This window comes from Actinopolymorpha cephalotaxi (assembly GCF_013408535.1).
Lineage (GTDB): Bacteria > Actinomycetota > Actinomycetes > Propionibacteriales > Actinopolymorphaceae > Actinopolymorpha > Actinopolymorpha cephalotaxi.
This window is the reverse complement of the sequence record NZ_JACBZA010000001.1, coordinates 4,996,448-5,051,925: the sequence shown is the minus strand read 5'-3', so window position 1 is coordinate 5,051,925 and position 55,478 is coordinate 4,996,448. Positions and strand designations below refer to the sequence as shown.

Here is a 55,478-nt window from a genome sequence, read left to right as displayed (position 1 = left end):
AGCATTGCCGGCGCCGGGTCCCCGGAGCGGCGGCCCCGGACCAGGGGCAGCAGCTTCGCGAGCTCGTCCGCGTCGACCATCCGGGCGGGCACCCCCGCCTGCCGCAGCAGCGCGAGCCGTTGCCCGGCGTCCGGCCCGATGCTCACCGCGCCGTCCTCGGAGACCAGCTCGACGCCGAGCCGGTCCTGCCAGGTACGCCAGACCGCCCGGCTCTCCCGCGCCCAGGCGATCAGCCGCGGATCCTCGTGGGAGTGGCGGAACAGCCGGGACTGGCCGGTCGACTGACCGTTGCCCGGCACGCCCACCTCGTAGACGTCGGGCCGGACGCCGAGCTCGGTCAGCGCGTACGCCGTACTCAGGCCGACGATCCCGGCTCCGACCACGGCGACCCGGGGCCCGGTGCCGCGACCTCGCCCACCCACGTCAGGACTGCTCATCAGGCCCACCGCCCCCTCCGACGTCGCCGCCCGACCACCGCAGGACAGACCCTAATCGCATGGCCGGGTGGTGACCTTCAGCGCGGACGGCGCACTGCGACTACGGTGACCGGATGCGGAGTCTGGTACGCGGTTTGCTGGCCACCTGGTTGCTGGCACTGACGGTCGCGCAGACCGCCGCGGTCGCCCTCGTCTGGTGGATCTTCGTCCGTACTCCGCACGGCCAGGTCGTGGACGCGACCGTGCTGCGCGGCACGGGGTTCGGCCGGGCCTCGGCGGAGCACCTGGTGGGTGGCGTACTGGACGCGGTCTCGCTGGCCTCGCTGGTGGCGGCGACCGTCGTGCTGGGGTTCATCGCGCTCGCCCGGCGGCGGGTCCTGCTCGCCGTGGCGGCGACGGTGCTCGTGGCCGGCGCCAACCTCACCACCCAGGTCCTCAAGGACCACGTCATCTCCCGGCCGGACCTCGGCATCCCCGGCACCAACATCGGGGCGCCGAACAGCCTGCCGAGCGGGCACATGACCGTGGCGGCGTCGGTCGCGTTCGCCGCCGTCATGGTCGTGCCGGCGCGGTTGCGCGCGACGGTCGCGGTCCTCGGCGCGTGCTACGCGACGCTCACCGGGGTCGCCACGCTGTCCGCCGGCTGGCACCGTCCGAGCGACGCACTGGCCGCGCTGTTGATCGTCGGCGCCTGGGCGTCGGCCGTCGCGATGGTGCTCGTCCTCGCCCAGCGGTCGCGGACCACCGGTGCGCCGAGCGACCCGCACCCGCGGATGGTGGGCTGGCTGGCGCTGGTGGGCGGCGCCGCGCTGGTGGGGGCGGTGCTTCTCGTCGCGCTGGCCGACCAGGGTTCGCTCACCCCGCCGGTCGAGGTGGGCCGGAGCCGGCTGGTCCTCGCCTACGCGGGAGGCGCGATGGGGGTGGCGGGAGCGTCCTGCCTGGCGATGGCGCTGGTCCTCGCCACGGTGCACCGGGTGGTACCCCGGCTCGCCGGACCACCTGTGGCGACCGTCACTCCGGAGCCGGCCGAGACCGTGGAACCACCTGCGGCCGCCGAGCGGTTCGGTCCGGGTGCGGACCTGGCGGCGGCCGGCGAATCCGGCCGAGTGGACCGAGGGGCTTCGCCGGAACGAAAGGCCGATGCGGTCGGAAGCTAGACATCCCAGGGCCGTAACCCGCAGCTTGACGGATTACAGCCCTGGGATGTCCAGGTGCTTGCGGATCAAACCCGGTAACTAGGGCTGACGCGTCGTCATGTCGAGGCCTTCCGCGCCGGCCACGGGGACGGTGGCCGGAACCACTGCCTCGGGGACCTTCGCGCCGGTACGCTTCACCTTCCGCCACCAGCTCCGTGCTTCCGCACGTCTGGCGCCGGGCTGTTCGCCGCGGACGAGATTGTCCTCGATGCGGTCCAGGAGAAGCACCACTCCGACGATGCCGACGAGTCCGAGAGTCAGTTGCAAGACAGCTTGCAGGACGTTGTCCATCGGTTGACTCCGACCTTTTTTCTCGACTCCTGGGCAGCGCTGCGGCGCGAGCCTAACAGCATCGAAGCGTTGTCGCTGTCCGGCGAATCCTGGCCCGGCGACCTTTGTGAACGCCGATCGAAGCGTCGTTGAACGCGGGAATATGTGGTGGTGCCGCCCGAAATGGCAAGTACGGTTCACTTTCTGGCGGCAGGGCCACAAGAGGACCGTGTCGGCCGCGGCCTGGGAGCTCGAGGAAACCGGCCGGAGAAATGAAATCCGCGAGTGCTTGTCGTCACACCAGATCCCGTCGCTGATTTCGATTCTGTGCGCGGAGTCGCGCCACATCCTCCGGCCGCCGCCGGGAATTCCTGCCGGCCCGGCCGGTGCACACGCTGCGTGCCCTGCCGGTCGCACGAATGGGGACTTGCGTTGAAGGGTTTACTACGTAAGGTTGTCGGCTGCGGGCTCCGGCGATGGGTCTGCCGCTCACAGCGGGCGAGTCCCTACCGAGAGGCCCTGAATATGCGCACTGCGTCGTTCGCAGCGTGGCACCGGCGCCGGCCGCCATTCCTTCCGCGGCTCTGACCCGCCGAAACTGGCCTGGTTCGACCGGTGCGATGGGGTCGTTTCCGTTGCTTGACTGGCACAGAGTGCTGGCAACCACGGAAGGGCGGCCGATCGTCACGGCCGGAGGGCCGATCCAATCTTCGAGAACACATCTGCGGCGGGGGGCCGCGGCAACGAGAGGTTGTCTGCATGCCCGAGCGCCGAGCCGCTCAGCCCGGGGGGCGAAACAGGCCCGTACCCGACGGAACTTGGGAATGGCACCAGTCGGCGGCGTGTGCCGGCGAGCCCTCCGACCTGTTCTACGGGCCCGAGGGTGAGAAGCTGCCCGCACGTCGGGCGCGGGAGGCGCGGGCGCTGTCCTTCTGTGCCACCTGCCCCGTGAGCGAGGAGTGCCGCGACCACGCGCTGGGACTGCCGGAGGCGTACGGCGTGTGGGGAGGTACGACGGAGGGCTCCAGGCTCGCCGTCCGCCGTGGGCGCAGGCCGGTCACCGAACCCGTCGCGCGACCTGCCGCCCGGGTGGTCCCCGCGGGGCGGTCCGCCACCTCCGGCGCGACCCCTGTGCGGTCCACGAGGTCTGTGCCCGCCTGAGCCTGCCTGAGCGCGCCCTGGAGCCTGCCTGAGGCCTGACCCGACCTGAACCTGAATCGCTGCACCACAACGCGCCCCCGCCGACGTGGCGGGGGCGCGTTGTGGTGCAGCGACCACGCGCTGGGACTGCCGGAGGCGTACGGCGTGTGGGGAGGTACGACGGAGGGCTCCAGGCTCGCCGTCCGCCGGGGGCGCAGGCCGGTCACCGAACCCGTCGCGCGACCTGCCGCCTGGATGGTCCCCGCGGGGCGGTCCGCCACCTCCGGCGCGACCCCTGTGCGGTCCACGAGGTCTGTGCCCGCCTGAGCCTGCCTGAGCGCGCCCTGGAGCCTGCCTGAGGCCTGACCCGACCTGAACCTGAACCGCTGCACCACAACGCGCCCCCGCCGACGTGGCGGGGGCGCGTTGTGTGTGTGGCTATCAGTACCTGAACGTGCCCCGGGCGAGCCGCTCAGGCGCCTTGTTTCTCAAGCGTCTCGGGTCAGCCCAGCAGGCCCAGGATCTGGTTCAGCAGGCCGGCGATCTGACCGAGGAGGAGGTTCAGCCCACCGGTGTTGTCGAGCAGGCCGGTGACGGCGCAGAGCAGGTTGCCCAGCAGGTTGCCGGGAGCCTGGTCGGCGGTGATGTTCAGGTGCACGGTGTCGAGGTGGACTACCAGGCCGAGCAGGTCGAGATCCAGCGGCCCGAGCACCAGGTCGAGAATCTGGCAGCTACCGGTCGAGGCGGCGGTGTTCACCGGCACGGTGACCGCCTTGTCGACGGCGGCGGTGCTGCCGTCAGCGCGGGTGAGGTTTCCGGTGAGGTCGCCGATCGCCACCAGCTTGCCGTTCTGGGTGGCGAACTTCGTCGGGGTGAAGGTGCCGTCGAAGGTGCTGCCGTCGGCAGCCGTTCCGGTGACCGGAGCGGACAACGTGCTGGTGGTGGCGGCCGTGGTGTCCGGTGCGGTCGCGGCCGAGGCGGCTCCCACTCCCACGAAGGAAAGGGTCGCCAACGCGACGACGAAGGCGATCACTCTGGTGAATCGTCGGGACATCGGGTTTTCGTCCTTCCGTGACTTGATCGGGCTAGATCACCCTTGCGGGACCGATGGGCCATCGCAAATCGCCTGCCCCGTCCGGACCACCGCCGTACGAGTTCCCAGAACGGCGAAATTGCTGGTCAGACAGGAAATCCCGGCGAATCGAAAAAAGTCCGAAAAAACTTGATTCAGACCTGCCGAAAAGACGTGAATTCCACCGAAGGTAGCTCGCCGAACACTCAGGGTGGACTCGGTCGGCCACCGAATTCGGTACGAATCGGCTGGTCGTCACGCAGCCGTTGCCGACAGGCGTAGACCCCGAAAAGCGGTTAATCTGACCGGACACGGCGGCCAACGGAGGGTGGCTGTCCGGGGATCTAGGAGCGACAACCGATGAACGACACCCCGTTGTACGACCAGTTGGTCAACGAACGCCTCGGCCGGGGGCCGAGCGAGTTCGAGGGGCACGACACGTGGGACGACTCGGAGGAGGCGCGCGCCGCCTTCGAACGCGGCGCGGCGCACGCCCGCACCCGGCAGGAGGAAGGCGCCGGGGCGGACCAGGCCGACTCCGAGGAGCCGGCCGCCGAACCGAAGTCCGGTGTGGACGAGCAGGCCGGGGTGGACGACAAGCCCGGCGCGGACCAGAAGCCCGGCACGGACGACAAGCCCGGTCTGGCGAAGCCGCTCACCCCGGCCTGAGCCTGGCCCGCGGCGCAGGTCGGGTGCGGGCGGCTATCGGCACTGGGTGAGCATCATCGACTTGTCCGCGCGGGTGACGGGCAGGTCGTACTTCAGCGCCACCTGCCCGAACCGCACCGCGTACGCGCAGCGGATCGGCTTGTTCGGTGGCAGCCAGGACGCCGGGCCGGAGTCGCTCTTGGCGGAGTTCGTCGCGCCGTCGACCGGCATGAGGTTCAGCGGGTCGTTAGCGATCTGTTCGCGCCGGTCCTCGGTCCAGCGGGACGCGCCCAGCTGCCACTCGTACGACAGGGGTACGACGTGGTCGATCTGCACGTCCGACGCGTCGTGCTTGCGCCACGAGATCGCCCGGCCCGTGTAGGGATCGGCCAGCGTCATCGCCACCACGACGCACCTGGACCCGCGCCGGTAGCGCAGGTGCTGCCCGTCCCGGGCGAGCAGGTCGTTGCGGGTGTCGCAGCCGTTGCGGGCGAAGGGTACGCCGTCGGCGGTGTCGGTCCAGTCCGAGCCGAACCGGTCGCGGTCGTAGCCCGTCTTGGGTCCGCGCCCGGCGGTGCGCACCCTGGCGATCAGCCGCCGTGCCGCGCCGAGGTCGGCGGCCGAGGTGAGCGGGGCGAGGCCGGGTTTGGTGCCGTCGGGGTTGTCCAGCGGCTCGACGGCACGTCCGCCGGCCGCCGGGGCGGAGGTCGCCGATGCGGACGCCGACGCGGTGGCCGGATCCGTCGGTCCGCCGGCCGGGACCCCGTCGACCTCCAGGGTGCAGCCCGAGCCCGCGACGGCGCAGAGGAGGCCGAGGGCGGCCACCGCCGCCGTGACCCGGCCCCGGCGCCACGGCTGCCGTGCGTTCCGCGGCCTTCCTGTGCTCCGCGACCGTCCTTCGCTCCATGCCGGTCCCGTACGACGAGACCGTCGCCGGTCAGTTCCCACCTGCTCGTACACGCGCATCGACCACGATCCCTGGACTACGGTTGCCGCCGAGGATCATAGGAGGACGCGATGGCAGCGAACTTCCGGGACCACGTGCACGCGTTCCTGGCGGAGGCGGTGGTCGACCGGGCGGAGATCGACCGGTTCCTCGATCCGGACCAGCCGAAGTGGGCGAGGTTCGACGCCGAGCTCGGCTACCTGCCGCATCCGTCCCGGGTCCCCGACGGCGTGGACGACTCGGTGAGCACCTACCGCTACGGCGCACTCGGTGAACGCCTCGCCATCGCCTACGCCGACCGGCCGTGCCGGGTGAACACCTACGGCGACAGCTTCACCCAGTGCCACCAGGTCAGCGACGGCGAGACCTGGCAGGAGTACCTCGCCGCCCACCTCGGCGAACCCGTGCGCAACTTCGGTGTCGGCGGGTACGGCGTACTGCAGGCGTGCCGGCGGCTGCGGCGCGAGGAGGCCGGCGCCGCGAGCGCCGAGCACGTCGTGCTGAACATCTACCTGGACGACCACTACCGGAACCTGGACGCGTATCGCATGCTGCGGGTGGGCCGGCAGTGGTGGGATCGTTACCAGTCGTTGCCCACAAGCATGTTCCACGCCAACCCGTGGGACCACGTGCGCTTCGACGCCACCGGTGCGCTGGTCGACAGGCCGAACCCGTGCCCGACGCCGGAGTCCCTGTACGACCTGTGCGATCCGGACTTCCTGGTCGAGACCTTCGGCGACGACCTGGTGGTCCATCTGCTGGTGGGCCGGCGCACCGGGCGCTGGGACTTCCTCGCCGATCACCGGGAGACCGCTGCCGCACTGGGCCTGGACCTCGACGTCGGCGACGACGGCGGCGGCGATGCGAGTGCACGCGCGGCCGACGCGTTCTACGACCGCTGTGCGTTCCGTGCGTCGGCGACGCTGGTCGAACGAACCCGGCGCGACCTTGCCGAGCAGGGCAAGCGCCTGCTGGTGCTGCTGAGTTACCCCGGTGGCGATGTCGCGGACGCCTGCGCCGGAAAGGCCCGGCCGGACGAGGAGTTCGTCCGCCACCTCGACGACCTCGGGATCGAGTACGTCGACTCGCTGGCCGGCCACATCGCCGACTACCAGGCCTTCGCACTGTCCCCGCAGGACTACCGTGATCGTTTCTACAACGGCCACTACACGCCCGCGGGCAACCACCTCTTCGCGTTCATGGTGAAGCAGCGGTTCGTGGACTGGCTGGACCCGGCACCACCTGCCTATGCCGACAGAACGAGTCCGCTGTCGGTACGCGGAGAGGCGCTCGCGTGACGGTCCTTCTTCGCGTACCACCGCCGGCCGACCTTGCCCGCGCGGCTCTCACGTACCCCGAGGTCGGCGCGACCGCCGGTGCACTCCCGCCCGGCTACCGTCACGTCGCCCGGTCGGTCCGGGTCGGCCAGGGGCAGAGCTGCTTCGACCGCTGCGCCGACGCTCTGCTGGGCTGGGAAGTCCATCGCCGCGCCGGACTCGGTGTGTTCGCCGACCGGCCCACGGCCGGGCCCGGCGGGGTGGTGGCGGTCGTCATCGGCGTCGGCAGGTGGGGAGTCGTCGCGCCGTGCCGGGTGGTCCACCTCGTCGACGAACCCGACCGGCGTGGCTTCGCGTACGGCACCCTGCCCGGCCACCCCGAGCGGGGCGAGGAGAGCTTCGTGGTCTCCCGCGAGACCGACGGCACCGTGACGTTCACCGTGACGGCGTTCTCCCGGCCGGGCAACCTCCTGGCCCGCCTGGGCGGTCCGCTCGCGCGGCGGATCCAGGACCTGTACATCGGCCGCTACCTCAGGGCCGCGGCGGCGCTCGCGCAACCCTGACCTGCACTACGGTGCGAACCATGCCGAGCCCAGCGAAGCCGACACCGGCCGTGATCCCCGACAGCATCCTCGTGCACGAACACGTCCTGGTCGACTTCGGCGGTGTCGCCGACCCGCACGCCTACGACGCCGACGAGGTGTTCGCCGTCGCGAAGCCGAAGTTGGACGAGGTGTACGCCCTCGGCTGCCGGCGGCTGCTGGAGTGCACGCCGCAGGGCCTCGGCCGCGATCCGGTCCTCCTCGCCAGGCTGGCCGACGCGACCGGCGTCGAGATCGGCACCAACACCGGCATCTACGGCGCGGCGGACCGGGTTGGCGTACCTCCCTACGCCTACGAGCTTTCCGCCGAGCAGTTGGCGCGGCGGTTCGTCGACGAGCACACCCACGGCATCGCCGGCAGCCCCGGCGTACGCCCGAGCTTCGTCAAGACGGCAGTACGCGACGGCGCACTGGAGGACCTGGACCGCGCACTTGTCCGCGCGGCCGCGCTGACCGCCCGCGAGACCGGGCTGACGGTCGCCTCCCACACCACGGCGGGCGTCGCCGCGCTGGAACAACTCGAGATCTTCGCCGACGTGGGCGTGTCCCCGGGGCAGTTCGTCTGGGTGCACGCCCAGGCCGAGTCGGACGGCGACGTCCACGAGCAGGTCGCCCGTGCCGGAGCCTGGGTGGAGTTCGACGGTCTGCGTCCGGGTGACACGCAGTGGCAGCGAAGCTGCGTCGAACGCATGGCCGCGGCCGGTCTGCTCGGCCGCACGCTGGTCGCCAACGACAGCGGGTGGTGGCACGCGGAGGAGCCGGGCGGTGGGGAGTTCCTCGGCTACACGTTCGTGTACGACGAACTCCTGCCCGCGCTGGACGAGTCGTGGTGGAAGACCCTGATGGTCGACAACCCGGTGGCCGCCTTCGGCCGGTGAGCGGCGTCCGCGTGGCGGCGCTCCGGCGGGGGCGTGCAGGTCACTGCTGGTCGGACTCCAGCGGAACCGCGCTCGGGGCGACCAGCCCGAGCTTGACGACCTGCCGGCGCAACACCGCGTCGAGCGCCCAGTCGGTGGCGATGCGAACGCGGTTGGCCGGCACGCTCAGCAGGTGGTAGCCCTTCGTCACCGCTGCCGCGGGTGCGCCCGAGAGCGCGACACCGAGCGGGTTGGCGGCCGCGGACAGGCCGCCGAGGTCGACGACGAAGCCGAGGTCGTGATGCTTGTACGGCTTCGGGCGCCCGTCGCCGAACGACGCGGCGACGTTGCGGGCAACGGCCTTGCCCTGGCGTTCGGCGTGCTGGGCGGTCATCGCGGTCACCTGACCCGGCCTGGTCAGGTCGGGTACGGAGGCGGCGTCCCCGCAGGCGAAGACCTCCGGGCGGCCCGGGACGCTGAGGTACTCGTCCACCACCAGGCGGCCGTTCTCGGTGGGTTCGCCGAGGTTCTCGATGAGGGGGTCCGGGCGTACGCCGACACACCACACCAGGGTCTTCGTGGGCACGAACTCGCCGTCGGACAGTTGCACACCGTCGGCGGTGGCCTTCTCCACCGACGTGCCCGTACGGACTTCCACGCCACGCTTGCGGAGAGTGCGGTCGGTGGTCGCGGCCAGGCGCGGGTCGAGCCCCGGCAGTAGCCGGTCGGCAACGTCGACCAGCAGCCAGCGCACCTGGCTCTCGTCCACGCCGTTCTTGGTGCGCGCGACCTGCCTGGTCAGCAACTGTCCCTGCGCGGCCACCTCGGTGCCGGTGTATCCCGCGCCGACGACGACGAAGGTGCACCGCGCCTCGCGTTCGGCGAAGTCGTTGCAGGCACCGGCCAGCTCGATCTGCCCGATCAGATGGTCGCGGAGGTAGAGCGCCTCGCCGACGCTCCGGAAACCGTGTGCGTACTCACTCACACCGGGGATGGGCAAGAGCTTGTTGACACTGCCCGGCGCGAGGACCAGCCGGTCGTAGGTGATCTCGTGCCGGCCTTCCTCGGGGTCGACGTAGCTGACCGTACGGGTGTCCAGGTCGACGCCGTCGACGGTCCCGAGCGTGAGGCAGGCGTCCCCCAACGTCCGGGACAGCGGCACCGAGACCTGGCGCGGGTCGAGGACGCCCGACGCGACCTCCGGCAGCAGGGGGAGGTAGAGGAAGTAGTCGGTGGGGTTGATCACGATGACCTCGGCCCGGCCGCGAGCGAGGCGCTGCAGCTCCCGGGCCGCGTGGAACCCGGCGAATCCCGCGCCCACCACGACGATCCGCGGGCGGCGGTTCGGCTCCGTCATCTCGGGCTCCCTCAGGGGGTCGACTACCTGCCGTGCCTGCGACCCTACGGCACCGCCCAGGTTGTTTCGAATAGGTGCCCGCACGTCGGGTAGGCCCGGCACGAGCGGACAAACGGGGTCCCATGGATGCGGGTGGGCTGCCGTGACCTGACCGGCAGCCCACCCGCGTGCTTCACGTCCCGCCGGTCCTTCCGGGCCGGCTCACTCCACTCGGCTCACCCCACTCGGCTCACCGGACTTTCCGGTGGAGGGTGGACGGGATGTCGAGGCCGGCGTACGACGCTGTCACCGCGGGAACGGGCCGGCCGGACCAGACGACCTTTCCGTCGGTGTCGGACAACCTCACCGCGATGCGGCCCTCCGTCGAGGCCGGGACGTCGGCGCCGGGACAGGCGCGGGCGTGCAGGAAGCCGTCGCGGACAGGCACCGTGGCCACTGGCCGCCCGCTCACGAGGACCTGCGCGGACCGCACGGTGGACAGGTTCGGCGGGACGAAGGCGTGGACCTTGCAGAAGTCGGTCCAGACGTACGGCGTTCGGTCGGCGTCCGCGGACGGGATCGCCCCCACGGCGTCGAGCGCGGGACTGGCCAGCACCTGGTCGCCGCGGCCGTCGGGGTGCTCGTCGCCGAAGACGGCTCGAAGAGTGCCGCCGCCCCGGATGCCCAGGGTGAGCCCCACCCACAGCTTGCCGTGGCCCTCGCGGTACCGCCACGGGACCTTCACCGAGGTGATGTCGCCCGGATGCAGTGCCACCGACTCCAGTTCGGCCACGGAGTCGGCGAGCTTCGGCACCGGCCGGCCGGTGGCGTTGAGCACCAGCGTGCGCAGAGCGCGCGACGCGACGGGCGAGCCCTCCAGGTGCTCGGTGATCACCGACCGCAGGTCCGAGGTCACCTTGCCGTCCTTGACGGTACGGAGCCGGATCGTCCGCGAGGCCGGCGCGTCCGTGGAGGCGACGAAGGTGTCGTTCTCGTACGTCATCGGTTCCCACGTACGGGTGATGCTGCCGTCTGCGGCGAACTTCTGCGCGGGGGAGTACTGCACCTCCTCGGCGCCGGGAGCGGTGAGGGCGGTGACGATCGTGCGCTGCCCGTCCGGCACGGCGAAGCCGATCAGGTCGCGAGTCGACTCGTGCGGGAACGATCCGGGCAGCCGGCGCAGGCTTCCCCGTGCCCCGATGCGGAAGTTGAGTCCGCTGAGCGAGTCCACGACCACCACCCGCCGATCCCCGACGTCACCCGCGTAGAGGACGTGCACGGCGGCCGGGGAGGAGCCGTCGATCTGCGCACCCCAGCCGCGCACGCGGTCGAGGTAGGCCTCGTCGCCGGCCAGCGAGCCACGGGTCGGCCAGGACTTCCGCGCACCGTCCACCGCGGCGAGCCGCGCCTTGGCCGCCTGGAACGAGTCGCCGAGCTGTGGCAGCGCCCGGGGCAGACCGATGGCGGCGGCGGCCAGTGCCGCCGCGACCACGACCGCGGTACGGCGCGACCGTTGCCGCCGGCGGCGCCGCATCACCTGCGGGTACGGGTCGGCGTACGGGCCGGCCCAGGCCACCGTGGCCGCTCGCCGGTTCAGCTCGGCGCGGAGGTTCTCCTCGATGTCCCGTGTCTCGATGCCGGTCATGCCGACACCCCCCTGGTCATCCGGATCGTGTACGTGGCCTCGTCGGTGAGCCCGGCACGCAGCCGCGCGAGTCCCCTGGACGCCTGGCTCTTGACCGTGCCCGTCGAGCAGCCGAGAACAGCCGCGATCTCCGCCTCGGACAGGTCCTCGAAGTACCGCAGTACCAGCACCGCGCGCATCCGTGGCGGCAGCGACCGCAGTGCCTGCCACAGTTCGTCCCGCAGATCCGAATGCGCCGTCGCGTCCGCGACCGTGCGCTCGGGGACGTCGGCGACCGGCGACTCCCGGAAGTGCAGTCGCCGTCGCCAGTGCGAGCTGGCCAGATTGACCAGCACCTTGCGAACGTAGCGTTCGGGCTGATCGCGGTTCTCCAGCCCGGACCACCGCCGGTGCGTGCGGACGAGCGCGCTCTGCACGAGGTCCTCGGCGTGCCCGTGGTCGCCGACGAGGAGGTACGCCGTGCGCAGGAGGGACGTCCAGCGCAGGGCGACGAACTCCCGGAACCCTTCTTCGTCCTCCGCGTTCACCTCAAGGCCCCTTCCCGTGCCGGTGGACACCCTCACAGAGCACCGGCCGGCACGGAAAGGTTGAGTCCTGAGCGGAAGTTGTTCGCTGGTTGGGGATCTCGGGCGTCATCCGAGCTCGCCGGGAACTCAGTCGGGGACGCTGGTGAGGATCTCCATGTTGTGGCCGTTGGGGTCGTCGAAGTAGACGCCCCGCCCGCCCCAGCGGTGGTTGATCTCGCCCTCCTGGTGGTGACCCGGGTCGGCGTAGTAGGTGAGTCCCGCCCTCTGGATCCGCTCGAACGCGGCGTCGAACTCGTCCTCCTCGACCAGGAACGCGCAGTGCAGGTGCTGGAAGTCCGAGGCGTTCGCGTAGTCGAGGGTCACGCCGTTGCTGACGGTCAGGGGTACGAACGGCTCGCTGTCCTCGCCGACGGGGACGCCGAGGATCGAGCCGAGAAACTCCGCGGACGCGCGCTTGTCGTGGGCGGGAACGATGATGTGGTTGAGCTGGATGCTCATCTGGTCTCCTTCTGCGATCACCTTCTGCCAGGCCCTGTCCGGGACGTGGCGAGTACCGGCTTTCGAATCTAGACGGCGTGGCCGTGATCGGAAATCCCTTTGCCACCTGCACGTGCCACTCGCCACCATGCGGGTGATGCGCTCGCGATGAGTTCGGTCTCACCCCGTGGTCCGCGCCGTGACCGCCGCCCCTTCTTCGGGCGATCCGGTCGGCGGCGGACCTGACCATGCCTCGTCCCGACGCAGCCGGACAGGAATCCCGTATGCCCACTTCGTTCCACGTCCGCGACTACCGTGACGCCGACGCCGCCGGCTGGTTGCGGTGCCGCCTGCTCAGCTTCTTCCCGACCGACTACTACGACGACGTGGTGACCCGGCGGCCGTCCTACGACCCGCCGGCGTTGCGCCGGGTTGCCATCGACGGTGCCGATGTCGTCGGCCTGCTGGACGCGACGATCTCACCGCCGCGGGCGACCATCGAAGTGCTCGCCGTCCATCCCGACCACCAGCGACTCGGTGTCGCCTCCGCCCTCCTCGCCGTGGTGGTCGGCGACCTTCGCCCGTACGGCGTTCGTGAGCTCGACGCCTGGACGCGTGAGGACGTCGCCGCCAACGGGTGGTACCACCGGTCGGGGTTCGTCGAACGGTTCAGCTACCTGCACGTCTACAAGGGTTTCTCCGACGACGGTGCGGGCTTCACCTGTCCGGATGGGCTGACCGGCCCGTTCCTCGCGTACTGCCAGGCGCCACGCGAACTCGAGACCTCCGTACGAGCAAGGTTCTCCCGGGTGTACGTGTGCCGCCAGTACGTCCGGGAGCTGTGATGTCGCCACGGATGCTCGTGACCCGAACGCTCGAGTCGGGGGTGACGATCGAGATCAGCACGGTCGCGGAGCGGCCGGAGTTTGCCCACCCGGCTTACGAGACCGGCTGGTGGCCTGAGTTCATGCGGCACAACCACGTCGCCGACGCGTACTACTGGCGGGCGGGTGAGGAGTTCCGCCGTACCTGCGTCGTCGCGACCGAAGGTCAACAAGCGATCGCGTACGGAGTCGCCGTCCCGTTGACCCTCGGCGGCAAGGATCGGGAGACGTTGCCGGACGGGGGTTGGGAGAAGGCGACAGTGTGGGCGTTCCACGACGCCGCCAACCCCGATGCCGTACCCGACTCGGCCTGTGCGCTGGACATCAGTGTGGCCGGATCCCTTCGCGGACAGGGAGTTTCCGGCCTGATGCTGCGGGCGCTGCGGATGGCCGTTCGCGACGCGGGGCTGTTCCAGTTGGTGGCGCCGGTGCGGCCGACCTGGAAGGACCGGGAGCCCCGCACGCCGATGACGGCCTACGCCGCTCGCGTGCGTTCTGACGGTCTCCCGTACGACCCGTGGCTGCGCACGCACGTGCGGGCCGGCGGGCAGGTCGTCGGTGTCGCACCCGCCTCGTGGGCGGTGCACGGATCGCTGCGGCAGTGGCGGGAGTGGACCGGTTTGCCGTTCGACCGGACCGGCGACGTCGACGTGCGGGGCGCGCTCGTCCCGGTGCACGTCGACCTGGACGGGGATCAAGCCGTGTACGTCGAGCCGAACGTGTGGGTCCGGCACGACGTACGGGACCGAGGTCGGTAGTTGCCGGGCTGCTCAGGGCAGGATCGAGTCGACGTACCCGCCGTCGACGCGCAGGGCGCCGCCGGTGGTAGCGGACGCGTAGGGCGAGGCGAGATAGACGACCATGTGGGCGATCTCCTCGGGCTCGATGAGGCGCCGGATCAGGGACTGCGGGCGATGCTTGATCATGAACTCGCGCTGTGCCTCGTCCCAGGGCAGCTCGTTGCCGACCAGTTCGCGGACGAAGCCCTCGACGCCACCGGTGTGCGTCGGACCGGCGATGACGGAGTTGACGGTCACGCCCGTGCCGGCCGCCTCCTTGGCGAAACCGCGGCTGACGGCGAGCAGCGACGTCTTGGTCATCCCGTAGTGGATCATCTCGGCGGGGATGACCACGGCCGAGTCGCTGGCGAGGTTGAGGATGCGGCCCCAGCCTCGCTCCGTCATGCCGGGCAGACAGGCGCGGATGAGGCGGACGGCGGAGAGGACGTTCACCTCGAAGTAGCGGCGCCATTCGGCGTCGTCGATCTCCAACGGGGCGGCGGAGCCGAAGATGCCGAGGTTGTTGACCAGGATGTCGATCGTGGGGGCGGCCTTCAGTACGGCCACGGCGCCCTCCTCGGTCGCCAGGTCGCCCACGGCGGTGATGACCTCGCCGCTGCCGGAGTCGGCACGCACCCGCTCCACCGCGTCGGCGACGCGTTCCGCACCCCGGCCGTTGACGGCGACCCGAGCTCCGGCGCGGGCGAGGCCGACGGCGATGGCGTATCCGATGCCCTGGGTGGAGCCGGTGACCAGGGCGGTGCGTCCGGAAAGGTCGATCTGCACGATGGTTCCTCCTCGTCGAGCCTGCGTGGTTCACGTCCTTCTGTCGTCCGTGCGCCGACGGATACGTACCGGAAACCGTGCCGCAAGGGACAGTTGACAGTACGCCCGGCCGGCATGCGGAAAGCCAACGCGGAGGAATGTCGGACAGTAGCTGGGTACGCTGAACGGAACCGGGGGTGCTGCGAACGCGTGGGGGAGAGATGGCGCGAAGTGGGGCAGTCCACTGGCTGTCGGAAAAGGTGACCACCGGGGTCAGGGAGCTGCCGACGAACGTCACGTGGGTGGTGTCGCAGGCGCTCCACCCGTCGGACGGATCCACCGACGGCGACGGGGGCTCCGCGGGCCGCGCCACGGCCGGCGAGCGAGGCAAGCTGTCGTTGACAGGGGATTCGCTGGAGTCCCGGCTGAAGCGGGCCCGGTCGGCGAGTGAGAAGGCTGAGCGGGCCGAGCAGGAGGCGCTCGCGGAGGCGAGCCACGCCAAGGAGCTCGCCGACGCCGTACGCAGGACGAACGAGCAGGGGCGGGCCCGCGTGCGCGACGCGAAGAGCGAGGCGGCCGAGGACGTACGCCGCCGGTTGGAGCAGGCCCGTGAACGCGCCGACGCGATGGTCGAGAGTGAACGTGAACGTGCCCAGGCCGACGCGGATGCGGTCGTCGGCAAAGTGGGCGAGCAGTTCGAGGACGAACTCGACAGGAGCCGGGCCAGGGCCGAGGCCGCACAGCAACGCGCGCAGGAGAAGATCGCGGACGCCACCCAGCGACTGGCGCAGGCCCGCCAGCTCGCGGACGAGGCGGCCGAGGCCGCGCAGGCGGCCGCCGAGGCGGCCCGCAGGAAGGCGGAGGAGCTGGCGGCCGGTGAGGTGCGGCGCAGGGCGGCGCCCAAGGAACGCCGGGCGGCCGAGGCGAAGGCGGTGCAGAAGAAGGTGGCCGGTTCGGGTGCGCAGGTGGCCCGGCGGCTGAGTTCGGGACGTACCGAACAGGACCTCCGGTCGATGACCAAGGCAGAACTCACCGACCTGGCCGGCGCACTCGGTGTGGAGACCCGAAGCTCGATGAACAAGCAGCAGCTGCTGCGTTCGGTACGACGGGCGGCCCGCAAGGCGGCCTGACATCTCGGCGGGGGGACCAAGATGAAGCTGTTGCACCGGAAGAGCAAGTGGGAGCAGGTGAAGGAGCCGGTGGTCGCGAAGGCGAAGGCGACCGCGGCGGACAAGCGGACCCTTCGCGGCGGGCTGATCGCGGTGGGCGCCGCCGTCGGCGTGACGGCGGTGAGTTCGGCCATCTCCTCACTCCGGAAGAAGAAGGCGTGAGGCTGAGGCTGCGAACTGTCGCGGTGTTCGCCGCCGGCTACGTGCTCGGAACGAAGGCGGGGCGCGAACGCTATGCCCAGATGGTCGAGGGCGTACAGCGGGTGGCGCGGGAATTCCAGGAGCGTCAGGCGGCGCGGGTGGCGGAGCAGAGTGGACCGAAGCGTCCGCGTCGTTCCCGAGCCGGATAGCGGTTTCGGTTCCGGCGTACTGGTCGAGGCGCAGATCCGTGCCCGGCTGCTGGAGCTGCCGCTGCTGCGCCTGGACGCCGAGGTCGTCGTGACGCCGGCCGCCGCGTTCCGGGACCTTCTCGCCGGTGCGATGCAGGCCGGTGGCGGGGCTCCCGACTCCGCCCGCACGTCCCGGCGGCCGGGTGCCGCGCTCGCGGACGCGGTGTCCCTGACCGACCAGAGCGCCGCCACTCTCCACCGCGCGAAGGCCGGGTAGCGCATCAGGACGTGCGTGGTCGCTGCTCCTGTGCCCGGAAGTCCCGGGGTGCCATACCGGTCCGCCGGGTGAACAGCCGCGAGAAGTACGCCGGGTCGTCGTGACCGACCCGGCGGCCGACCTCGGCGACGGTGAGCTCCGACTCGGCCAGCAGCTCCTTGGCGCGGTTGAGCCGGATCCGCAGCAGGTACTCCTTCGGTGAGCAGCCGCCGTCGCGGCGGACCACCCGGCGCAGTGCGCTCACCGACAGCCCCGCCCGGCGGGCGTGCTCGGCCACCGACCATGGCCGGCAGGCGTTCTCCCGTAGCGCCGCCAGCACCAGATCGTCGCGGCGGTCGTCCCGCTGGTCCTGAACACCCAGGATCAACGTGTGCACGGCATGTGCGGCCTCCACCTCGGCGCGGGCGTACTCGCCTCGGCAGGCGGCGAGCAGGTGGTCCATCGCGGTGCGGGCCGGGAACGGGTCGGTGAGCGGGACCACCGGTTCGGTCCGGGACAGGTAGCCGAGCTCCTCGTACGCGTCGACCGCCGGCCCCTCGAACAGCGTCCAGACCTCCTGCCAGCCCGGGCCGTCCGGACCGTAGGAGTGGCGTACGCCGGGAAACAGCCAGAACAGGCTGGGCGCGGTGATCGCCACCCGCCGGCGGCTCTCGCCCCACTCCAGCCAGCCCTCGCCGTCGACCACGAGCACGGCCGCGTGGGAACGCAGCACCCGAGGTGGGCACGGGTCCAACTCCAGCTTGTGGCCGGCTCCCAGGCACGCCAGTCCGAGCCGGCGCTGGACCGGGGTCGGGGTGAGGTAACGCGACCATCCCTGGACCACAGCACCCCTCCGTCCACGCCGCGCCCGCCGCGGTCCTGCCGCGATCCTGCACTGTCGCACGGGCCGTCGGCCCCGTCCACGAAAGTCCATGAAGGTGATCGGTTTGTCCATGTCTTCGCAGGTCGCTCCGGAGCAGACTCGCACACGACGTCGGAGACGAAAGTCCCAACCGCCGCGCGAGCCGTCGGCAGATCAGGAGTGATCATGGATCCGGGTTCCGGTCTGAGCAGGCGTGGGTTCCTGAGGGCGTCCGCGGCCGGCGCGGCCACGGTCACGCTGGCGGCGTGTCAGGCGGGCGGCGAGGCGGGCGGCCCGCCCACCAGGGCAGCGAAGCGCAGCAACGCCAAGGGGTCGGTCACCAAGCCGCTGCCGGTGCCGGACCGCCTGCACGAGGCTCCCGCGCTGGCGGCGCGGGTGAAGGCCGGCAGCCTGCCGCCGCTGGGCAAGCGCGTCCCCGCCTCGCCGTACGTCGTACCGCACCGCTGGCAACGTCCCGGGAAGTACGGCGGAACCTGCTACCTCACCGCCTCCACTGCCGACGACGCATCCATCGGCCAGTACATGTACGGCCACTCGATCGTGCGCTGGCTCAACGACGGCATGGACGTCGGCCCCGGGCTGGCACAGAGCTGGGAGCCCAACGACGACTTCACCCGGTGGACCTTCCACTTCCGCAAGGGTCTGCGATGGTCCGACGGTGCTCCCTTCACCACTGCCGACATCATGTACTGGTGGAACGACACGGTCCTCAACGCCGAGCACCCCGAGGTGCCCCCGGAGGAGGCGGTCTCCGGCAAGGGGACAGTCGCGAAGATCACCGCGCCGGATGAGTTCACCCTGGTGCTGGAGTTCGACAGTCCGGCCGCGGACACCCCCGACCGGCTCGCGGACACCGTGAACCGCAGCGTCGGCGCCGACTGGTTGCTTCCACACCACTACCTCCGGAAGTTCCACCCGAAGTACAACCCGAAGATCACCGCCAAGGACTGGTACGTCGAACACGACAACAAGGCCAACCACCTGTCGAATCCGGACTGCCCGGTGACCACCGGCTGGCACCTGACGACCTACCACGAAGGCCGCAACGCCGTCTGGGAACGCAATCCGTACTACTGGTGTGTGGACCAGGCCGGCAACCAGTTGCCGTTCATTGATCGCATGGTCTGGACTGCCGTGAAGGACCAGGAGGTGATGAAGCTCCAGTACACCCAGGGCAAGGCCGACTTCGCCGAGGGACAGCACACCAACATCGACCTCGCCGACGTGGAGGGGCTCAAACAGGCCGCCTCGCGCACCGGCGTGCAGGTGTGGTTCTGGGGGAGCGGCTCCGGCAGCGGCTCGATGTTCTTCTTCAACTACGACTATCCCGACGCCGCGATGCGCGAGCTCATCCGCAAGCCCGAGTTTCGGCAGGCGCTCTCCCATGCCTACAACCGTGCGGACGTCCGCAAGGCGCTGTACTACAACACCGGTGAGCTGACCACCGGGACGCTCAGCCCGAAGGCGCCGGAGTTCCAGGTGAACGCGGAGAGCAGGAAGCTGTACCGCTCCTGGCGGGACTCCTACGTGACCTACGACCCGGAGAAGGCGAAGGCGATCCTGGACCGGATCGGCGTGGTCGACAAGGACGGCGACGGCTATCGCGAGAAGCCCGACGGCAGCAAGCTCGTCGTCCGGCTGGACTATCCGGCCGACACCGCGAAGGCGAACATCCGCAAGAACGACTTCCTGCGTAAGGACTGGAACGCGGTCGGGATCCGCACCGAGATCAATCCGGTGGCTCCCACCGCGTGGTCGGACATGTGGAGCCGCGGCGAGCTGATGAGCAACACCGCCTGGGAGATCGGCGGCGGCGGCATCATGAGCTGGCCGTCCTGGGTGATCCCGACGATCCCCGACACCTGGGCGCCGTTGCACGGGCAGGCCTACATCATGCGCAGTGGTGACCCGGCCGCGCTGCGCAAGGAGCGCGACGTGAGCCCGTGGAAGCGGCACCCGCCGTGGGTGCTGCCGGAGAAGGGCGGTCCGGTCGAACGCCTGTGGAACCTCTACGGCCAGGCGCGGCTCGAGACCGACCCGCTGCGCCGCAACCGGCTGCTGTGGGACATGGCCAGGGTGCACATCAAGGACGGCCCCTTCTTCCTCGGCGTGGTGGCCGACTACCCGCAGGTCATCCTTGTCAAGAAGGAACTCCAGAACGTGCCGCGCCGGGAGAACCTCTTCCTGGGTGGGCAGATCAACACCTGGGACATTCCGGTGCCGGCGATCTACGAGCCCGAGGCGTGGTTCTGGAGTGATCCGGACAACCACAGCTGACGGGTCCCGGCCCGCACGATCACACCGCACGATCACACCGCACGATCACGCCACACGCTCGCACTCGGACGTGTACGCCACAGAGCCGACCCCGGAAGGAATGGTCCCCGTGACCGCGCCGACACAGACCCCGACCGCGCACTGGCCGCGCCTGTCCTCACGAGGACGCGAACTCGACCCGGCGCCGACCTCGCTGGGACAGCTGCGCGACTCCACCGACGTCCTCGGCGATCCGGTTGCCCTGCGGGAGCGGATGATCGAGGACGGGTACCTCTTCCTGCCCGGCTTCTTCGACCCGGCCGCCGTGGCCGGCGCCCGCAGGAGTGTGACCGACCGGCTGCACGAGGAAGGGTTCACTGATCCGGCGTTCCCTGCCGACCTCGCGGTCGCGCCGGCCGACTCGAACCTCACGTTCAAGCCCGATCTCGCCCATGACAACCCGGCCTTGCACCAGCTTCTGTACGGCCAACAGCTGTTGGGTTTCTACGAGTCCCTGCTGGGCGGCCCGGTCCGGCACTACGACTTCACCTGGATGCGCGCGGTCGCGCCGGGCCGGGGCACGGCGCCGCACGGGGACGTGGTCTTCATGGGCCGCGGAACCCACGACGTCTGCACCGCGTGGGTACCGCTCGGCGACGCGGACTTCGAACAGGGCGGGCTGATGGTGCTGGAGGGATCGCACCGGCGGGCCGAGATTCGCGACGACTACGCCCTTCGCGACGTCGATACCTACTGCACGAACGAAGATCGTGCAGCCGACTCAGGCGCCGACGGTGAGCAGCCGCGCTGGAACGGCAGCCTGTCCGACGACCCGGTGGAGGTGCGCGAGCGACTCGGTGGCCGCTGGCTGACCACGCAGTTCCGCGCCGGTGACCTGCTGACGTTCAGCATCTACCTCGTGCACGCCAGCCTGGACAACCGTTCGAACCGGATCCGGCTGTCGTCGGACTCGCGGTACCAGCTCGCGTCCGAACCCGTCGACGAACGCTGGATCGGCGAGGCGCCCGTCGGCCACGGCCCGGAGGCGAAGCGCGGCCTGATCTGCTGAGCGCGGGGCGTGGACATCGCCGGGCCGGTTGGGCAGGGTGTGTACGACGTGGTGGGTACGACAACGGGTGCGTACGCCCCACACGACCTTCGGGGAGGCCCACGTGAACGGTGTGTACGACCTCGGCCCGGCGACCCGCCGGCTTTCCGCGCTGGTGAGCGGGGTCCGCGACGACCAACTGCGGGCGCGCACTCCGTGCGAGGCCTACACCGTAGGCGACCTGCTCGACCACATCCGCGGCCTGTCGATCGCGTTCGCCGCCGCCGCGCGCAAGTCACCGCCAGGTAGTGACATCGCAGGAGGCGCCGCGCAGTTCTCGGTCGACAACCTTCCGGCGGACTGGCGGGAAACCATCCCGCGACAGCTGGAGGAACTCACCACGGCCTGGGCCGACCCCGACGCCTACGAGGGGCAGACGCAGGCCGGCGGCCTCACCCTTCCCGCCCAGGTCGCCGGCATGGTGTCGCTGGAGGAGGTCGTGCTGCACGGCTGGGACCTCGCCCGCGCGACCGGCCAGCCGTTCGACGTCGACGAGGAGAGCGCGAAGGTGGTGTTCGAGTTCACCTCGATGTCGGCCTCCTCCGAGCAGCTGGCCAACCGGGAGGGGCTGTTCGGCGCGGTGGTGGACGTCCCGGCCGGCGCCCCGTTGTTCGACCAGGCACTCGGTCTCAGCGGCCGCGACCCGAACTGGTCCGCGTGAGCCCGGGCGACTGCTACCCCTGCGATCGCGAGGCGGAGTTCGACCGGCTGCCGCCGCGGGAGGTGGTCGGCCACGACGACCACTGGCGCGTCGTGCACGCCACCGGCAGCGGACTGCTCGGCTGGCTGGTTCTGGTGCCGCGCCGGCACGTCATGGAGCTGGCCGACCTGACCGCTGAGGAGGCGGCCGGCCTGGGCACATGGCAGCTCCGGTTGGCGCGGGCGCTGGCGGCGGAGCTGGGGACGCCCAGGACGTACGTCGCGGAGTTCGGCGAGGCACCCGGATTCCACCTGCACTTCCACGTCGTACCACGTCCTGTCGACCTCGACCCTGCCCTTCGCGGCCCGAAGGTCTTCGGTCTGATCGGGCGCGACGAGGCCGACGAGGTGAGTGCGCACGAACGCGACGCGTTCGCGCTGCGGCTCGCGGACCGCCTGCGTACACAGGCGAACTCCCTTCAGTGACGTACGGGTGTGACGACGCCCGCGGTGCCGTCGACGGTGAGGAGTTCACCGTCAAGGATTCTGGTCGTGGCGTCGGGTACGCCGAGCACGGCGGGGATGGCGTACTCGCGGGCGACGATCGCGGCGTGGGAGAGTGCCCCTCCGGTCTCGGTGACGACAGCGGCCGCGATCCGGAACAACGGCGTCCAGGCCGGGTCGGTGTAGCGGCAGACGACGACGTCGCCCGGCTGGGTGCGAGAGAAGTCCGAAGGGCCGCGCAGGATCCGCGCCGGTCCCGTCGCGGTGCCGAGGCTGCCGGGAATCCCCGCCAAGGTCGAGGTCGTGGGTGTGCCGCCGGGTAGACCGGGGAGCGGTGCGGTGATTGGGCGGGCCTGGACAATCCAGACGCGGCCGGCCGCGATCGCCCATTCGACGTCCTGGGGAACGCCGAGCACGTCGGCGATCCGGTGGCCGACCGCGGCGAGCTCGGCCACGGTGGGGTCGTCCAGTACGCCGCGCCCGCGCTGGGATTCCGGGACGGGGCGGCGGGCGACGCCGGCTCCGTCACGGTCGAGCCGGGTCGGCTTGTCCGGAGTGAGACGAGTGATCCGCCAGGTCGCGCCGACCTCGTAGCTGTCGGGGGTGAGCGTTCCGTCGGCCACGCTGGGTCCGAGCCCCCAGGCTGCTTCGATCCGCGTACTCGTCCGCGTCCGGTCGGGGGTGAACATCACCCCGGACATCTCCGCTTCCACCAGCCGCTGCACCAGCACCGCCATCGGGACGCCGCCGGGTTCGTCCGGCTCGTACGACGGGTGGAAGCGCCCCCGGTAGCCGGCCACCCGATCCGAGCCGGCAGAACGCCAGCACGTGGCGACGGCATCCAGCACCGCGCGGGTGCCGCGTACGGCCAGGACGGTTTCGTACTGCCCGGCGGCGGAGGCCGCACGGCCGTCCTCGTTCGCGGCCGACGAACGCACCGCCACCGGCGGATCGCCCAGCTCCGTGAGCTTCCGCGACACGTGCTCCGCCAGCAGGTCCGGCATCGTCCACTCACCACCACCACCACCACGACCGTCCGGACGAGCCTGCTCCGGTGCCGCGGCGCGCGCGGCTCGGTACGCGTCGAAGGTCACGACGAAGCCGTCGGGGACGGGGAAACCGTGCCGGAGAAGCGTCGCGAGGGTTGCCGCTTTCGCACCGCATGTGTCCGGGGTGGCTGCGGCCAGTGAGGTGATCACACGCATCGTCCTCTCCGCACCGTTCCGTCGGCCGGGCCGTTGTCTGCCGGTTGTCAGTCAGCGCTCGTTGTCCACGAAGACAGCCCTGTCAACATTTTGTTGACAACATTGTGTTGATTGTTCAGGATGGCCGCATGGAACGCAAGCACGACCCGAGCCGCACCTCGGCCGGTGGCCACGCCGGGATGCACCGCGAACGGGACGCACGGCAGCGCCTGCTCGCAGCCGGCGCCGACGACCTGAGCCCGCCCCCGTGGAGGCCTGCCCCCGTACCACCTTCCGCTGTCGACCTCGTGCAGTTCGCGGTCTGGCGATCGGCCGACCTGGATCCGGACGACCTGCTGAGCGCGCTCGCGCTGATGCCAGCCGCGCGGGCCGAGATCGAGGGCGTGGAGGCGGGCCTGCTGTTCAGCGCCAGGAGCGCCGGACTGACGTGGGCCCAGATCGCCGACGCCATGGGGTTCCGGTCGCCACAGGCCTGCCAGCAGCACTTCGGCCGGCTCAACGCCAAGCGGGACGATCGGCCATGACGCGGCACTCCTCGCCGGAACTCCTCGTACTCCATGGAGTACGCCTGCTCGGGTTCGCCGACACGGTCGAGGTCGCCGGACGGTTCGCCCTCGACCCGGCGGACACGGCACGCACCCTGGCCGTGGCGCAGGAGCGTGACTGGGTGCAGCACACTGCCTTCGCCGATCTCGGCGGATGGTCCCTGACCGGCGACGGCAGGGCCGAGAACGAAAGACAGCTCGCTCGGGAACGCGCCGTCGCCGACCCGGACGACGTGATCGGATCGACCTACCGGGAGTTCCTGCCACTGAACGCACGTCTTCTGCGGGCCTGCACCGAGTGGCAACTCGCCCCCTCCGGCGGCGCCACCCTCGCGACCAACGAGCACACCGACCCGGACCGGGACGCGCGGATCCTCGACGAACTCGCCGCCCTGCACCGCGCGATGGTCCCGCTGGTGGACCGGCTCACCGGCGTGCTCGCCAGGTTCACCGGCTACGACTCGCGCTTCGCCGCCGCGCTCCGGCGCGCCTGGCACGGCGAGCACGACTGGGTCGACCGCACCCACGTCGACTCCTGTCACCGGGTCTGGTTCCAGCTGCACGAGGATCTGATGGCGACCCTGGGCATCGACCGCGGCGCCGAACACTGACCTCACCGGTCGGGGCCGGCCTGTCAGCCGGAGTCCGTGAGGCTGTCCGGCCCCGTGCCGGCTGCCCGTCGGCTTGGGTGTTCACCGGGCAACGGCTACGGTCGGAGGTGGCCGGCACGCAGGCCCTCATCGACGCGTACGACCGAACGGCGGCCTGGCAAGGCAGCCTTGACAGGACAGACTTGACGGGGGTGGTCCGGTGTCGACCGAACGAGCCGAGGGCGCGAAGCCGGCGACGACCGACCTGCTGCGTGCGGCGGCGGTCCTGCTCACCGCGGTGGGACAGCTCGTGGTGGGGTCACTGGGCGGGACCGGCGCGATCGGTGAGTCCGTCGGCACGGTCGCCCGCGCCAACGACACCCCGATCCTGCCCGGCGGCGCGGCGTTCGGCATCTGGTCGCTGATCTACCTCGGCATTCTGGCGCTGGCCATCTACCAGGTGCTGCCGCGCCAGCAGGTCCGCGAGCTGCACCGGCGTACGGGCTGGTGGCTGGTCGCCGCCGCGATCCTCAACGCCGGCTGGGTTTTCGTCTACAGCGCGCGCCTGGTCTACCTCGCTCAGGTCGTCATCGTCGCCCTGCTGGCCTGCCTCGCGGTCGTCCTGCACCGGCTGTCCGGGATGCCCGCACGGTCGTGGCGGGACCGGCTCTTCTTCTACGGTCCGGTGATGCTCTACGCCGGCTGGGTGAGCGTCGCGACGGTGGTCGGCGCGGCCTCCACCGGTGCGGCGGCCGGGTTGCCGGGGTCGGGCCCGGGCGCGGTCGCCGCGGGGTCGGTCGTGCTGCTCGTCACCGCCGCGATCGCGGTGCTGATCGTGCGCGCCGCGCGGGCGGTGGTGCCGTTCGCGGCAGCCGTGGTGTGGGCGCTGACCTGGATCGCGCTGGCCGGCGCGGGAGTGCCCGTGACCGCCTGCGCGGTGGTCGCCGCCGTGGTCGTGGTGGTGGCCGGGGCCGTGCGGATCCGCAGGGACCGCGTGCCCGTCGCCGCCGCGTTCGGCTGAGGCCGGCCTCCGCGCACGTCCGCACGACAACGGGTACGGCTGACGCCGGTGACGCACAGGTGAGGGGACGGCGGTGGCGCCGCACGCCACGGCACGCCGGGCTCGGGCGGGACTTCCACACCCTGCTGGCCGCCACCACGGTCTCGAACATCGGCGACGGCATCGCGGCCACCGCCGCGCCGCTCCTGGTCGCCTCGGTCACCACGAACCCGACGCTCGTCGGGCTGGCGGTGTTCGCCCAGCAGGTGCCGTGGCTGCTCTTCTCCGTGGTAAGCGGTGTCTTCGTCGACCGGCTCGACCGGCGCCGGCTGATCGTCGTGGTCAACCTCGTCCGGGGTCTGGTCGTCGCCGCTCTGGCGGTCGCCGTCTGGCGCGGCGAGGCGACCATCGCGGTCATCTACACGGCTGGGTTCCTGATCGGAACGTGCGAGACGCTCGGTGACAACGCCTCCTCCACGATGGTCCCGGCGGTGGTGTCCTCGGTCGACCTACCGCGTGCCAACTCCTACCTGCAGAGCGTGTTCCTGCTGGTCAACCAGCTCGCCGCGCCACCGCTCGGTGCCGTGTTGTTCGCGACGGCGGCGGCGTTGCCGTTCGGGGTGAACGCCGCGACGTTCGTCGGGGCGGCGGCGCTGGTGGCCACGATGCGGAGCGCGGGACGTAGGCCTGTGCCCGGGCCGGTGACCGGGCCGGTGACCGGGCCGGTGACCGGGCCGTTGGCAGCGGTGTCACGCCGGACCATCCGTACCGACATCGCCGACGGCATCCGCTGGCTGTGGCGGGAGCCCACCATCCGGATGCTGATGGTCGCCCTGTGCCTGATGAACGTCACTCTGATGGCCGGATTCTCGATCCTGGTGCTCTACAGCCGTGAGCGTCTCGGCCTGAACGAGTTCGGCTACGGCCTGCTGGCGACCGCCATCGCCGTCGGTGGCCTGCTGGGTGCGCTCGTCGCACCCAGGCTGCAGGCACGGTGGAGCAACTCGGTTCTGCTGCGCACCGGCCTGCTGGTCGAGACGCTGACGCACGTGGGCCTGGCCCTGGCCACCACCGCGTGGATGGCCGGCCCGGTCCTGGTGGCGTTCGGGGTGCACAGCTCGATCTGGGGCGCGGTGACCGTGACCCTGCGCCAGCGCGCCGTGCCCGAGGAGCTGCGCGGCCGGGTGCAGGGCGCCTTCCGGATGTTCTCGGTCGGCGGCAGCGCCCTCGGCGCGCTGGTCGGCGGCCCGATCGCCGCCTGGCGGGGTCTCGCCGGACCCTTCTGGCTGTCCGCGGTGGCGATGGCGGTGCTGACCGCGGTCGCCTGGCGGCCGTTCGGGCGGCGGCTCAGCTACGGCGTTCGGCCACACCGCGGATGAACGCGGCCTGGCCGGCGTGCTGAAGGTCGTCGTTGATCACGCTGACCAGCCGTACGGCAAGGGTCACCGGCGGATCCCAGGCCTCGTCCACCACGCGCGGAAGGTCATCGTCGCCGAGTCCGCCGACGTAGGCGACGGTCGCCTGGTGGACGGCGTCGTAGTACCCCGTCAGCAGGTCGGCCGACTCGACCCGCACCTGCGCGACCTCCTTCGGGCTGTTGCCGTACCCCGTGGCGGACGGCTCGAAGGGCAGGTCGAAGCGCTCGAACCAGCTGTCGGCGGTCCAGACCTGTTCGGTTCCCGCGGCGTCGGCGATGTGGTCGTCCTGCACCCGGGTCAGGTGCCAGACCAGCCAGGCGATCGAGTTCGCTTCGTCGTCCACGCGGAACGCGAGCTGCTCGGCGGACAGGCCCTCCACGGCCTGGTGAACCGTCTCGCGGACCCGGTCGAACGCGTCCACCAGCAATTCCGAACTGGACATCCGGTCACTCCTCCGGTCGTCGGTCTGCTTCGTGCTGCCTGGTTGTGCTGCCTGGTTCGTGCTGTCTGGGTGGTGCTGTGTGCTGTGCTAACTGTCGTGCTCCGGCAGCGGCCCGGCAAACCCCGCGAGGCCCAGCCGCCGCGAGACCTGTCCGCCTTGGCTGCGGAACGGCGGGATGTGGCCACCGGGGGCGGGGCCACGCGTCGGTGCCCGATGGAACAATCGGTCGGCGGTGCACTCGCAACCGTCCACGGAGGACACGTGAACGACCAGGACCGTTACCTGTTCGACCTGCAGGGCTACCTCACGATTCCCGACGCCATTCCGGCCGACCTGCTGCAACGCCTGAACGCCCAGCTCGACGAGATGGCCGAGCGGGAGACCGAGCCGGACATGCGGACCCACAGGTTCGGTGATCTGCTGGGGCGCGACGAGGCGTTCCGGACGCTGATGGACCTGCCGCCGGTGGTGGACGTGCTCGACGACGTTCTCGGGTCCGACTTCCGCCTCGACCACACCTACGCCGACATCATCCGGTCCGGAGACGGCCCGATCGGTACGGTCCTGCACGGTGGCGCGGTGCCGTTCCGTGCGTCGGAGTACTACACGGTCACCCCCGACGGCCGGATCCGCAGCGGCCTGGTCGCGGTCGGCTTCAACCTCAAGGACGTCGGGCCCGACGACGGCGGGTTCGCCTGCGTGCCGGGCAGCCACAAGAGCGCGTTCCCGTTCCCGGGCGAATGGAAGCAGCTGGCCGACCAGCATCCCTGCGTACGCCGGGTCACCGGGCCGGCCGGCACGGCTGTCGTGTTCACCGAGGCGATGGTGCACGGGACGCTGCCCTGGCGGGGCGCGGACGAGCGGCGGACGGCGTTCTACAAGTACAGCCCGCCGGCGGTGTCGTGGTCGGCGGGCTACTACGACGCCGACGACTACCCCGACCTGACCGAGCGGCAGCGGGCCATGCTGGAGGCACCGAACGCGCGGTACGGCGGCCGGGGCAAGGCCCGGTTCTGACGTACTGGCCGGATCGGTTCGTTCCCGTCCGCACGCCGCGCGGTTTGAGGACGGGAACTGGCCGGAATGCCTTCTAGGTTGTTCCTGTGGGTGGCGGCGCTCCCGCCGTACACCCGATGACCACAGGCTCAGCCGAAGGGAAGTCGTTCCATGGACTGGAAGCTCGAACTCGTCGCGGTCCCCGTCTCCGACGTCGACAAGGCGAAGGCGTTCTACGCCGAGCAGGTCGGTTTCAACGCCGACCACGACCACGAGGTCAGCGAGGAGATCCGGTTCGTCCAGCTCACCCCGCCCGGCTCCGGGTGCTCGATCGCCATCGGCCGCGGGGTCACCGAGGCCGAGCCCGGCTCGGTCGAGGGCCTGCAGCTGGTGGTGTCCGACATCCACGCCGCGCACGCCGAGCTCAGCGGGCGCGGCGTGGACGTCAGCGAGGTGCAGGAGTTCCCCTGGGGCTCGTTCGTCTTCTTCGCCGACCCCGACGGCAACCGGTGGGCGGTGCAGGCACTCCCGAACCGCGGCTGAGGATTCGGGCCCTTCTCGGGTGCGGGGAGCGGCGGTCGGTCACCGTCCCGGCGGGTGCAGCACGAGCATGGTGTCCGCGCCACGCTGGAACTCGTACGGCACCCGCCGGCGCTCCGCCCGCACGTCGTCCGCGGTGAGCGCGCGGACGAGATCGTCGACCAGGCCGTCGAGCCGGCCGCCGGCCTGGTCGACCAGCGGGAAGACCCGCACCTGCCCGCGGGCGACCCGGCGTAGCTCCCGCAGCGCAGCGAGGTGGAAGTCGCGGTCGAGCCGGTCCGCGTAGGTGAACAGGAAGTGCGAGGAGAGCACCAGGTCGAACGCCTCGTCGGCGAACGGCAGCTCCGGTAGCGCCGCGAACCGGTAGCAGTCGGGGTGGGCGGTGATGTCGGCGGCGAACAGCCGCGCGGACTCGGCGCGCCCGCGGGTCAGCGTCTCCGGGTCGTGGTGAAACCCCCACTCGTACCTGCCGGTGCGGGCGGTGACCCACGCGCCGCCGCGGTCGACCTCTGCCCGCACCCGGGCGGCCACCTCGGCCGGAGGGTCCGCGTACGCCGGGTCGGCCGCGATCGCGTCGGCGCCCCTGCTCGCCGCGGTCGCGGTGAAGCTCGCCCCACCTCCCGGGCAGTCCAGGACCGAACCCCGCAGGTCGTCCTCGCCGAGGTCGAAGAACGCGGAGTACTCCGCGAAGGACCGGGCGCTGACGAGGTACTCCCCGATGCTGTCGCTCACGGGGCCCAAGCATGTCCGGCGGGCGTGCGGGCGGCATCGTCCGGACGGGGGATATCGGGGGCGGGACCTTCCCGCAGCCGGTCTGATATACCGTACGGGGGTAGGGTGACCAACGGGAGCAAGGGGATCGGATGAACACCACCACCAGACTGGGGATCTTCGCCGGCGGCCTGGTGATCGCGTTCGGCGCGGCCTACGGTGCCGGTCGCGTGGTCGGCCCGTTCGCGGCGGAGGAGACCTCCGCGTCCGCGGCGCACTCCACGTCACCGAAGCCGAACGCGGATCCGATGGAGGGCATGTCACCCGACGACGATTCCGCGACGGATCACGACGAGGCGGCCGGCGGGGAGGACCCGGCAGCCGGCCACGACGAGGCGGCCGGGCACGAGGAGTCGTCGGACGCTCAGGAGGCCGAGATCCCCGGCGGGCTGATGGTCAGCCAGCACGGCTACACGCTCCAGCGGGTGTCGCCGGACCCTGTGGAGGGTCGGAACGGGGAGTTCGCGTTCCGGATCGTCGACAGCCACGGCCGGCCGATCACGGCGTTCGACAAGGTGCACGACAAGCGGCTGCACCTGATCGTCGTACGGCGTGACCTGTCGTTGTTCCGGCACGTCCACCCGGCACTCGGTGCGGACGGTGTGTGGCGGATCCGGCTGCCGTTCACCGCCGCCGGCTCCTACCGTGCGTTCGCCGACTTCACGCCGACCGGCGGGGAGGCGACCACCCTGGGCATCGACGTTCCGGTGGCCGGTGCGTACGAGCCGCGCGCGTTGCCGCAGGTGCGGTCCGTGGCGCGGGTCGACGGCTACGAGGTGACGCTGAGCGGTGACCCGCGGGCCGGGAAGTCCAGCCTGCTGACCCTCACGGTCGAGCGCGGCGGCCGCCCGGTCACCGACCTGCAGCCCTACCTCGGCGCGTACGGGCACCTGGTGGCGCTGCGGGCCGGCGATCTGGCCTACCTGCACGTGCATCCCGACGGCGAGCCCGGCGACGGGAAGACGGCCGCCGGGCCGCGGGTGGCGTTCCACGCCGAGGTGCCGAGCGCGGGGGCGTACCGCCTCTACCTCGACTTCCGTCACGGTGGCCGCGTGCACACGGCGGAGTTCACCGTCCGGGCGAAGTGAGTCGCGGAACCCGTCGCCGTCGCCCCAGCCCTGCCGTCCGAGCTCGCAGCACCCGCCAGGCGAGGCTTGGGCGCAGGAGTCGGTCCGGCGGGTCGAGCAGATGCGTGACCCGCACGAACTGCCGCGCCACCTGGTCGTCGACCGCTCCGGCCGCCTGCACCTGGCGGGTGTAGGCGCTGGTCAGCCGGGTCGACAGGGTGCGCCGCGCCCGGAACTGCGGAAGCGCGAGGTCTGCCCCGACCCCGAGGTTCCACGCGTCGTCGACGGTGCGGGACGCGGCCTGGAAGAAGCGGCGGGTGAGGCCGGGCGCGCCCTGCGCCAGGCTGTCCCGCAACGTCGAAGCCTGCATCGCGGCGAGGGTCATCCCCTGGCCGTAGATGGGGTTGAAGCTGCACAGCGCGTCCCCGGTCACCAGCAGTCCGTCGGGCAGGTCGGGCAGCTCCTGGTAGTGCCGGCGTACGGAGGACTGGTAGCGGTAGGTGGCGATGTCGCCGAGCGGTTCGGCGCGCCGGATGGCGTCCAGCACGTCCGGTGGGGACACCGTCGCGGCGAACTCGACGAAGCCGTCGTGGTCACCCGGGGGATGGTGCCGGCTCTCGAAGCCGGCGAGCGTCACCAGGTGGCGCCCGCCCTCGACCTCGAGCAGGGCCAGGCCGCGCGGCAGGTTCGGGACCGGCCCGACGGCGATCGCCTTCTCCCGTTCGGCGTAGTCGCGGGGGAGGCGCATCAGCCGGCTGGCGTACCCGACGCTCACGGCGAACTCCTCCTCCCGCGGCCGGGGAAGGCCGAGTGCCCGCAACCACACGGGAGTACGCCCGGCCCTTCCGGTGGCGTCGACGACGAGATCCGCCGTCAGCGTCTCCTCGGTGCTCGCGTCTCGCCCATGCACGACGCGAACGCCGGCGACCCGGCGGCGGTCGTCGTCGAGGGTCAGGCCCACCACGTCACACCTGTCCGCGGGCGTGAGCCCGGGCAGTGCGAGCACCCGGTCCCGCAGGTGGCCTTCCAGGAACGGCCGGGTGCACTGCAGCATGGTCGCGCCGATCGGGACCTGCCGGAGCGTGTGGCCGCCGGCGCAGAACCTGAAGTCCGCCAGGGGATGGGACACGACCGCTCCGTCGGCGACGAGCTCACCGGTGACACCCGGGAAGAGGTCCTCGATGACCTCGCCTCCGCGCGCGAGGAGTACGTGGGCGTGCCGTCCCTGAGGCACCCCGCGCCGCGGTGCTCCGTCGCCGTCTCCGCGGAGGGGATCGCGGTCGCCGCGGGGGGGGGATCGCGGTCGAGGACCGTCACTCGTTCGTACGCCTCCGTCAGAACCCGGGCCGCCAGCAGGCCGGACATCCCGGCGCCGAGGACCAGTGCGTGCTCGCCGAGCTGCTGCATCAGGTCTCCTCCGTACGGTGTCGCTGCGGTGTCGAGATATGGCTTCTGGTCGCGTCTCATGGGCGGAGGATTCGCTGCTGCGGGTCCACCCATTCCGGGGGTACGTACTCGGGGTGGCCGTGTGTGCCCATGCGGACCAGCCAGCCTTTGTGGTGGACGGTGACGTGGTGGAAGCGGCATAGGAGTACGCCGTTGTTCAGGTCGGTGGGGCCGCCGTGGTCCCAGGCGGTCATGTGGTGGGTGATGCAGCGTGGTTCGGGGATGTTGCAGCCGGGGAAGTGGCAGTGGCTGCCGTCGCGGATGGCCAGTGCTCGTCGTTGGTGTTCCCTGAAGAACCGGTCGGAACGGCCGAGGTCGAGGACCTGCCCGTCGCCGCCGAGGACGACGGGGATGAGGTCGGCCTCGCACGCCAACCGGCGCACCGTCGCCGCGGAGATGGGTTTGCCGTCGGTGCCGAGGTAGCGGGCCGACCCGCCACCTCCACACTTGGGGCACCCGTCGTGCGGGTCGATGGCGTCCTTCAGCCCCACCGCACCGTGGGGTTCGGCGTCACGCCCCGGAACCTGCCCGGTATGCGGATCGGGTTCGGTTCCCGAACCCGTTGCGGTACGGGGTTCTGGTTCGGGGTCGGTGTTCGGTTGTGGGTGGTGCGGTTGATCTGGTGTTCGCGGTGGGGGTATCCCGTCGGTGGGTGAGCCGGTACCCGATGGTGGCCGTTTCCCCATACCTGGCTGGGTTTCCCGGGCTTGTTCCTGGCCTGCTGCTTCCTCCGGTGTCGGTTCCCCGTCCGTACGGGCCTGTCTGGCGTTCTTGGCGTTCCGGGTGTTGCCGGTGTCCTTGGTGGTGCCGTACTTGGGGTCGGTGCAGGGGCAGGTGCAGGGCCGGGGGCGTACGGGGGTGGCGGTGTCGTCGATCGTCCCGGCACCCAGGCCCTTCAGCAGAACGTCGACGGGGATGGTGACCGCGACCTGGGGTGGTCGGCCGCCGCGTACGGGTGTGGTGGTGGCGGCGGCGAGCAGGCCGAGGGCTTCGGCGAACGCGTCCCCGCGCCGCTGGTCGATCGGGCGCCGGTCCGGCTCTGCGCCCTTCTTCGGTTCGGCCAACGGTTCGATGATCTTGCGGAACAGTTCCATCTCCCACGACGGCAAAGTGATCCGCACCGTCTCCGACTGCGGGATGCCGTTGGGCAGGTAGCGCAGGGACCGTTTCTGTTCGGCCTTGCGGTCCTTCTTCGCCAGTTCTTCACCCTCCAGCCGTTCGGCCTCTTCGGGCGCGATGCGCTCCAGCAGCGATTCGCCCATCCCGCGGAGTTCGTCGGGGTTGGCGAAGCCGGCCTTCTCGATCAGGAACTCCTCCGCCCGGTGCCGCTCATCCGCATCCACATATTCGGGGAGCTTCTTCAGCGCTTCGGCGATCACCTTCGCCTGCTGGGCCGACACCGCCCCGGCGGCCATCGCCTCCAACGTCAGCCGCGCCACCTTGCCCAGGTCCCGGGCCAGCCCCACGACCGCGGACGCCTCCCGCTGCGCGAGCCGCTGCGCGGTGCGCAGGTAGACGGTGGCGTTGGGGGAGCCGGTCAGCTTGCCGATGTCACTGGCCTCCGCCAGAGCCACCAGGTCCAGCTCCAATGCTTCGAAGCGGGCCTTCTTCGCCCGCGCCGCAGCGATCACCGCCGCGATGTCCTCGGGCTTCAGGCCACCCTTCGGGGCCACCCACGCCTCGTCCAGCGGCGCGTCGACCCGGTCGAGCGCAGCGAGGATCCGGCCGGCGGCATCGCCACCGGTCCAGGCACCCCACTCACTCGAAGACATGATCGAATCGTAGCGGCCACCACCGACAAGCCCAGCTTGCCCACAGAGCGGGATTCCTCAACGTACAAAGGCGTTTCGTGCCGACCGCGACCATGGATGAGCGCCGGTTACAGGCGGCGTCCGTGCTGTCGAGCGGAGGTCAGCGTCCCGGCCCTGCTAGGAGCGCATGCAGGTCGGGCAGCAGGACGCGGTCCGGCTCCAGCCAGTCCAGGTCGTCGAGGTCGGCGAGGCCGATCCAGCGCAGCGCCCGGTGTTCGTGCGCGACCGGCTCGATGCCTCGATCGACGAGGGCCGCGGCGTGGATCCGCAGCACGAGGTCTCCGCCCGGCAGGGGAACGTCCGGGCCGACCCGGTCGTGGACGGCGACGTCGACTCCGAGCTCCTCCTGGCACTCGCGTACGACTGCTGCGGCCTCGGACTCACCCGGCTCGACCCGGCCGCCCGGGAGCTCCCACCGACCGGCGGCCGCCTCGGGGTAGGCGCGCTGCTGGGTGAGCAGAAGGCCGTCGCGCACGATCGCGGCGCCGACCACGATGGTTTGTCCGGACACGGCGAGCACCCTACCGACAGCTGCGCGGATCTTCCCGAGCGAGTTGACCTGCGGAAACTCTGGACATGTGACCAGATGGTCACCTATCTTTGGGGCGTGGCGGAGGACGACGAGGTGTTCAAGGCGCTCGCCGACCCGACGCGGCGTTTCCTGCTCGACCTGCTCTTCACGCGTGACGGCCGCACGCTCACCGAGCTGGAGTCGGAGTTGGAGATGACGCGCTTCGGGGTGATGAAGCACCTGCGGGTCCTGGAGGCCGCGGACCTCGTCGTCACCCGCCGGTCCGGTCGGGAGAAGTTGCACTTCCTCAATCCCGTACCCATCCGGCTGATCCACGACCGGTGGATCGACAAGTACGCCGAGCGCCGGGTCTCCGCGCTCGCCGACCTCAAGGTCCAGCTCGAGAACCCCACGGACGAGAAGCCCGCAACCGAAAAGCCCGCAACCGAAAAGCCCGCGAAGGCGGACCGCACAGACAAGGAAGAACGGCCATGACGAACGCAACGACCGACGCGACGAGCACCACCACCCAGGTCTACCGGGTCTACATCAAGGCGACCCCGGAGGCGATCTGGGACGCGATCACCAAGCCCGAGTGGACCGAACGCTACGGCTACACCGGACTCGTGGAGTACGACCTTCGCCCCGGCGGCGCGTACAAGGTGCGGCCAACCGCGGAGTTCCGGGCCGGGGCGGAGGCGAACGGCCATCCCCTTCCCGACGTGATCATCGATGGGGAGGTGGTGGAGGCGGACCCGCCGCGCCGGCTGGTGACGACGTTCCGGATGCTGATGGATCCCTCGCTCGCCAAGGAGCCGTTGACGCGGGTCACGCACGAGATCAAGGAGATCGGCGACGGCGTGTCCCGGCTGACGCTCGTCCACGAGCTCGACGGCGCACCCGGCCTCGCGTCGCTGGTGGGCGGTCAGCTCGAGGACCACGGCGCCGGTGGCGGTCACGCCTGGGTGCTCAGCGAGCTGAAGAGCCTGCTGGAGACGGGGAAGTCGTTCGCCGAAGGGCGGTGACCACCTTCGGCCGACCTGGAGTGCGGTGGACGCGTGCGCCACGGACGCGTCCACCGCGGCTGTTCGACAAGCCCGGCATGCTGGGAGACGAAACGACGACGAAATGACGGGAACGGCGTGAACGCCGGCAACGACGGTGGCGGCACGTACGGTCGACTCGAGAGACGGAGTACGCGTGACCGCGACCGGACGAAGTGCGGCGACCGAATCCACCGGCAACGAATCCACCGGTGAACCGACCGGCAACGAATCGACCGAACCCGAGGATGCCGGCTCGGAAGACGGCTCGGAAACCGGCGCGGACCCCGCGGATCGGCGGCCCGGCTGGATCCGGGCACGGCCACTTGCGGCCACCAGGGCGAGCTACGCCGCGTTGTACGCGGTGGACGGCGCGATGCTGCCGTTCTTCTCGGTCTTCCTCGCGTTCGTGCACGGGCTGGACACCGCGCAGATCGGCATGGTGCTGGCGGTGTCCAGCGCGGCGGCGGTGATCGCGCCGCCGGCGCTCACCGTGGCGGCCGACCGCTACGGCCGGGCGGAGACGTTGTTCCTGTTCATACTGGCGGCGTCGGCGATCGCCCTGTCGGTGTTCGCGTTCGTCGGTGGCTACTGGTGGGTCGTGTTCGTGTACGCCGCGTTCAGCCTGGCGCGCGAACCCACCCGGCCACTTCTGGACGGCATCTTCTTCGCCTCCCAGCGGCACATCACGGCGCTGGCGCGGGTGAGTTATCACAAGGTCCGCATCTGGGGAACCGTCGGCTACATGGTGCCCGGCGTCCTGCTGTATTTCGTCCTCACCGACCGGCACTCGCTGTGGCTGCTTCCGCTGGTGGCCGCGGGTCTCGCGATCCTCGGTGTCGCGGTGGCGGCGATGCTGCCGACGGGGCCGCTGGCCGGCGCACCGGGCGCGCGGATCGGCGGCCCGGCGCGCGAGGGGTCCGGTGAGCCCGAACAACCTCGCGAGACGGTGACGCTGACCGGGGTGGCGCGGGCCGCGGGCGCGCTGTTGCGGGTGCCGAGCACGGCGGTGTTCGTGGTCGCGATGTTCTGGCTGCAGGTGGCGGTCACGGCGTACTCCACCTTCTATCCGTTGATGGCCACCGAGGTGGTCGGCCTGTCGCCGCGCTGGCTGGGCCTGGTCACCAACCTCGGCGTCCTGGTCGAGATCGCCTACATGGCCGCGTTCGGCTGGCTGGTGCGCCGGCTCGGCTGGCGGTGGCTGATGGTGCTCGGCGCGGCGACCGCCACCGTGCGGGTGGCGCTGCTCGCGGCGTTCCCCACCATCGGCGTCGTCGTCGGTACGCAGGTCGTGCACGGCATGGTCATCATCGTGTCGATGGTCGCCGGGCGGGTGATCCTGGACCGGCGCGCACCGGACGCCATCCGGCACACCACGCAGGGGCTGTACGCGATGCTCGTGCTCGGCGGCGGCCGGATCGTCGGCAGCGCGTTCGGCGGACTCGTCGCGAGCGACGACCTGTCGCGGGTGTTCTGGGCGGCCGCGCTGGCGGCGCTGGTGGCCATGCTCGGGCTCGCGTGGAGTCTGCGGGATGAACGGCCGGTCGCGGCTGACGGCTCGTCCTTGTAAGTTCCCTGGAGGGCAGCGACAACTCGACGGGCACGAGGCGATGAGCCGAGAGGGTGGTGCGAGTGCCGCAAGGGGTGGACGTCAGACAGGGCGGAACCGGTGAGCAGGGCGAGACCGGTCTCCAGGGTACGCAGGGCGGAGCAGGCAAGGTCGAGGTCGTCGGTGAGGTCGACGGTCGTGGCCGGGAGATCCTGACCGAGGAGGCGCTGGCGTTCGTCGCCGAACTCCAGACCCGCTTCGGTGCACGCCGGGAGGAGTTGCTGGCGCTACGGTCCGAACGCCGTGCGCAGGTGGCCCGGACCGGCCGGCTGGACTTCCTGCGCGAGACCCGGCGCATCCGGGACGAGCCCTCGTGGCGGGTCAACCTCGCACCACGCGACTTGGTCGACCGGCGGGTGGAGATCACCGGGCCGACCGATCCGAAGATGGCGGTCAACGCGCTCAACTCCGGTGCCCAGGCCTGGCTCGCCGACCTCGAGGACGCCAACACCCCGCACTGGCACAACATCGTGACCGGGCAGGTCGTACTGGCCGATGCCGTACGGCGGCGCCTCACGTACACCTCGCCGGACGGCCGGGAGTACCGCCTCGGCGACGGCCGGCTGGCGACCATCGTCGTACGTCCTCGCGGCTGGCACCTGACCGAGCGGCACGTGACCGTCGACGGCGAGCCCGTGGCGGCCGCACTGGTCGACTTCGGGCTGTACTTCTTCCACAACGCGCACGAGCTCCTCGGCCGCGGCAGCGGTCCGTACTTCTACCTTCCCAAGCTGGAAAGCCACCTCGAGGCGCGGCTGTGGGCGGAGATCTTCGCCTACGCCGAGCAACGACTGGGCGTCCGGCGCGGCAAGATCCGGGCCACCGTGCTGATCGAGACCATCCCGGCCGCGTTCGAGATGGAGGAGATCCTCTACGAGCTGCGCAACTACGCCGCGGGGCTGAACGCCGGCCGCTGGGACTATCTGTTCAGCATCATCAAGTACTTCCGCGACGCCGGACCCGACTTCGTTCTGCCGGACCGCAACGCGGTGACGATGACCGCGCCGTTCATGCGCGCCTACACCGAGCTGCTGGTGCGGACCTGCCACAAGCGCGGGGCGTTCGCGATCGGCGGCATGGCGGCGTTCGTGCCCAGCCGGCGTGACGCCGCGGCGAACGAGACGGCGTTCGAACGCGTGCGCGCCGACAAGGAACGCGAGGCCAGGGACGGGTTCGACGGGTCCTGGGTGGCCCACCCCGACCTGGTGCCGTTGTGCAACGAGATGTTCGACGTACGCCTGGGCGCGCACCGCAACCAGCTGTCCCAGCTGCGGGAGGACGTCCACGTCACCGCCGACGACCTGCTCGACCTCGCGTCCACGCCGGGTGCGGTCACCGTCCGGGGCCTGCGCAACAACGTCGCGGTGGCGCTGCGCTACCTGACCGCCTGGCTCGGCGGCACCGGCGCGGTGGCGATCTTCCACCTGATGGAGGACGCGGCGACCGCGGAGATCGCGCGTTCCCAACTGTGGCAGTGGATCCACAACCGCACCGAGCTCGACACCGGCGACAAGGTCACGCCGGAGCTGGTGGGCGAGGTGGTGGCCGAGGAGTACGACCGACTTCGTGCCGAGGTCGGCGCGGGCGCCGGTGACCACCTGGACAACGCCCGGAAGCTGCTCGAACGCGTCGTGCTCGGCGAGGACTTCGCGGACTTCCTCACCGTGCCCGCGTACGACCTGATCTGACGGTACGACCTGAGAATCCCAACCCACGAAGGCAGGAAGACCCACATGCGCGTCGTCGTCATCGGCTCCAGCGGCCACATCGGCTCCTACCTCGTACCCGCCCTGGTCGACGCCGGGCACGACGTGGTGGCCGTCAGCCGCGGGCAGAGCACGCCCTACCGCCGGGCGTCGGTGTGGCAGCGGGTGGAGCAGGTGGTCGCCGACCGGCACGCGGAGGACGCCGACGGCACGTTCGGCAAGCGGATCGCCGACCTGAACGCCGACGTGGTGATCGACCTGATCTGTTTCGAGCCGTCGGCGGCCCGGCAGCTGGCCGAGGCGTTGCGCGACCGGGTTCAGCACCTGCTGCACTGCGGCACGGTCTGGGTGCACGGCCCGAGTGTCGAGGTGCCCACGACCGAGAGCGTCCCGCGCCGGCCGTTCGGGGACTACGGCGTGAAGAAGGCCGAGATCGAGGCCTACCTGCTGGGCGAGGCGCGTCTCGGCCGGACCCCGGCGACGGTGCTGCACCCCGGGCACATCGTCGGCCCCGGCTGGCGGCCGATCAACCCGGCCGGCCACCTCGACCTGGAGGTGTTCGCCGACCTCGCCGCCGGCCGGGAGGTACTGCTGCCGAACTTCGGCCTGGAAACCCTGCACCACGTGCACGCCGACGATGTGGCGCGGTCCTTCGTCGCGGCACTGGAACACCGCAACGCTCCCCTGGGCGAGGCTTTCCACGTCGTCTCCCCGGCCGCGCTGACGCTGCGCGGGTACGCCGAGGCGGTCGCCGGGTGGTACGGCCAGGATGTCAACCTGCGCTTTGCACCGTACGACGAGTGGAAGACCACCGTGTCGGCCGACGCCGCGCAGGCGACCTGGGACCACATCGCGCACAGCCCGAACTGTTCGGTCGCCAAGGGCGCGGCGCTGCTGGACTGGAAGCCGCGGTACACCTCACTGGAAGCGGTGTACGAGGCGCTGTCCTGGCTCGGCGACCGCGGCGAGGTCCCAGCCCTCTAAGGTCGTCGGCCACCCGTCGGACGGTGGCCGAACTCCCGGATCGCCGCGACCGTCTCCGACGGCAGGGTCTGCTGTGCCGCGGCCACGTTGTGCCGAAGCTGTGCGACCGACTTGGCGCCCGGGATCACCGTGGAGACCTCGGGCTGGGCAAGCAGGAAACGCAGCGCGGCGTGCGTCATCGCGGTGCCCTCGGGTAAGAGGGCGCGGAACCTCTCCGCGGCGGCGGCCTTCTCGCGTACCTGTGCACGCGTCCACCAGACCCGGCGGTCGTCGTTCGGGAAGTCGCTGTTCCGGTCGTACTTGCCGGACAGCCAGCCGGAGGCCAGCGGCGTACGCACCACCACCCCGACGCCGGCCTCGGCAGCCTCGGCGATGACGTCGAGCTGGTGTTGTTCCAGGACGTTGATGTTCGTCTCCAGGACGCTGCTGCCGGTGGTGTGCACGATCCGCCGCAGCTCTTCCGCGGTGCTCGCCCGGTCGGCGACTCCGTAGGCACGGATGGTGCCGGCGTCGACCAGGCGTTGCAGGATGCGGTAGTGCGCGACCGTACGTCCGTCCATCAGTTCGTACGGCGGACTGTGGATCAGCGCCACGTCGAGATAGTCCGTGCGGAGCCTGGCCAGACTGAGTTCCAGCGCCTCCTCGATCCGGTCCGGTGAGTGGTCCTCCTGGTAGCCGGGCGCCCAGAACCCGAACTTCGTGCACAGCACCACCTGGTCGCGGCGGCCTTCGAGGGCCCGGCCGATGTACTCCTCACTGCGGCCGTCGGCGTATGGCGAGGCGGTGTCGATGAACGTGCAGCCCAGTCGTACGGCCTCGTCGATGATTCGGTACGACTCCTCCTCGTCCGGCCCGGCCCATTCACGCCGGGCGCCGAGCTGCCAGGCGCCGAGCCCGATCTCGCTCACCTCGATGCCGGATCGCCCGAGTGGTCGAGTGCGCATGGACGCGGGACCAGCATCCTGCTCAGCTGGTGGGGCCTGCGGTGGAGTGGGTGTCGCGGATGTCATTCCGTCAGTGTGTGCCGGTGCGGGCGACAGGCCCGAGCCGTTGGCGTGCGCTGTGCCCGGACCAATTCGCTCAGCGTGGGGACGAGCGCGGCGGCCGGGGCGCCGACTGGTGCCAGCTCTCGGCGTGCCGGGTCGCCCGGTCGCGCAGGCTCATCACGTCCGCCAGCCGGTAGCACGCCTGCTCGATCTCCGCGTACGTGTGGTTGCGTTCGGCGACCATCGCCGCGAGCAGCAGCGCCGTCAGCGCGGCCGAGCCGACGAACGCCTGCAGGGTGACCATCGTCGCGAGCAACGTGTCGCCGGCGAACGGGCCCGTGCCGTCCTCCGCGGCCAAGATCACCACCACGGCCGAGACCAGGACACAGGGCGCGGCGCCCGCCAGCTGGAACCGCCAGGCGGCCCAGAACAGGAACGGGAACACGAGAAACAGGACGTCGAACGGGCTGACGGTGCCGACCGCGGCGATCACGAACGTGCCGCCGATCAGCAGGCCGGCCTCCAGGGCGCGGCGGGCGCCGACCCTCGATGTCAACCGGAACTTGCGCGCCGCGAGCAGCACCGGTGCGACGACGAGCACCCCCATGGCGTTGCTGCTCCACGAGATGAGCCAGGTGATCCACCAGTCGTGCGGCGGGAGGACGTGCGCGCCGACGAGTACGCCGGTGGTGATCGTGGCGGTCACGGTCATGGCCGCGAACGCGCCCAGGAACACCAGGGCCAGCGCGTCACGGAGCCGGTCACACTCGAGCCGAAACCCGGCCCGGCGCAGCAGGTACGCGGCGCACAGGGGCGCGAGCGTGTTGCCGACCGCGATCGCCGCGGAGGCCGGCAGACTCAGGCCGATCGACAGGTGGACGAGCAGCGAGCCGACGGCGATGCCCGGCCAGATCCGCCTGCCGAACAGCAGGATCGCGACCAGTGCGAGACCGGTCGCCGGCCACAGCGGGGTCAACTGGCGGCGGAGCAGTTCGTCGCGCAGGCCCAGCCAGGCACCGGCGTAGTAGGCGAACGCGACGGCGAGGAAGGTGAGCGCGGCGACGCAGAGCCGTCGAGCGGTGAGCCCCGACACAATGGTCAGCGTACGCGCCCCTTCTGGGTGCGCCACTGCCCGCGGATCCGTGGCGTACTTGCCCCGATCCCATGCTCGATGCCCGATCCTTCAGGTTTTACAGGGACTACGCCCTACGCGGAGCCAACTGCCAAGCGGAGGTTGACGGCGGGCCGAACGTCGATCGGCGCGGGCCGGAGGACACCAATGGCCGCCGGGCGCGCGGGCGGGCGGCCACCTCACGCGGCCCGAGGCGTCGGCTCGGGATGATCAGTGGACCGGCGGGAATGAGTTTGCCTGGGTAAAGGAGCGGCGAGGCCGTGTGGGCGACGGTGCCGCAGAAACGTCCGGGCGGTCGACCGGCGGGACTGCGTACCGCGGGGTGCGGGCAGGGAAGTGCATGGTGGACGGCGCGGTGGACATCCGTGGTCCCGGCCCCCTTCGGGGCGGCGCGGGCGAGCGGGATCCCCGTCTTCTGTCCGGCATTCGTCCGCGCGGTCGCGGGGACCGGCCGTGACCAGCGTGTCCCCGCCCGCCTCCGGCCAGGTCGCCCGGCTGGTCGCCGGTCACCGCGGGCTGGACGGAATCCGGCGGGCGGTCACCGACCCGTTCGCGTACGGGGCGGCACCGCTGCTGGCCCACTGCCTGCCGAGCGGGTCCCGGCTGGTGGCTCCGCGGCTGCTGCGGACCAGGTACGCGCCGGGCCGTGAGCTCGCCGCGTACTACGCGTTCGCGCCGGGCCGCAACCAGTCCAGCCCGCGCCACCTCGCGCTCACCTGGTCGGCCCAGCCGGCCGACCTCGCGGCGACCGCCGTCCTCGAACGAGAGGCCGAGGTCCGCGGCCTGGTGGAACCGTTCGACCACCTGGTCGCGGCGTCGGCGGACGGCTGCCTGACCCTGGTCATCGCGCCGATCGACCCGGCGTTTCCCCGGTTGGTACGCCACTACGAGTCCGGCTACGTGACGGCGACCGCGGCGAGCCTCGCGGGCGTACGGCCGGGTGCGGACCGGGAGGTGCGCGCACTGCGGTACCGCCCCGGCAGCCGGCACGTCCTGCGGGTGCGCACCAGCGCCGAGGACAGCGCCATCGTCAAGCTCTACCGCGACGACACCGGCGCCCGGACCGTCGCGGTGGCCGCGGCGATGGACGCGCTGCTCCCGGCGGCCGTGCCCGGGATCCGGCCGGCCCGGTCGCTCGGCTACGTCCCGGCCGACCGGGCGGCGTGGTGGGCGGAGGAGCCGGGGGAACCCCTGTGGCGGCGGCTGCCCGACGTGGAGGCGGGCCCGCTGCTGCGGTCCGTCGGCCGGGCGCTGCGGGTGCTGCACGACACCGACCCGTCGGCGTTCACCTCCTCGCTGCCGTCCATGTACGCGCCTCACCCGGAATCGTCGGCGTCGTCCGCGCACCTCCCGGCACACGGTGCGGACGCCGAACTCGCCGCGACCACCCGGGCGGCCGAGCACATCCAGGGCCTGCTGCCCCGGGTGGGTGGCCGGCTGCGCGACGTCGTGGCCCGGATCGGGGACGGACTGGCCGGGCGGCCGGTGGAGTCGCCGACCCTGACCCACGGCGACCTGACCTGCGACAACCTGCTGGCCACCCCGGACCAGGTGCGGCTGATCGACCTCGACCGGACCGGGTTCGCCGAACCCGCGCTGGACCTCGGGAAGTTCGTCGCGGACCTGTGGTGGTGGTGTGCCGAACTCGGCCTGCCCGCCGGTCCGGCGGTGACGGCGTTCGTCGACGGGTACGGCGACTGCGACCGCAACCGGCTCGCCCGCGCGCACGGGCTGGCCGTGCTGTTCCACCTCTCCCTGGCCGCGCGCCGGGTGCCGGTGCACCATCCCGAGTGGGCGCAGCAGGTGGCGCGGGCGGTACGCCAGGCCGAGGACGCGGTGGCCGGTGGCGGGAAGGCGTCCGGCGGCGCGACCGAGAGCGGGACCGGGACCGGGACCGGGCCCGGGACTGGGCGGGTGCCGCGTCAGCGCGGTCCCGGTCCCGGCGAGTCAGGGGGCCCGCGGTGACCGCCCGGGGTGTGGAGCCGTCCGGGTCGGTGCCTGCCGGGCTCGACCCGGCGCTGCCGCTGCTGGCCGAGACGATGGCCGCGGCGGGCGGTACGCCGGGCTGGACCCCGCACGACGCGTCCTGGACGCCGGGACATCGCTGCGTCCTCACCTACCGCGTGCCCGCCGACGACCCGGGAGCCCCGGCCGGCGCGAGCACGTTCGCGGTGTGGGAGGTGACGCCGTTCGGAGCGGACCGGCGCGACTTCCGCGCCGACCCGGACCTGCCCGGACTCGCCCGGGCCGCCGACCCCGGCGTGGTGTGCGACCTGTTGTCGACCCGGCTGGGAACCGGCCGGGCCGGGCCTGCGCGGGTGCGCTCCTGCGTGGTGGAGCCGGTTCGCTACCGGCCCGGCCGGCAGGCCGTGCTGCGCTACCGGTTGACCACCGAGTCCGGAGAGCTGCGGATCCTGTACGCCAGGGTGGGCGCGACCGCCGCCGGCACGGCGGCGGAGGAGGTGCCGGCGGCGCTGGCCGGTCTGCCGGACCGTCCGCTGCTGCCCGCGCTGGTGGCCCGCTGGCCGGAGTACGCCGCACTCGTGCACGAGGCCGCCGACGGGCGCCCGCTGCCCGTCGTACTCCGCGACGCCGGGGTTCCGGCCCGGGTGCGGGTGCGGCTGGCGTACCGGCTCGGAACCCTGCTGGCCCGGGTGCACCTGCAGACCGCGCCCGCTCCCACCCGGTCCGGCACCGACGTCCTGCGGGACGTCACGGCGTCGCTGCCCGCCGGGGAGTACGCCGACCCGGAGGTGGCCCGGCGGCTCGCGACCGTTCTCGACCGGCTCGGCGCCTGGGTACCCGCGAGCGGTCACCTGGTCCTCGGCGCCGGCGACCTCCCGCCCGGCCTCGTCCTCGCCGACCGCAACCGGCTGACGCTGCTGGACCTGCCCGGCCCGGCTCGGATCCCCGCCGAGGCCGACCTGGGCAGCGTGCTGGCCCGGCTGCTGTGGCAGTGGCTCGGCCATCCGGACCAGCGGCCGGTGCTGGAGGCGGCCGGCCGCGCGGTCGTGGCGGGGTACGAACGGCGGGCCGGCCGGGTCGATCCGGAGGCGCTGCTGTGGTGGCGGAGCCTGCGGCTGGCGGCGTTCGCGCTCGGCCGCTACACCCGGCTGGACACCGCGAGCTGGGGCCGGGTGGCCGGGCTAACCGACTGCCTGGACCGGCTGGTGTCGGCGCTGCCGACCCGGGTCGCCGCGCCGCTGGCCGCTCACCTGCTGGACCGGCGGGCGGTCGACCAGGTGCTGCGGCCGCACCTCGCGAAGGTCGCCGCCGAGCCGGCAGCGGTGGAGGTGACGGCCGCCAGGCTGGTTCAGCACGTTCCCGGTCGCCGCACCGTCGTCCGCTACACCGTGCGCGGACTGCTGCCCGGGGGCGGCCCGGCCGAGGTGGTGGGGACGCTGTTCGCCCAGCCGTTCCGCGCGGTGCTCGCCGAGGCCAACCTGCGGGCGCTCGCCGACGGGCCGTTCAAGACCGGGCCGCTGCGGGTGCCCGAGCCGCTCCCGTCGCCGGCCGAGCGCGGCCTGGTCCTCTACCGGTACTGCGCCGGGACGCCGCTGGACCAGTTGGACGGGGACGCCGCGGTCGCGGGGGTACGCGCCGCCGCCCGCTGGCTGGCTCGCCTGCACGGCAGCGACGTCGTACTGCCGCGCCGGCTCGACCTCGCCGCCGAGACCGCCCGCTGCCGTCGGTGGGCAGGCACGCTCGCCGACCTGGAGCCGGACCTGCACGCCCTCGCCTGGCGGCTCGCCGACGGCTGGGCGCTCGCCGCGGAGACCGCGCGGGCCGGCGCGGCCGGCACGGTCGGCACGGGAGGCATGGCCGGTGCTGACGTACCGATCCACCGCGATTTCCACCCCGCGCACGTGCTGGTGGGGGAGTCGGTGACCGTGCTGGCCCCGGACGACGCCCGGATGGGCGACCCGGCGTTCGACGTGGCGCAGTTCTGCGCCTACCTCGAGGCCGGCGCCGACCCGGCGCGGGCGGCCGCGCTGCGCCGGGCGTTCCTGCACGAGTACGCCGCCGCGGCCGGCCGTCCCTACGCCGGCCGCACCGCGTTGTTCGGCGCGTACGCGTGGCTGCGGATCGCCCGGAACCTCGCCCTGGGAAACGGGCCGCTGCCGCTCACCGACGGGCGGGCACGCGGTCGCGCGGTGGCCCGGGCCCTGCAGCGCGGCCTCGCCTGTCTCGACGCCTGAGCGTGCTGGCCACGCGGGCGTACGGGAACACCGGCCGCCGGTGGCTGGTTGTCGCCGCAAACGAGCGAACCGGAGGGCACCATGAGCGACGCCAACGAGACGAAGAGCTGGAACGAACGCATCATCGAGGAGTTCCGGGCGAACAAGGGGAAAGTCGGCGGGCCGTTCGAGGGCGCGAGCCTGCTGCTGCTCACCACGACCGGTGCGAAGTCCGGGGAGTCGCGTATCTCGCCGCTGGTGTATCTCGCCGACGGCGACCGGGTGCTGATCTTCGGGTCGTACGCCGGCGGCCCGAAGCACCCGGCGTGGTACCACAACCTCCGCGCCAATCCGCGCGCCTCGGTCGAGATCGGCACCCGGACCTACGACGTGACCGCCGAGGAGGTGACCGGGGCCGAACGCGACGAGCTGTACGCCCGCCAGGTCGCGGTGGCCCCGGGCTTCGGTGAGTACCAGGAGAAGACCGACCGGACCATCCCGGTGGTGGCGCTGCGCCCGGCCGGCGAGGAGAGCTTCGACCTCGGCTGAGGCGCGGCGCGGCGGCTATCCGCCGGCGCGCCGGAAGAACGACAGCACGAACGACGCGGTGGCGCTCACCGGCTCGGCCAGCTGATCCAGCTCGGCCAGCCGGGCCCGCTGGTCGCCCCGGTCGAGGTGGTGCGCGTTCGGTCCCATCGCGACGACGCGGCGTACGTCGTCGGGGGACAGGCTCAGCTCGACGGTGAGGGTCTCGCGTACGGCGGGTTCGAACTCACCGGCCAGCGACGAGTCGAGCTGGTCCAGCTTGCCCTCGTGCACCTCCAGCATCGCCACCAGCGTGCGGAGCTCGGCCAGGTGCGCGGCCGTCGGCGTCACCACCGCGAGCACCCCGCCGGGGTGCAGCACCCGCGCGAACTCCGCGGGGTTGCGCGGTGCGAACACGTTCAGCACCGCCGAGGCCGACCCGTCGGCCAGCGGCCAGGGCTGCCAGATGTCCCAGCCGACCGCGCCGATCCGCTCGTGCGCGCGGGCGGCGCGGCGGAGCCCGGCGACGGACGCGTCCAGGGCGAGACCGGTGGCGGCCGGCAACCGGTCGAGTACGGCGCCGAGGTAGTAGCCCGTCCCGGCGCCGGCGTCGACCACCAGGCCGTCGCCGGCGGGCAGGCGGTCGGCCACGTGTTCGGCCAGCCGGCGCGCCAGCGGTGCGTAGTGGCCCGCTGTGAGGAACTCCGCCCGGGCGGTGGCCATGTCACCGGAGTCGGCCAGCGGTGGCCGGCTCCGCGCGCTCAGCAGGTTGACGTACCCCTGGCGGGCGACGTCGAAGCTGTGCCGCTCCGCACAGCGCAGAACGCCCGGTGCGCGGGTCAGCGAACTCCCGCACACCGGGCAACGCAGTGCGTCGACGACGGCCGGCGGTGGGGTCTCGCGCGCCGGCCCGTGGTCGTTCAGGGGGTGGGCCGGTCGACTCCGCCCCGCCAGCCACCGGTCTCGGTGCCCCGGGACTCGATCCATTCCTTGTACTTTGCCAGGTCGGCCTGGACCTGCTTGTCCACGACCCCGAGCTTCTCGCCCACCTTCTCCACGATGTTGTCGGAGTTGATGTCGAGCTGGACCATCACCTTGGTGCGGTTCTCCTCCAGCCGGTGGAACGTCACCACGCCCGACTGCTTCGGCGAGCCGCTCTCCGTGGTCCACGCCACTCGCTCGTCGGGGATCTGCTCGGTGATGCGGGTGTCGAACTCCCGGCGGACACCGCCGATGTTGGTGACCCAGTGGTTGCGGACGTCGTCGATCTGGGTGATCTTCTCCACGCCGGACATGAACCGGGGGAAGTCCTCGAACTGCGTCCACTGGTTGTAGGCGGTCCGGATCGGAACGTCGACCACGATCGATTCTTCGCTGGCCATCTCAGCCTCCTCGTTACCTACGTTCAGTGTCAATCGCGTGACAAGGGCCTGCCCCAGGATCGGTCGGCCAAACGCGGCCCGGCCTCGCGGCCACGGGCGTCGGCGCGCACGGCTAGGGTGCGTGCAGCGGACCAGGTTGCGGCCTATGTCGCCGACGGGTCCTTTGCGACGCCGCTACGGAAGCCACGGAGCCGATGAAGGGGAGCACGGCATGAGCGAGAACGACCGGCTGATCGCTGGCCGTTACCGCCTACTGGAGCAGATCGGCAGCGGCGGCATGGGTGTCGTCTGGCGGGGTGTCGACGAGCGGTTGCACCGGCCGGTCGCGGTCAAGCGGCTGCTGTTGCCTGCCTACCTCACCGGCGCCCAGGCCGAGGAGGCGAAGCTGCGCGCGATGCGGGAGAGCCGCATCGCCGCCCGCATCCAGCACCCGCACGTCATCGCCACCTACGACGTGGTCGAGGACGACGGACATCCCTGCCTGGTGATGGAGTACCTCCCCTCCAGGAGCCTGTCGGAGGTGCTGGAGGAGCGGGGTTCGCTCCCGGCGCCGGAGGTGGCGAGCATCGGCCGGCAGGCGGCGAGCGCGCTGGCGTCGGCGCACGCGGCCGGCGTCGTGCACCGCGACATCAAGCCCGGCAACGTCCTGCTCGGCGACAACGGCGTGGTGAAGATCGCCGACTTCGGCATCGCCCGCGCCGTCGGCGACGTGACCGTGACCGCGACCGGCCTCATCTCCGGCACCCCCGCCTACCTCTCACCGGAGGTCGCCAAGGGCGAGGACGCCACGTTCGCCTCCGACGTCTTCTCCCTCGGTTCCACGCTGTACGCCGCGGTCGAGGGCGGCCCGCCGTTCGGTCGCAGCGAGAACCCCATCGCGCTGCTGCACCAGGTCGCCTCGGCGCAGGTCGCGCCGCCGCGCCGGGCGCCACGCCCCCTGGCCGACGTGCTGCAGCGCGTCCTTCGCGCCGACCCGCGGCAGCGCCCGCCGGCCGGTGCGGTGGCCCGTGAGCTGGCGGCGGTCTCCTCCCGGCTGTCCGGCCCGCCGGACCGGGACGAGGACGCGGACTCGACCAGGCGGTTCAACACGCCGATGGCGCCGGTCGCGGTGCCCGGCGCCGCCGACGCCTCGGGCGCTTCGGGGGCTGATTCGGGGGCCGGCGGCGACGGCGAGCCCGGACGGGGCAGCTACGCCGACGACCCCTCTTCGTCGTACGGCCGTGACGACGCGCGGCACCCGTCGAGCGGCGCCGCGGCGGCCGCCGGAGCCGGGCGCGGCGACGTCGGCCCTCGTACACCGTCCACGCCGTACCCGCCGGAGACCTCCGAGCCCGCACCGGCCGGTCCGGGTGATGCAGGTGGTGCCGGCGGTGCCGGCGGTGCCGGCGGTGCCGGGGATGACAGCCGGCGGCGCCGGTTCGGTGCGATCGTGGCGGCGGTGGTCGCCGTCGTGCTGATCGCCGGAGTGGGAGTCGCCTACCTCCTGGACCGCCGCGACGAGCCGGGCGGCAGCCCGGCGGCCGGTGCCACCACCGATCAGGCGACCCCGCGCAAGACGCCGAAGCAGGCGTCCAAATCGCCCGAGCCGACTCCGACCACGAAGTCGCCGAGCCCCACGCCGACGAAGAAGTCCCCGAGCCCCACCCCGACGAAGAAGTCCCCGAGCCCGACCCCCAAGAGGAAGTCGCCCAGCCCGACCCACACCAGGAAGGAGCCGAGCCGGTCCCCCGGGGAGACGGTCGCCGGCTACTACTCCACGCTGCCCGAGAACATCTCCGGCGCCTGGTCCCAGCTGACGCCTCGCTACCAGGGCAAGGCCGGGGGATACGACGGCTACCAACGCTTCTGGAGGCAGTTCAGCGACGTGCGCACCAGCGACGTCTCCACCAGCGGCAACGTCGTCCGGGCCCGGATCACCTACATCCGCAAGAGCGGTGGGACCGACCGCGAGCGGCGCAGCTTCACGATGGTGCAGCGCAACGGCCGGTGGCTGATCGACGCGTCCTCGGTGATCGGTTAGGGCGTGTCTCGTCCCCGTGCGACGTAGGCGGCACGGGGACGTCCGGCTTGGGGTTCACCTGGGCGGCATAGGTTCGGCATAGGTTTGGAGCCGGGGCGCGGCGCCAAGGATCTCCCCGCGCACCCCGAGCGACCGCCGAACACGCCCCGAAACAAGGAGACTCAGATGACGACGACGCCGGACTCCGACCCTCGCGACGAACTGCGGCAGATCGAGGACGACCTCGCGCGACTGCGAGGAGAACTCGACGAGGCGCGCCGGCCGGGCGGCGGTCGTTTCGACGGTCCCACCGACGCCGGGGACGTCGCGGCCGAACTCACCGCCGAGCAGGAGCAGCAGGCGATCATCGCCACCTTGGAGAAGCGTCGCGACGACCTGCGCCGAAAGCTCGATCAGGCGTAGAAACTCCCTTTCCCATAACGGGATCTGTACGCACGAAGGGTGTCAAGCCGCACTTGGCGCCTTGGCGTGGACTGCTCGCGGTCGCATACTGATCGGGTGAGCGGCATGGCGATTCGGTCGGCCGCGGTGGAGAACACGTCGCGGGATGGACGCCTTGTGCACGAGGCGCTCTTCTATCGCGACCCACCTAGTCTGAGCACGGCCCTGTTGCCCCGGTTCACCGACGCGTTCGCGGCCGGCCGGCCGGTCGCGGTGGTCGTACGCCGGTCCCGTACGGAACTCCTCCAGAGCATGCTGGGCAGCGACGCCGCCCGCGTGCGCTGGCTCGACATGGCCCGCGAGGGACGCAACCCCACCCGGCTGATCGCCGCCGTGCTCGGCCGGTTCGCCGACCAGCACCCCGACCGCCGGGTGCTGGTCGTGGGTGAGCCGATGTGGCCCGAACGCCCCCGGGCCGACTACGCCGCGCTGGTCGCCCACGAGGCGCTGATCAACGTCGCGTTCGCCGGTCGCGCGCTGACGGTGATCTGTCCGTACGAGGTGAGCACGCTCGCGTCGCACGTGCTGCAGGACGCGGCGCGCACGCACCCCACGGTGGTGACCGGCGAGGACACCTGGACGAGCCTCACCTATGACGATCCCGTCGACCTGGCGATGTCGTTCCTGAGTGACCTGCCCGAGCCGGAGGGTGTTCCGGAGCGGTTGACGTTCGGTGCGTACGAACTCGCACGGGTGCGAGAACTCGTGTCCGCACACGCCGTTCTGGCCGGCCTCGGCAGCTCCCGCCGGGACGATCTCGTCCTCGCCGTCAACGAGGTCGCCACCAACACGCTGGTGCACGCGGGGGCGCCCGGCGTCCTGCGGGTGTGGCGGGAGACCGGCCGCCTGGTCTGCGAGGTGAGCGACCACGGACAGGTGAGCGACCCGCTGATCGGCCGGCACCCCGCGCCGCCGACATCCAGGTCGCCGCAGGCGCAGGGCGGTCGCGGACTGCTGCTGGTCAACGAACTCTGCGACCTGGTGCAGATCGCCACCAGGTCCGGCGCGACGTCCGGCACGACCGTACGGATGCACATGATCGTCGCGGACGACTGACCGCTCCTGCTCTGCCCGGATGCCCGCACGCACCCACCGTCGCGTCAGCCGCGTTTCACCAGCAGGTCGGCGACCCGGAACGCCATCGCGAAGATTGTCAGGACCGGGTTGACACCGCCGTTGGTGACGTGCAGCGAACCGTCTGCCAGGCGGAGGTTGTCGTGCCCCCAGACCCGGCCCTGTGGGTCGGTCACCGAGGTCGCCGGGTCGCTGCCCATCCGGCAGGTGCCGGCCTGGTGCTGGCCGCCGCTCGGGCCGCGGCCGACGCCGCCGCTCGGCATCGTGCGCGTCGCACCGCTGGCCGCGAGCCACTCCGCCGCGCGCCGCTGCAGCATCGCCGCCGTCGGCCTGTCGACGTCGAGCACACGGCCGGACAGCCGGGCGACCGGCATGCCGAAGACGTCGCGTACGCGCGGATCGACGCTCACCCGCGCGCGGGGGTTCGGCGTCTCCTGCAGTGGACCCATCACCATCGTGGTGCGCTGGTAGAGGTCGCGCATGCCGCGCTTGCTCGCGGCACCGGACCGCGGGATGATCCCGGCGCCGGTGAGCAGGTTGTACGTCGCGAGCGGCATCGGCACGAAGTCGTTGGCCAGCATCCCGCCGCCCACCAGGCCGTCGTTGTGGTGCCGGAAGTCGTGGGTGGCGATCGTCGGGCCGGGGCCGGCGCTGTTCTGCACCACGTCGTCGAAGATGCCGAGCGCGCCCGCGTAGACGTGTCCCTGCAGGTTGCGGCCCACCTGGTCGTGCCGGTTGCCGAGGCCGGTCGGCTCGTTCGCGGATGTGCTGTTGAGTAGCAGCCGGGCGGTCTCGATCGCGCCGGCGGCCAGGATCACCTGGTCGGCGGTGACCGTGCGGCGGCGTACCTGCCCGTCGGCCGGGCCGCCGCCTCCGCCTCCGGAGAGCGTCGCGAGCGCGACGCCGGTCACCCGGCCGTCGTCGCCGGTGACCACGCGTTCGGCGAACGTGCCGGTGACGAGGTCGCACCGGCCGGTGGCCAGGGCGCGGGGGAGAACGGTGTTGTGGCTGCCGTTCTTCGCCTCGGCAGGGCAGCCGAAGCCGACGCACTGGCCGCAGCGTGCGCACGCCGACCGGCCGCCGTAGGGCGTGGAGTTGATCAGCAGCGGCACGTGACCGGTGGACCAGCCGAGGTCGCGGGCACCGGCGGCGAGCCTGTCCCCGGACAGGTTGGGCGGCATCGGCGGCATCGGCAGACCTCGCCGGCGCGGGCCCGCGCCGGCGAACCCGGCCGGGTCGCCCGCCACTCCGAGCTCCCACTCGGCGCGGTCGTAGTAGGGCTCCAGATCGTCGTACGACAACGGCCAGTCGGCCAGCGAACTGCCCTCGGGCACGCCGTAGACGGACGCCATCGTGAAGTCCTCCGGCACGAACCGCCAGGCCTGCGCGCCGTAGACCCGGGTGCCGCCGCCCACGGTCATCGCGTTGTTGCTCCAGCGTCCGTCGGTCGGCCCGACGACCGCTTCCTCCTCGCCGTCGGGCGCCCACACCCGCGGATGCCCGGACGCCACCGGCCCGGCACTCTGCGCGTACCCGAACAACGCGCGGTGGCTGCGCAGATGATCCCCGCGCAGGTCCTCGGTCCGCAGGAAGTCGCCGCGTTCGACGGCGAGCACGCGATAGCCGCCCTCGGCGAGGACGCAGGCCGCAGTGCCCCCACCGGCACCGGCGCCGACGACGATCGCGTCGTAGTGCGAATCAACGTCGTCGAATGATGTCAACGGGAGATTGACAGTGAGCGCCTCGGGTGCCGGCCACCGGGCGTCCTGCGGTGCGGCGTGGTAGCCGACCATCTTCCACGACACGCCGTCGCGGTTGCCGCCGTTGTCCGGATCGGCGTAGAAACCCTGCACGGTAAGGGATTCCAGCAGCCGGAGGAACTCCGCCGGGTCCACGCCGCCCCACTCCGCCGTGGTGCGCCCGGCGCGCAGCGCGTCGAGCACCTCGTCCTGACCGGTCCCGGACAACGCGGCGAACCCGGTCGCGCCGTCGACGTCGCCGGTCGTCGCGTCCGCTCCGCCGTCCGCTCTGCCGGCCGACTCGGCGTCGAGCAGGTCCAGTCCGGCGGTGAGCAGCTCGACGGCGTGGGGGAGTTCGGTGGTGAGGATCCGGGCCAGGAAGTCGCCGACGCCTGCGTCCCACCCGGACGGGAAGTCGTCGGCCGGGACCAGCCGGTCGACGGCCGCGCGCAGGCCCGGCCGGGTCAGGAGTTCGGTGAGGGTGGCGTCGTCGGCGGGCATGCGAACGACCCTAATCCTTCTGGCGCTGGCGATGTGACCGGGCGATGGCCTCCGCTAGCGTGATCGGCGGCCGGTTCCGGCGAGGGGCCCGGCAGTGATGCGGCAGTTATGCGGCAGGAGGGGCGGCGGCGTGCAGATCCGAGAATTCCGGCCGGGCGACGGGCCGGCACTGGTGCAGGCGTGGCGGCGCGCCATGCCCCTCGATCCGATCACCGACACGAGATTTCGCGACCTGGTGTTGCTGGACGCCAACTTCGACCCGGACGGCCTGCGGATCGCCCTCGACGGCGACCGCCTGGTCGGTGCGGCCTACGCGGTCCGGCGCCGGGTGGCGATGGTGGCCGGCGACCTGGAGCCGGGCACCGGCTGGCTGCCGTTCTTCTTCGTCACACCAGAAGCGCGGGGCGCGGGCGTGGGGCGCGCGCTGGTGCGCGGTGTGCTGGACTGGCTGCGTGGCCAAGGCGCCCGCGAGGTGTTCTTCGCCTCGTACACCCCCAACTACGTGCTGCCCGGCCTGGACGCCGAGGCCTACCCGGAGGCGGCCGCGCTGCTGCGCGGTCTCGGTTTCGAACGCCGGTCGGAGGCCGCGGCGATGGACCGCTCGCTGGTCGGTCACCGGATGCCGGACGAGATCCGTGCCCGCGTGGACGACCTGACGGCCGGAGGGTACCGGTTCGGTACGCCGACCGGCGACGACCTGGTCGAGCTGCTCCGGCTGGCGGGTGAGGAGTTCAACCCCGACTGGGCCCGCGCCATCCGCGACGCCGTCGTCGCCGGGCTCCCACCGGACCGGATCGTCGGCGCGTGGGAGCCCGGCGGGACGCTCGCCGGGTGGGCGATGCACGCCGCGTACGAGAACGTCCTGGAACGCTTCGGGCCGTTCGGCGTACGCCCGGACCGCCGGGGCACCGGCCTCGGCCGGATCCTGCTGCAGTTGACGCTGGAACGCATGCGGGCGGCCGGCGCGCACAGCGCGTGGTTCCTGTGGACCGGGGAGCGCTCTGCGGCCGGACAGCTCTACCGGAGCACGGGATTCGCCGTCACCCGGCGGTTCGCCGTGCTCCGGGCCGAGCTGACCTGACGGCCGAACGGCAGCCGGTCGTACTCAGTCCACGTCGATCCGGCCGACGACCTCCCCGTCCGCGAGGAACTGCTCGAACTCACCCCACGGCTTGGTGCCGTCCTTGGTCTGGATGACCTCCTTGGAGTACTGCGCGAGGTAGACCCGGCGCAGCTTGTCGGTGAGGTTCGGCCCGCTGCGGTGCATCACCACGCTGGAGAACACCGCGATCGATCCGGCCGGCACCGTCACCGGCATGCCCGGGTCGTCGCCGAAGTAGCAGACCAGGTCGTTCACCCGCGGGTCCGGGATGTGCTTGACGTAGGAGCGAATGCCCGAACGCGAGTACGGCCGTAGGTAGACCGAGCCGTTCTCCTCGGTCACGTCGTCCAGCGCGATCCAGCAGGTGAGGTACGGCGCGTGGTCCTCGTGCACGTAGCCGGAGTCCTGGTGCCAGGCGAACGACGTGTCCGGGTCGCCGGCCTTGATGACGTACTGCTCCCAGAAGAGGTACGCCTCCTCGCCCAGCGTCGCCCGGCAGATGTCCCGCATCAGCTCGCTGAACAGGAACTGCCGAAGCTCCGGGCGGTCGCGGTAGATCATGTGGCTGAAGTAGCGCTTGCCGCGGGCGTTGATACCGATCCGGTCGGTGCCGGCCTTCTCCATCTCCGCGTCCAGCTTGTCCATGGAGTACTGCGCGCCGCCGCGCAGCAGCTCGAGCTGCTCGTCGCTGAGGGCGCGTTCGAGGATGAAG

Annotated in this window: 56 protein-coding genes (2 of these 56 running past the window's edge); 34 read left to right on the top strand and 22 right to left on the bottom strand. The window is 71.6% G+C overall.

Translation table 11 applies throughout. From position 1 onward, the window contains the following. Window positions 1-437, bottom strand: the beginning of a protein-coding gene (locus FHR37_RS22340) for an NAD(P)/FAD-dependent oxidoreductase (RefSeq protein WP_175542404.1). The gene continues 742 nt to the left of window position 1, outside the view; 437 of the gene's 1,179 nt are visible here — the first part of the coding sequence; the start codon lies at window positions 435-437; its stop codon lies off the left edge, out of view. Between the two features lie 113 nt (window positions 438-550). On the opposite strand from FHR37_RS22340, the gene FHR37_RS22335 reads away from it, so the two are divergent. Then, window positions 551-1,594: a phosphatase PAP2 family protein gene (locus FHR37_RS22335; RefSeq protein ID WP_092882232.1), complete on the top strand. Its 1,044-nt coding sequence runs from the start codon at window positions 551-553 to the stop codon at window positions 1,592-1,594. A 78-nt stretch (window positions 1,595-1,672) separates the two neighbouring features. Here FHR37_RS22335 and FHR37_RS22330 read toward each other — a convergent pair whose 3' ends face one another. Continuing rightward, the gene (locus FHR37_RS22330) at window positions 1,673-1,924 is read right to left on the bottom strand and encodes a hypothetical protein (protein ID WP_092882233.1); all 252 of its coding nucleotides are present in this window, start codon (window positions 1,922-1,924) and stop codon (window positions 1,673-1,675) included. A gap of 738 nt (window positions 1,925-2,662) precedes the next feature. Here FHR37_RS22330 and FHR37_RS22325 point away from each other — a divergent pair. Beyond that, a complete protein-coding gene (locus tag FHR37_RS22325; RefSeq protein ID WP_092882234.1) occupies window positions 2,663-3,064 on the top strand; it encodes a WhiB family transcriptional regulator in 402 nt (133 codons plus the stop codon). Window positions 3,065-3,545: 481 nt separating this feature from the next. Here the strand turns inward: FHR37_RS22325 and FHR37_RS22320 are convergent, their stop codons facing one another. Next, a complete protein-coding gene (locus FHR37_RS22320) occupies window positions 3,546-4,097 on the bottom strand; it encodes a hypothetical protein (protein WP_092882235.1) in 552 nt (183 codons plus the stop codon). 378 nt (window positions 4,098-4,475) lie between these two features. On the opposite strand from FHR37_RS22320, the gene FHR37_RS22315 reads away from it, so the two are divergent. Continuing rightward, window positions 4,476-4,784, top strand: a complete 309-nt coding sequence (locus FHR37_RS22315) for a hypothetical protein (RefSeq protein WP_092882236.1) — start codon at window positions 4,476-4,478, stop codon at window positions 4,782-4,784. A 33-nt stretch (window positions 4,785-4,817) separates the two neighbouring features. On the opposite strand, the gene FHR37_RS22310 is transcribed toward FHR37_RS22315, so the two are convergent. Further along, entirely contained in the window at window positions 4,818-5,588 is a 771-nt protein-coding gene (locus tag FHR37_RS22310; RefSeq protein WP_202817957.1) for an HNH endonuclease family protein, read from the bottom strand. A 192-nt stretch (window positions 5,589-5,780) separates the two neighbouring features. On the opposite strand from FHR37_RS22310, the gene FHR37_RS22305 reads away from it, so the two are divergent. Genes FHR37_RS22305 through FHR37_RS22295 form a run of 3 tightly spaced genes read left to right on the top strand, consistent with a single transcriptional unit; the run spans window position 5,781 to window position 8,466 of the window. Continuing rightward, window positions 5,781-7,007 carry an SGNH/GDSL hydrolase family protein gene (locus tag FHR37_RS22305; RefSeq protein WP_092882238.1) on the top strand — a complete coding sequence of 409 codons (1,227 nt, stop codon included), beginning with the start codon at window positions 5,781-5,783 and terminating at the stop codon, window positions 7,005-7,007. Beyond that, window positions 7,004-7,549 (top strand): DUF1990 family protein, encoded by a 546-nt coding sequence (locus tag FHR37_RS22300; protein WP_092882239.1) that lies wholly within the window; start codon window positions 7,004-7,006, stop codon window positions 7,547-7,549. The genes FHR37_RS22305 and FHR37_RS22300 overlap by 4 nt, the downstream gene beginning before the upstream one ends. Before the next feature lie 20 nt (window positions 7,550-7,569). Then, a complete protein-coding gene (locus FHR37_RS22295) occupies window positions 7,570-8,466 on the top strand; it encodes a phosphotriesterase family protein (protein ID WP_092882240.1) in 897 nt (298 codons plus the stop codon). 40 nt (window positions 8,467-8,506) lie between these two features. Here FHR37_RS22295 and FHR37_RS22290 read toward each other — a convergent pair whose 3' ends face one another. From FHR37_RS22290 to FHR37_RS22275, 4 genes are all read right to left on the bottom strand, one after another. Next, window positions 8,507-9,802 carry an NAD(P)/FAD-dependent oxidoreductase gene (locus FHR37_RS22290; protein WP_092882241.1) on the bottom strand — a complete coding sequence of 432 codons (1,296 nt, stop codon included), beginning with the start codon at window positions 9,800-9,802 and terminating at the stop codon, window positions 8,507-8,509. Window positions 9,803-10,031: 229 nt separating this feature from the next. After that, window positions 10,032-11,426 carry a hypothetical protein gene (locus tag FHR37_RS22285; protein ID WP_092882242.1) on the bottom strand — a complete coding sequence of 465 codons (1,395 nt, stop codon included), beginning with the start codon at window positions 11,424-11,426 and terminating at the stop codon, window positions 10,032-10,034. Continuing rightward, window positions 11,423-11,953, bottom strand: a complete 531-nt coding sequence (locus FHR37_RS22280; protein ID WP_092882468.1) for a SigE family RNA polymerase sigma factor — start codon at window positions 11,951-11,953, stop codon at window positions 11,423-11,425. Before FHR37_RS22280 ends, FHR37_RS22285 begins: the two co-directional genes overlap by 4 nt. A 126-nt stretch (window positions 11,954-12,079) precedes the next feature. Further along, window positions 12,080-12,451, bottom strand: a complete 372-nt coding sequence (locus FHR37_RS22275; RefSeq protein WP_092882243.1) for a VOC family protein — start codon at window positions 12,449-12,451, stop codon at window positions 12,080-12,082. A gap of 263 nt (window positions 12,452-12,714) precedes the next feature. On the opposite strand from FHR37_RS22275, the gene FHR37_RS22270 reads away from it, so the two are divergent. Further along, window positions 12,715-13,275, top strand: a complete 561-nt coding sequence (locus tag FHR37_RS22270) for a GNAT family N-acetyltransferase (RefSeq protein WP_092882244.1) — start codon at window positions 12,715-12,717, stop codon at window positions 13,273-13,275. Window positions 13,276-13,292: 17 nt separating this feature from the next. Beyond that, complete coding sequence (locus FHR37_RS22265) at window positions 13,293-14,072, top strand: N-acetyltransferase (protein WP_202817958.1); 780 nt, start codon at window positions 13,293-13,295, stop codon at window positions 14,070-14,072. Between the two features lie 12 nt (window positions 14,073-14,084). On the opposite strand, the gene FHR37_RS22260 is transcribed toward FHR37_RS22265, so the two are convergent. Continuing rightward, window positions 14,085-14,879 (bottom strand): SDR family NAD(P)-dependent oxidoreductase, encoded by a 795-nt coding sequence (locus FHR37_RS22260; RefSeq protein WP_092882245.1) that lies wholly within the window; start codon window positions 14,877-14,879, stop codon window positions 14,085-14,087. A gap of 200 nt (window positions 14,880-15,079) precedes the next feature. Here FHR37_RS22260 and FHR37_RS22255 point away from each other — a divergent pair, with 200 nt between their 5' ends. From FHR37_RS22255 to FHR37_RS22245, 3 genes are all read left to right on the top strand, one after another. Beyond that, complete coding sequence (locus tag FHR37_RS22255; protein WP_092882246.1) at window positions 15,080-15,988, top strand: Rho termination factor N-terminal domain-containing protein; 909 nt, start codon at window positions 15,080-15,082, stop codon at window positions 15,986-15,988. 21 nt (window positions 15,989-16,009) lie between these two features. Next, the gene (locus tag FHR37_RS22250; protein WP_092882247.1) at window positions 16,010-16,189 is read left to right on the top strand and encodes a hypothetical protein; all 180 of its coding nucleotides are present in this window, start codon (window positions 16,010-16,012) and stop codon (window positions 16,187-16,189) included. A 150-nt stretch (window positions 16,190-16,339) separates the two neighbouring features. Further along, a complete protein-coding gene (locus tag FHR37_RS22245; RefSeq protein ID WP_092882248.1) occupies window positions 16,340-16,633 on the top strand; it encodes a hypothetical protein in 294 nt (97 codons plus the stop codon). 4 nt (window positions 16,634-16,637) lie between these two features. Here the strand turns inward: FHR37_RS22245 and FHR37_RS22240 are convergent, their stop codons facing one another. Next, window positions 16,638-17,456, bottom strand: a complete 819-nt coding sequence (locus FHR37_RS22240; protein WP_092882249.1) for a helix-turn-helix transcriptional regulator — start codon at window positions 17,454-17,456, stop codon at window positions 16,638-16,640. Between the two features lie 204 nt (window positions 17,457-17,660). On the opposite strand from FHR37_RS22240, the gene FHR37_RS22235 reads away from it, so the two are divergent. From FHR37_RS22235 to FHR37_RS22220, 4 genes are all read left to right on the top strand, one after another. After that, window positions 17,661-19,772, top strand: coding sequence for an ABC transporter substrate-binding protein (locus FHR37_RS22235; protein WP_092882470.1), 2,112 nt, complete (start codon window positions 17,661-17,663; stop codon window positions 19,770-19,772). Between the two features lie 109 nt (window positions 19,773-19,881). Beyond that, window positions 19,882-20,820, top strand: coding sequence for a phytanoyl-CoA dioxygenase family protein (locus FHR37_RS22230; RefSeq protein WP_237768651.1), 939 nt, complete (start codon window positions 19,882-19,884; stop codon window positions 20,818-20,820). 103 nt (window positions 20,821-20,923) lie between these two features. After that, window positions 20,924-21,520 carry a TIGR03086 family metal-binding protein gene (locus FHR37_RS22225; protein WP_202817959.1) on the top strand — a complete coding sequence of 199 codons (597 nt, stop codon included), beginning with the start codon at window positions 20,924-20,926 and terminating at the stop codon, window positions 21,518-21,520. After that, window positions 21,517-21,984, top strand: a complete 468-nt coding sequence (locus tag FHR37_RS22220; RefSeq protein WP_092882251.1) for an HIT family protein — start codon at window positions 21,517-21,519, stop codon at window positions 21,982-21,984. The genes FHR37_RS22225 and FHR37_RS22220 overlap by 4 nt, the downstream gene beginning before the upstream one ends. Here FHR37_RS22220 and FHR37_RS22215 read toward each other — a convergent pair. Further along, window positions 21,978-23,207 carry a PEP/pyruvate-binding domain-containing protein gene (locus FHR37_RS22215; protein ID WP_092882252.1) on the bottom strand — a complete coding sequence of 410 codons (1,230 nt, stop codon included), beginning with the start codon at window positions 23,205-23,207 and terminating at the stop codon, window positions 21,978-21,980. The two genes, FHR37_RS22220 and FHR37_RS22215, sit on opposite strands and share 7 nt — an antisense overlap. A 128-nt stretch (window positions 23,208-23,335) precedes the next feature. On the opposite strand from FHR37_RS22215, the gene FHR37_RS22210 reads away from it, so the two are divergent. The 4 genes from FHR37_RS22210 (at window position 23,336) to FHR37_RS22195 (ending at window position 26,721) form a co-directional block, all read left to right on the top strand. Next, window positions 23,336-23,731: an SANT/Myb-like DNA-binding domain-containing protein gene (locus FHR37_RS22210; protein WP_092882253.1), complete on the top strand. Its 396-nt coding sequence runs from the start codon at window positions 23,336-23,338 to the stop codon at window positions 23,729-23,731. Then, the gene (locus FHR37_RS22205) at window positions 23,728-24,363 is read left to right on the top strand and encodes a transcriptional regulator (RefSeq protein ID WP_092882254.1); all 636 of its coding nucleotides are present in this window, start codon (window positions 23,728-23,730) and stop codon (window positions 24,361-24,363) included. The genes FHR37_RS22210 and FHR37_RS22205 overlap by 4 nt, the downstream gene beginning before the upstream one ends. Window positions 24,364-24,562: 199 nt before the next feature. Next, entirely contained in the window at window positions 24,563-25,363 is an 801-nt protein-coding gene (locus tag FHR37_RS22200) for a tryptophan-rich sensory protein (protein ID WP_092882255.1), read from the top strand. A 59-nt stretch (window positions 25,364-25,422) separates the two neighbouring features. Then, window positions 25,423-26,721: an MFS transporter gene (locus FHR37_RS22195; protein WP_092882256.1), complete on the top strand. Its 1,299-nt coding sequence runs from the start codon at window positions 25,423-25,425 to the stop codon at window positions 26,719-26,721. Here FHR37_RS22195 and FHR37_RS22190 read toward each other — a convergent pair. Next, window positions 26,690-27,202 carry a mycothiol transferase gene (locus FHR37_RS22190; protein WP_092882257.1) on the bottom strand — a complete coding sequence of 171 codons (513 nt, stop codon included), beginning with the start codon at window positions 27,200-27,202 and terminating at the stop codon, window positions 26,690-26,692. The two genes, FHR37_RS22195 and FHR37_RS22190, sit on opposite strands and share 32 nt — an antisense overlap. Before the next feature lie 261 nt (window positions 27,203-27,463). Between FHR37_RS22190 and FHR37_RS22185 the strand changes: the two genes are divergently transcribed. Then, on the top strand, window positions 27,464-28,219 hold the full coding sequence (locus FHR37_RS22185) for a phytanoyl-CoA dioxygenase family protein (protein ID WP_092882258.1): 756 nt from the start codon (window positions 27,464-27,466) through the stop codon (window positions 28,217-28,219). A gap of 150 nt (window positions 28,220-28,369) precedes the next feature. After that, window positions 28,370-28,741 (top strand): glyoxalase superfamily protein, encoded by a 372-nt coding sequence (locus FHR37_RS22180; protein ID WP_092882259.1) that lies wholly within the window; start codon window positions 28,370-28,372, stop codon window positions 28,739-28,741. Window positions 28,742-28,780: 39 nt separating this feature from the next. Here the strand turns inward: FHR37_RS22180 and FHR37_RS22175 are convergent, their stop codons facing one another. Beyond that, window positions 28,781-29,470, bottom strand: a complete 690-nt coding sequence (locus FHR37_RS22175; RefSeq protein ID WP_237768652.1) for a methyltransferase domain-containing protein — start codon at window positions 29,468-29,470, stop codon at window positions 28,781-28,783. A 131-nt stretch (window positions 29,471-29,601) separates the two neighbouring features. On the opposite strand from FHR37_RS22175, the gene FHR37_RS22170 reads away from it, so the two are divergent. Further along, entirely contained in the window at window positions 29,602-30,597 is a 996-nt protein-coding gene (locus FHR37_RS22170; RefSeq protein ID WP_092882260.1) for a hypothetical protein, read from the top strand. Here the strand turns inward: FHR37_RS22170 and FHR37_RS22165 are convergent. The 3 genes from FHR37_RS22165 to FHR37_RS22155 form a co-directional block, all read right to left on the bottom strand. Beyond that, the gene (locus FHR37_RS22165; RefSeq protein WP_092882261.1) at window positions 30,578-31,810 is read right to left on the bottom strand and encodes an NAD(P)/FAD-dependent oxidoreductase; all 1,233 of its coding nucleotides are present in this window, start codon (window positions 31,808-31,810) and stop codon (window positions 30,578-30,580) included. The two genes, FHR37_RS22170 and FHR37_RS22165, sit on opposite strands and share 20 nt — an antisense overlap. Before the next feature lie 229 nt (window positions 31,811-32,039). Then, window positions 32,040-33,794, bottom strand: a complete 1,755-nt coding sequence (locus tag FHR37_RS22160; RefSeq protein ID WP_092882262.1) for a DUF222 domain-containing protein — start codon at window positions 33,792-33,794, stop codon at window positions 32,040-32,042. A 139-nt stretch (window positions 33,795-33,933) separates the two neighbouring features. Further along, window positions 33,934-34,344, bottom strand: coding sequence for an NUDIX domain-containing protein (locus FHR37_RS22155; RefSeq protein ID WP_237768653.1), 411 nt, complete (start codon window positions 34,342-34,344; stop codon window positions 33,934-33,936). A 75-nt stretch (window positions 34,345-34,419) separates the two neighbouring features. On the opposite strand from FHR37_RS22155, the gene FHR37_RS22150 reads away from it, so the two are divergent. The 5 genes from FHR37_RS22150 (at window position 34,420) to FHR37_RS22130 (ending at window position 39,686) form a co-directional block, all read left to right on the top strand. After that, entirely contained in the window at window positions 34,420-34,839 is a 420-nt protein-coding gene (locus FHR37_RS22150) for an ArsR/SmtB family transcription factor (protein ID WP_202817960.1), read from the top strand. After that, window positions 34,836-35,369: an SRPBCC family protein gene (locus FHR37_RS22145; protein WP_092882263.1), complete on the top strand. Its 534-nt coding sequence runs from the start codon at window positions 34,836-34,838 to the stop codon at window positions 35,367-35,369. Before FHR37_RS22150 ends, FHR37_RS22145 begins: the two co-directional genes overlap by 4 nt. 175 nt (window positions 35,370-35,544) lie before the next feature. Next, complete coding sequence (locus FHR37_RS22140) at window positions 35,545-36,957, top strand: MFS transporter (RefSeq protein WP_092882264.1); 1,413 nt, start codon at window positions 35,545-35,547, stop codon at window positions 36,955-36,957. Window positions 36,958-37,019: 62 nt separating this feature from the next. After that, window positions 37,020-38,684 carry a malate synthase A gene (gene aceB, locus FHR37_RS22135; protein ID WP_237768654.1) on the top strand — a complete coding sequence of 555 codons (1,665 nt, stop codon included), beginning with the start codon at window positions 37,020-37,022 and terminating at the stop codon, window positions 38,682-38,684. Window positions 38,685-38,729: 45 nt separating this feature from the next. After that, window positions 38,730-39,686, top strand: coding sequence for an NAD-dependent epimerase/dehydratase family protein (locus FHR37_RS22130; RefSeq protein WP_092882266.1), 957 nt, complete (start codon window positions 38,730-38,732; stop codon window positions 39,684-39,686). Here FHR37_RS22130 and FHR37_RS22125 read toward each other — a convergent pair. Beyond that, window positions 39,683-40,630: an aldo/keto reductase gene (locus FHR37_RS22125; protein WP_092882267.1), complete on the bottom strand. Its 948-nt coding sequence runs from the start codon at window positions 40,628-40,630 to the stop codon at window positions 39,683-39,685. The genes FHR37_RS22130 and FHR37_RS22125 overlap by 4 nt on opposite strands. A gap of 136 nt (window positions 40,631-40,766) precedes the next feature. Continuing rightward, window positions 40,767-41,765, bottom strand: coding sequence for an MASE1 domain-containing protein (locus FHR37_RS22120; RefSeq protein WP_092882268.1), 999 nt, complete (start codon window positions 41,763-41,765; stop codon window positions 40,767-40,769). A 492-nt stretch (window positions 41,766-42,257) separates the two neighbouring features. On the opposite strand from FHR37_RS22120, the gene FHR37_RS22115 reads away from it, so the two are divergent. The 3 genes from FHR37_RS22115 (at window position 42,258) to FHR37_RS22105 (ending at window position 46,531) form a co-directional block, all read left to right on the top strand. Next, window positions 42,258-43,769 (top strand): aminoglycoside phosphotransferase family protein, encoded by a 1,512-nt coding sequence (locus tag FHR37_RS22115; protein ID WP_092882269.1) that lies wholly within the window; start codon window positions 42,258-42,260, stop codon window positions 43,767-43,769. Continuing rightward, the gene (locus tag FHR37_RS22110; RefSeq protein WP_092882270.1) at window positions 43,766-46,003 is read left to right on the top strand and encodes a phosphotransferase; all 2,238 of its coding nucleotides are present in this window, start codon (window positions 43,766-43,768) and stop codon (window positions 46,001-46,003) included. The genes FHR37_RS22115 and FHR37_RS22110 overlap by 4 nt, the downstream gene beginning before the upstream one ends. Before the next feature lie 81 nt (window positions 46,004-46,084). Then, window positions 46,085-46,531 carry a nitroreductase family deazaflavin-dependent oxidoreductase gene (locus FHR37_RS22105; protein WP_092882271.1) on the top strand — a complete coding sequence of 149 codons (447 nt, stop codon included), beginning with the start codon at window positions 46,085-46,087 and terminating at the stop codon, window positions 46,529-46,531. A gap of 15 nt (window positions 46,532-46,546) precedes the next feature. On the opposite strand, the gene FHR37_RS22100 is transcribed toward FHR37_RS22105, so the two are convergent. Together FHR37_RS22100 and FHR37_RS22095 are read right to left on the bottom strand one after the other, a co-directional pair. Then, window positions 46,547-47,365 carry a putative RNA methyltransferase gene (locus FHR37_RS22100; RefSeq protein ID WP_202817961.1) on the bottom strand — a complete coding sequence of 273 codons (819 nt, stop codon included), beginning with the start codon at window positions 47,363-47,365 and terminating at the stop codon, window positions 46,547-46,549. A gap of 62 nt (window positions 47,366-47,427) precedes the next feature. Next, the gene (locus FHR37_RS22095; RefSeq protein ID WP_092882272.1) at window positions 47,428-47,889 is read right to left on the bottom strand and encodes an SRPBCC family protein; all 462 of its coding nucleotides are present in this window, start codon (window positions 47,887-47,889) and stop codon (window positions 47,428-47,430) included. A gap of 211 nt (window positions 47,890-48,100) precedes the next feature. Between FHR37_RS22095 and FHR37_RS31010 the strand changes: the two genes are divergently transcribed. The 3 genes from FHR37_RS31010 (at window position 48,101) to FHR37_RS22080 (ending at window position 51,406) form a co-directional block, all read left to right on the top strand. Then, window positions 48,101-49,909 (top strand): serine/threonine-protein kinase, encoded by a 1,809-nt coding sequence (locus tag FHR37_RS31010; protein ID WP_202817962.1) that lies wholly within the window; start codon window positions 48,101-48,103, stop codon window positions 49,907-49,909. Window positions 49,910-50,074: 165 nt separating this feature from the next. Next, a complete protein-coding gene (locus FHR37_RS22085; protein WP_092882273.1) occupies window positions 50,075-50,311 on the top strand; it encodes a hypothetical protein in 237 nt (78 codons plus the stop codon). Window positions 50,312-50,416: 105 nt separating this feature from the next. Then, the gene (locus FHR37_RS22080; protein WP_092882274.1) at window positions 50,417-51,406 is read left to right on the top strand and encodes a sensor histidine kinase; all 990 of its coding nucleotides are present in this window, start codon (window positions 50,417-50,419) and stop codon (window positions 51,404-51,406) included. A 44-nt stretch (window positions 51,407-51,450) separates the two neighbouring features. On the opposite strand, the gene FHR37_RS22075 is transcribed toward FHR37_RS22080, so the two are convergent. After that, complete coding sequence (locus FHR37_RS22075; RefSeq protein WP_092882275.1) at window positions 51,451-53,664, bottom strand: GMC family oxidoreductase; 2,214 nt, start codon at window positions 53,662-53,664, stop codon at window positions 51,451-51,453. A 130-nt stretch (window positions 53,665-53,794) separates the two neighbouring features. On the opposite strand from FHR37_RS22075, the gene FHR37_RS22070 reads away from it, so the two are divergent. Continuing rightward, complete coding sequence (locus FHR37_RS22070; RefSeq protein ID WP_237768656.1) at window positions 53,795-54,745, top strand: GNAT family N-acetyltransferase; 951 nt, start codon at window positions 53,795-53,797, stop codon at window positions 54,743-54,745. 24 nt (window positions 54,746-54,769) lie between these two features. Here FHR37_RS22070 and FHR37_RS22065 read toward each other — a convergent pair whose 3' ends face one another. Continuing rightward, window positions 54,770-55,478, bottom strand: partial view of a phytanoyl-CoA dioxygenase family protein gene (locus tag FHR37_RS22065; RefSeq protein WP_092882277.1) — the 3' portion only. It continues 74 nt past the right edge of the window; the window shows 709 of its 783 coding nt (coding positions 75-783); its start codon lies off the right edge, out of view; it ends in the stop codon at window positions 54,770-54,772.

Bases quoted from the DNA above. Each gene is read 5' to 3' on its own strand.
- FHR37_RS22335 (WP_092882232.1), top strand. From the start codon at position 551: ATGCGGAGTCTGGTACGCGGTTTGCTGGCCACCTGGTTGCTGGCACTG.
- FHR37_RS22330 (WP_092882233.1), bottom strand. From the start codon at position 1,924: ATGGACAACGTCCTGCAAGCTGTCTTGCAACTGACTCTCGGACTCGTC.
- FHR37_RS22325 (WP_092882234.1), top strand. From the start codon at position 2,663: ATGCCCGAGCGCCGAGCCGCTCAGCCCGGGGGGCGAAACAGGCCCGTA.
- FHR37_RS22320 (WP_092882235.1), bottom strand. From the start codon at position 4,097: ATGTCCCGACGATTCACCAGAGTGATCGCCTTCGTCGTCGCGTTGGCG.
- FHR37_RS22315 (WP_092882236.1), top strand. From the start codon at position 4,476: ATGAACGACACCCCGTTGTACGACCAGTTGGTCAACGAACGCCTCGGC.
- FHR37_RS22305 (WP_092882238.1), top strand. From the start codon at position 5,781: ATGGCAGCGAACTTCCGGGACCACGTGCACGCGTTCCTGGCGGAGGCG.
- FHR37_RS22295 (WP_092882240.1), top strand. From the start codon at position 7,570: ATGCCGAGCCCAGCGAAGCCGACACCGGCCGTGATCCCCGACAGCATC.
- FHR37_RS22290 (WP_092882241.1), bottom strand. From the start codon at position 9,802: ATGACGGAGCCGAACCGCCGCCCGCGGATCGTCGTGGTGGGCGCGGGA.
- FHR37_RS22285 (WP_092882242.1), bottom strand. From the start codon at position 11,426: ATGACCGGCATCGAGACACGGGACATCGAGGAGAACCTCCGCGCCGAG.
- FHR37_RS22275 (WP_092882243.1), bottom strand. From the start codon at position 12,451: ATGAGCATCCAGCTCAACCACATCATCGTTCCCGCCCACGACAAGCGC.
- FHR37_RS22270 (WP_092882244.1), top strand. From the start codon at position 12,715: ATGCCCACTTCGTTCCACGTCCGCGACTACCGTGACGCCGACGCCGCC.
- FHR37_RS22255 (WP_092882246.1), top strand. From the start codon at position 15,080: ATGGCGCGAAGTGGGGCAGTCCACTGGCTGTCGGAAAAGGTGACCACC.
- FHR37_RS22250 (WP_092882247.1), top strand. From the start codon at position 16,010: ATGAAGCTGTTGCACCGGAAGAGCAAGTGGGAGCAGGTGAAGGAGCCG.
- FHR37_RS22235 (WP_092882470.1), top strand. From the start codon at position 17,661: ATGGATCCGGGTTCCGGTCTGAGCAGGCGTGGGTTCCTGAGGGCGTCC.
- FHR37_RS22215 (WP_092882252.1), bottom strand. From the start codon at position 23,207: ATGCGTGTGATCACCTCACTGGCCGCAGCCACCCCGGACACATGCGGT.
- FHR37_RS22210 (WP_092882253.1), top strand. From the start codon at position 23,336: ATGGAACGCAAGCACGACCCGAGCCGCACCTCGGCCGGTGGCCACGCC.
- FHR37_RS22205 (WP_092882254.1), top strand. From the start codon at position 23,728: ATGACGCGGCACTCCTCGCCGGAACTCCTCGTACTCCATGGAGTACGC.
- FHR37_RS22190 (WP_092882257.1), bottom strand. From the start codon at position 27,202: ATGTCCAGTTCGGAATTGCTGGTGGACGCGTTCGACCGGGTCCGCGAG.
- FHR37_RS22180 (WP_092882259.1), top strand. From the start codon at position 28,370: ATGGACTGGAAGCTCGAACTCGTCGCGGTCCCCGTCTCCGACGTCGAC.
- FHR37_RS22170 (WP_092882260.1), top strand. From the start codon at position 29,602: ATGAACACCACCACCAGACTGGGGATCTTCGCCGGCGGCCTGGTGATC.
- FHR37_RS22160 (WP_092882262.1), bottom strand. From the start codon at position 33,794: ATGTCTTCGAGTGAGTGGGGTGCCTGGACCGGTGGCGATGCCGCCGGC.
- FHR37_RS22150 (WP_202817960.1), top strand. From the start codon at position 34,420: ATGGTCACCTATCTTTGGGGCGTGGCGGAGGACGACGAGGTGTTCAAG.
- FHR37_RS22145 (WP_092882263.1), top strand. From the start codon at position 34,836: ATGACGAACGCAACGACCGACGCGACGAGCACCACCACCCAGGTCTAC.
- FHR37_RS22130 (WP_092882266.1), top strand. From the start codon at position 38,730: ATGCGCGTCGTCGTCATCGGCTCCAGCGGCCACATCGGCTCCTACCTC.
- FHR37_RS22125 (WP_092882267.1), bottom strand. From the start codon at position 40,630: ATGCGCACTCGACCACTCGGGCGATCCGGCATCGAGGTGAGCGAGATC.
- FHR37_RS22105 (WP_092882271.1), top strand. From the start codon at position 46,085: ATGAGCGACGCCAACGAGACGAAGAGCTGGAACGAACGCATCATCGAG.
- FHR37_RS22095 (WP_092882272.1), bottom strand. From the start codon at position 47,889: ATGGCCAGCGAAGAATCGATCGTGGTCGACGTTCCGATCCGGACCGCC.
- FHR37_RS31010 (WP_202817962.1), top strand. From the start codon at position 48,101: ATGAGCGAGAACGACCGGCTGATCGCTGGCCGTTACCGCCTACTGGAG.
- FHR37_RS22085 (WP_092882273.1), top strand. From the start codon at position 50,075: ATGACGACGACGCCGGACTCCGACCCTCGCGACGAACTGCGGCAGATC.
- FHR37_RS22080 (WP_092882274.1), top strand. From the start codon at position 50,417: ATGGCGATTCGGTCGGCCGCGGTGGAGAACACGTCGCGGGATGGACGC.
- FHR37_RS22075 (WP_092882275.1), bottom strand. From the start codon at position 53,664: ATGCCCGCCGACGACGCCACCCTCACCGAACTCCTGACCCGGCCGGGC.